A 56,736-nucleotide genomic window follows, 5' to 3' on the forward strand; every position below is an offset into this window, starting at 1 on the left:
TCAGGGCCTTGGGGTTGTGCTCGGCAAACAGCCGCATCAACAACCAGACATCCAGTTGGGGATCGTCCAGATTGAAGACACCGCAGACATAGTCACTGCGGGCAATGATCGCAATCGCGGCTTCGGTGTTGGTGACCTCGTCCACCTGCGCCACGCCGGCCAGGGCCAGGCGGGTTCGCAGATAGGTGCGTTCCTGCTCGTCGGCGCCAGCCACCAAGGCACGGCGCACCCCGATGACGTCTTCTCCAAAGGCCACGTCGAGCGGTGCAGGGGCGGTCACATCCAGATCGAGCAGACCGGAGTCGGCCTGCTTGGCCGCATAAACCGCATCCAGATCGTTCAGCACGGCGGCCCAGTCGATCGGCCGGTTCATGACGCGCCACGCATGGTCTGGCGCATCCTGGCCGACCCAGATCAGGCGCTGCCCCGTCGGCATTTCCTTGGCGTGCGACAACACCGCCTCGGCACTCTCCCCATCCACCAGCGCCACTTCAGACACCCCCTTGGGCGCAGCCACGCCTGGGGCGGTCAAGGGAACGTAAGGGGCATACGACAGATCCCGGGACTGGGAAAGGCGGAACACGGTGTTCAAGGCGTGTCGCTCCACGTCGGAGAAACCCACCACACTGACCAGAACACGCTGTTTTTGCATGGCGGCGATGTTACGTCAGCGCCTCTGCGCGCCGCGGCACGTGCGTCAGCCCGTGGGGACCGACGTGCGAAGCCACACGCTCGGACTTCTATATTCACCTGAGGCATACCCCCATAAAGAAAAAATCGTTTGGGATATAAGCCCGGCTCCGTAAAGTCGCGCCCATGCCTGACATCGCCATCATCCTGGCCGGATTCGCCGTGGGACTCATCGTGGGTCTCACGGGTGTGGGTGGCGGTTCGCTCATGACGCCCATCCTCATCTTCTTCTTCGGCGTCAAACCGTACCTCGCGGTCGGTACCGACCTCCTGTTTGCGGCTTTCACCAAGATGGGCGGCACCGTCAGCCTGGCACGCCAGAAGCTCGTGCCATGGCGCGTGGTGGGACTGCTTTGCGCGGGCAGCATCCCCGCCGCGCTGATCACCCTGGGCGCCCTGCACCGGTTGGGCCCCGCCAGCCCGCTGGTGCAATCGCTCATGACCAACACCCTGGGTATGGCGCTGCTGCTCACCGCCGCCGCCATGCTCTACAAGGCCGCGCGCGGCAAGCAATTGCCACGAACCCTGGCCGCAGGCCAGTTGGAAGCCGCGACGCACGCTCGCCACTGGAGCCTGCCGGTGCTGTTTGGCGCAGTCATCGGCACGCTGGTCACGCTCACCTCGGTCGGCGCCGGTGCCATCGGCGTGTCGGTGCTGTTGCTGCTGTTTCCGCTGCTGCCCCTGCCGCGCATCGTCGCCGCCGACATCGCCTACGCCGTGCCTCTCACGCTGGTGGCGGGCCTGGGTCACGCCAGCATGGGCTCGGTCGACTGGCCGCTGCTGGCCAAGCTGCTCGCGGGCTCGCTGCCCGGCATCTGGCTCGGCACCCGCCTGATGCGCCACACGCCCGAGCGCCTGGTGCGCTCTGCGCTCTCGGTGTTGCTGGCCTACGCCGGCATGAAATTGATCGCCCTCTGATTCTTACTGCCCCACGACGACGATGTACCAATATTCCGACTTTGACCGCCAGTTCGTGCAATTGCGCGCCGACCAGTACCGCGACCAGCTCACCCGCTGGCAAGCCGGCACGCTGGGCGACGACGAGTTCAAGCCGCTGCGCCTGCAGAACGGCTGGTACGTACAGCGCTTCGCGCCCATGCTGCGCGTGGCCGTGCCCTACGGCGAAATCAACAGTGCACAACTCAAGGTGCTCGCAAAGATCGCGCGCGACTTCGACCACAAGGAAGACCACGACGTTTCCAAAGCCAACGCCGGCCTCTCCGAAGTGCCCACGCTGCCCGACCGTTGCGGCCACTTCTCCACGCGCCAGAACGTGCAATACAACTGGATCCCGCTCGCACGATCGGCCGACGTGATGGACCTGCTGGCCAGCGTGAACCTGCACGGCATCCAGACCAGCGGCAACTGCATCCGCAACATCACCACCGACGCGCTGGCGGGTATCGCGGTCGACGAAGTCGCCGATCCGCGCCCGTTTGCCGAAATCATGCGCCAGTGGAGCACGCTGCACCCCGAGTTCGCCTTCCTGCCGCGCAAGTTCAAGGTGGCGATCACGGGTGCGCGCGAAGACCGCGCCGCCACCGCCTGGCACGACGTGGGCTTGCGCCTGCTGCGCAACGTCGACGGCGAACTGGGCTTCCAGGTGCGCGTGGGTGGCGGCATGGGCCGCACGCCCATCATCGGCAGCGTGATCCGCGAGTTCCTGCCCTGGAACCAGATCCTCAACTACCTCGAAGCCGTGGTGCGCGCCTACAACCGTTTCGGCCGTCGCGACAACATGTACAAGGCGCGCATCAAAATCCTGGTGAAGGCCGAGGGCCAGGCGTTCAACGACCAAGTGGAGGCCGAGTATCGCGACATCATCGAAAAAGACGGTGCGCCCCACACCATCAGCCAGGCCGAGTTCGACCGCGTGAGCGCCTTCTTCGTGCCGCCGCAACTCAACTGCGACCGCAAGAGTGCCGACGCCAAGATCGCCCACATCCTCAAGGCCGCCGCCGAGGACGACATGGAGTTCAGCCGTTGGCTCACGCAGAACGTCAAGCCACACCAGAACCCCGACCTGCGCGCGGTCACGCTGTCGTTCAAGCGCTTCGGCCAGGCGCCCGGCGACGCCACCGCCGAGCAACTGGAGCGCGCTGCCGACCTGGCCGAGCGCTTCTCGGCTGGCGAGGCCCGGGTGACGCACGAGCAAAACCTGCTGCTGCCCTGGGTGCGTTGCGACCAACTGCCCGAGCTCTGGCGCGAAGCCCGCCGCCTGGGCCTGGCCAAGCCCAACATTGGCCTGCTGACCGACATGATCGCCTGCCCCGGTGGCGATTTCTGCGACCTGGCCAACGCGCGCTCGCTGCCGCTGGCGCAAGCGATCCTGGGTCGCTACAAAGACCTCGACGAGCTGCACGACCTGGGGGAGATCGACCTGCACATCAGCGGCTGCATCAATTCCTGCGGCCACCACCACAGCGGGCACATCGGCATCCTCGGCGTCGACAAGGACGGCCAGGAGTGGTACCAGGTCACGCTCGGAGGCTCGGACGGCACGCGCCTGTCGGGCGAGGCCACGCCGGGCAAGGTGATCGGCCCCTCGTTCGCCGCGAGCGAAGTGCCTGACGTGATCGAAGCCTTGCTCGACACCTACCGCTCGCAGCGGGCTGGCACCGAGACCTTCGTGGCCACGCTGCGCCGAACCGGCGCCGACCCCTTCAAGAGCGCAGCCAACGCGGTGCGCACGAGCACGGCCCGCGCCACCGCCTGAGGACAGACACCATGAGCCAGCCCCTTCAACTCTTCAGCGCAGGCGCCTTTGCCCCCACCGAGGCCGAGGCACAGCGCCTGTCGCTCGCCAACGACACAGACCCACGCGACGCCGACCTCTCCGGCATCGCCGTGATCGAACTGCACTTTCCCAAGTTCAGCGATGGCCGCGCCTTCAGCCAGGCCTTCCTGCTGCACCGCCGCCTTGGCTATACAGGTCAGATCCGCGCCACCGGCGACGTGCTGATCGACCAGCTCGTGCAGATGCAGCGCAGCGGCTTCACGCAGGCCGTGCTGCGCGCTGACCAGAACCTGGCGCACGGCCAGGCGCTGCTGGCGCACTACCCCGCCTTCTACCAGGGCGATGCGGTGCATATCGCGCCCCACTTTGCCCCTGCTTGAGGACTGCCTTCATGAAAGCCCTCGACCTCTACAACAAGCCCTCCAGCGACTTTGCCGCCAAGGTGGAGCGCAGCATCGCACTGCTGAGAGAAACATCGGCCTCCCACCCCAGGCTGACCCAGGCCTCCAGCCTCGGCGCTGAAGACATGGTGGTCACTCACCTGATGCACCTGGCCGGTATCGATGCCAGCGTCTTCGTGCTGGAAACCGGCAAGCTGCACGCCGAGACGCTCGCCATGATCCCGAAGATCGAGCAGCGTTACGGCATCAGCGTGCAGGTGTTCCGCCCGAAACAGGAGTCGGTCATCCACTTCGTTCGCAAGAACGGTGAGGAGGCGATGTACCAGAGCATTGAACTGCGCAAGGCCTGCTGCGACATCCGCAAGATGGAGCCGCTCGCTCGCGCCCTCGCCGGCCACGACGGCTGGATCACCGGCCTGCGCCGCGAGCAGTCGAACGCGCGCGCCGAGGTCGGCGAGGTGGTGCAGGAACCCGGCCGCATCAAGGTCAGCCCCATCGTCGAATGGACCTGGGGCGACGTGTGGCACTTCATCGCCGAGCACCAGCTCGACACCAACGCGCTGCACGACCAGTTCTACCCCAGCATCGGCTGCGCGCCCTGCACCCGTGCCATCAGCGTCGGCGAGGACTTCCGCGCCGGACGCTGGTGGTGGGAACAGGAAAGCGCCAAGGAATGCGGCCTGCATGTGCAGCCCGCCACTTCTCCCCTCGTGTCCTCACTCGAACGGACCCCCTCATGAACGCCCGCACCGAATCCGCCGTGATCCAGACCGCCCTGCAGCACGCCAGCGACCACCACCTGAGCAACGCCCACCTGGATGCACTGGAAGAAGAAACCATCTTCATCCTGCGTGAGGTCGCGGCCGCCTTCGAGCGCCCGACGCTGCTGTTCTCTGGCGGCAAGGACTCGCTGGTCATGCTCAAGTGCGCCGAGAAGGCGTTCGGCGCGGGACGCATCCCGTACCCACTGTTGATGATCGATACCGGTCACAACTTTCCCGAGGTGACCGACTTCCGCGACCAGCGTGCGAAGGAACTGGGCGCAGAACTCATCGTGCGCAGCGTCGAAGACTCCATGGCGCGCGGCACCGTGCGCCTGGCGCACCCGGGAGAGAGCCGCAACGTGCACCAGTCGGTCACGCTGCTTGAAGCCATCGAAGAGTTTCGCTTTGACGCGCTGATTGGTGGCGCTCGTCGCGACGAGGAAAAGGCCCGCGCCAAAGAGCGCATTTTCTCCCACCGCGACAGCTTCGGCCAGTGGCAACCCAAGGCTCAGCGCCCCGAGCTCTGGACCCTGTTCAACACCCGGCTGCAGCCCGGCGAGCACTTTCGCGTGTTCCCGATCAGCAACTGGACCGAACTCGACGTGTGGCAGTACATCGCCCGCGAAAACATCGCCCTGCCCTCGATCTACTACACGCACCAGCGCGAGGTGGTCGACCGCCGAGGCCTGTTGGTGCCGGTGACCGAACTCACACCACCGCGCGACGGTGAGACCGTGCAGGTGCGCGACGTGCGATTCCGCACCGTGGGCGACATCACCTGCACCTGCCCGGTGGAGAGCCTGGCAGCCACCGCCGACGACATCGTGATCGAGACACTGGCCGCCGAGGTCAGCGAGCGCGGCGCTACGCGCATGGACGACAAGACTTCCGATGCTTCGATGGAAAAACGCAAAAAAGATGGCTATTTCTGAAGCCGCGCCGATACAGGACACCGACATGACCACACTCGCCCCTCAAGCCACCGCGCCACAAACCGCTACAGGCCCTATCGACACGCGTTCCGCCCTGCGCCTCATCACCTGCGGCAGCGTGGACGACGGCAAGAGCACGCTGATCGGCCGCCTGCTGGTCGACAGCAAGGCCGTGCTTCAAGATCACCTGGCCGGCGTGCAGCGCCACGGCCAGACCGACCTCGCCCTGCTGACCGACGGCCTGTCGGCCGAGCGCGAACAAGGCATCACCATCGACGTGGCCTACCGCTACTTCAGCACCGAGGCGCGCAAGTTCATCATCGGTGATGCGCCGGGCCACGAGCAGTACACCCGCAACATGGTCACGGCCGCATCCAGCGCCGACGCCGCCGTGGTGCTGGTCGACGCCACCAAGCTGGCCTGGGCTGACGCCGCGCTCAAGCTGCTGCCCCAGACCCGCCGCCACAGCCTGCTCCTCAAGTTGCTGCGCGTACCCTCGGTGGTGTTCGCCATCAACAAACTCGACGCTGTGGATGACAGCACCGTCGCGTTCGAACACATCGGCGCGGCCTTGCGTGAATTTGCCGCGCAAGCCGGTATTCCGGTCACCGCTGTGGTGCCCATCTCGGCACTCAAGGGCTGGAACGTCGTCGACGCCAGCGAACAGGCGGGCTGGTGCGGCTACAGCGGCCCCACGCTGCTCGAGATTCTTGAAGGCCTGCCTGTGACACCGGCAGACAGCACGCTGCCTTTCGCCTTTGCCGTGCAATGGGTGGAGAAGTTCAACAGCTCCGCCGACACCTCACAAGGCCGTCGCGTGTTCTGGGGCCGCGTGGCCACCGGAGGCGTGCAGGCAGGCCAGGGCGTGCGCATCATGCCCAACGGCCAGACCGCCGTGGTGGCCCAGGTGCTCAACCACGTGCGCCAACCGCAGGCCGTGCTCGCTGGCCACAGCGCAGGCATCGTTCTCGACCGTGAAGTTGATGTCTCGCGCGGCGACTGGCTGCTGGCCGATGGCGAAGGCGAGGCTTTGAGCGGCAGCCGCGAGATTCGCGCCACCGTGGCCTGGCTCGACGACGAAACCCTGGTGCCTGGCCGCGTGTACTGGGCGCTGCACGGGCACCGCTGGGTCAAGGCCAAGATCAAACGCATCGTGCACCGGCTCGACATCCACACCCTGGCAGAAGAGGACGCCAACCAGCTGGAACCCAACGCCATTGGCCACATCGAACTGACGCTGCAGGAACCACTGGCCACGCTGCCTTTTGCGCAATCGCGGGCCTTGGGTTCGCTGGTGCTGGTGGACACCGCGAGCCATCGCACGGCGGGGGCCTTGCTGGTCCAGTGACGACAGCGCGGGCCGCGCAGCGCGCCCGCACCCGCCTAACTTGTGTCACGGCAAGGGCCATGGCCCAGCCCATCCCTGCCGGAAACCCTAAAATCACGGCTTCCACCGATTCCCAAGACCACCATGACTCACGTTGTCACCGAAGCCTGCATCCGTTGCAAATACACCGACTGTGTGGACGTCTGCCCCGTGGACTGCTTCCGCGAAGGCCCCAACTTCCTCACCATCGACCCGGACGAGTGCATCGACTGCGCGGTGTGCATCCCCGAATGCCCGGTGAGCGCGATCTACGCCGAAGAAGACCTGCCCAAAGACCAGTTGCACATGACCAAGCTCAACGCCGATCTGGCGCTGTTGCCTGGCTGGAAGAGCATCACCAAGCGCAAGGCCCCCCTGGCCGACGCTGACGACTGGAAAGACCGCACCGGCAAACTTCCCGAGTTGCTGCGCTGATCGGCATGGAGCCGGACCTGAACACGGCGGCCAGCTTGAACGCTGCCGTGCACGAAGGGCTAGTCGAAACCGACGCGGTCGTGATCGGAGCCGGCCCCGTCGGTCTGTTCCAGGTGTTCGAGCTGGGCTTGCTGGAGATCAAGGCCCATGTGATCGATGCCCTGCCCTACCCTGGTGGGCAGCCGGCCGAGCTCTACCCCGACAAGCCGATCTACGACATCCCGGCCATTCCGGTGTGCACAGGCCAGGAACTGGTCAACAACCTGCTCAAGCAGATCGAGCCCTTCGGCGCCACCTTCCACCTGGGGCAGGAAGTCACCACGGTTGAACAGCAGGATGACGGCCGATTCTTCGTGGCCACCTCCCGTGGCACACGTTTTCTCACCAAGACGCTTTTCATCGCCGCAGGCGTCGGGGCGTTCCAACCTCGTGCTCTCAAGCTCGACGGGCTCGATGCATTTGAAGGACGACAACTCTTCTACCGAGTCAAGAACCCCAACGAGTTTGCTGGCCAGAACATCGTGATCGTGGGCGGCGGGGATGCGGCGCTTGAGTGGGCCACGACCTTCGCCGAACAGGGCCCCAACCACGCCAGGAGCGTGACCTTGATTCACCGTCGCGATGGCTTCCAGGCTGCGGCTGCGAGCATCGCACGCATGCGTGAATGCTGCGAGCGTCGCGAGATGCTTTTCATGGTCGGTCAGCCCACCGGCTTCGAATCCAACGGTGATCGCCTCACAGCCGTGCAGATCACCGACCCCCAAGCCGTGACTCACACCGTACCGCTCGACGTGTTGCTGGTCTTCTTCGGCCTATCGCCCAAGCTCGGACCCATCGCCGAATGGGGGCTGGACATCGAACGCAAGCAACTCGTGGTGGACACCGAGAAGTTCTCCACCAGCGTGCCGGGCATCTTCGCCGTGGGCGACATCAACACCTATCTCGGCAAGAAGAAGCTCATCCTCTCGGGCTTTCACGAAGCCACCCTCGCAGCCTTTGGCGCGACACCTTTCATCTTCCCCGACAGGAAGGTGATGCTTCAATACACAACCACGAGCACCAAACTGCACAAGGTGCTCGGCGTGGCATCACCCGTGTTCGATTGAACACGACAAATTTTCGACAAAACCTACGTTACGTCAGAAATCGAAAAAATCAACGCTATAATTTGAGGCTGTTCCCTGATAGCTCAGTTGGTAGAGCGACGGACTGTTAATCCGCAGGTCCCTGGTTCGAGTCCAGGTCGGGGAGCCACCCAACATCCACTCAAAGGCCTTCTTGCGAAGGCCTTTGTTGTTTCTGCAAGCCCATGCCTGCCATGAACCCACGACTGATCAGAGCCATTTTCTGGTGCAGCGCCATCGTGCTGGCCATTGCGTCTCTTTTGCCCTTGGATCTGTTGCCGCGCGAAGCCGCAACGATCTGGGACAAAGGCCAGCATGTCTTCGGGTTTGCCTGGTTGGCGTTGGTGGGCCTGCTGGCATACGGCCGCCAGCCCTGGCCGATGCTCGCAGGGCTGGTTGTGTACGGCGGTGTCATCGAACTGTTGCAGGCCGCCACCGGCTGGCGATACGGCGAGTGGCTGGATTTTCTGGCCGATGCCATCGGCATCTTCATCGGCGCGGCCCTGTGGCAGGGTCTGAGGCGTCTGGCAACACCGCAGAACTGAGGCCAGCCGCACAATAGCGGCATGTCGCACGCCCCACCCAACCGCGCCCTGCCCTGGCTGGAACCTGGTCAACCGTTTCCTCCGGTGGAGACAGCGTGGGGCTCGGGCGATCCAGCGCCTGGCCTGTTGGCCGCTGGTGGCGTGCTCGATGTGCCGTCCCTCATTGCGGCCTATTCGCGGGGCATCTTTCCTTGGTTCAGCGCCGGACAGCCCATTCTGTGGTGGAGCACCGATCCCCGCATGGTGCTGGAGACGCAGGCGTTTCGCCTGCACCGGTCGCTGCGCAAGACCATCCAGAAAATGCGCCTTGAAGGCAGTTTGGAGATTCGCTTCGACCACGGCTTCGAGCGTGTGATCCGAGCTTGCGCCAGCACGCCGCGGGATGGTCAGGATGGAACCTGGATTCTGCCGGCCATGGTGCAGGCCTACACCCGGTTGCACCATGCGGGCATCGCTCACAGTGTGGAGACCTGGATCGATGGCGAACTTGCCGGCGGCCTGTATTGCATCAATCTGGGCGGCATGGTCTATGGCGAATCCATGTTCAGCCGGCAAAGCGATGCCTCCAAGATCGCGCTCGCCGCACTGGTGGCCTTCTGCCGAGCCAAGGGCTTGCCTCTGATCGATTGCCAGCAGAACACGCCACACCTCGCCAGCCTCGGAGGGCGATTGATGCCTCGAGTGGCCTTCTGCCGACACGTCAGCGAGGCCATGTCGCGCCCCGCGCCAAGGTGGGAATTCCTCCCCATATACTGGCAAAACGTCATCCCTGAACAACGTCGGCACGCGTGACACACCTCAAAGAACTCCCGCTCCAGGCGCTGCAGTTTTACGCCACAGCGCCCTACCCGTGCAGCTACCTGCCGGGACATCAGGCCAGATCGCAGGTGGCCACGCCCAGCCACCTCATCCACAACGACGCCTATTCCGATCTGGTCACGCACGGCTTTCGCCGCAGCGGCATGTTCACCTACCGCCCGTACTGCGATGGTTGCCAGGCCTGCGTGCCACTGCGCGTGCCCGTGGCGGATTTCAAGCCCAGCCGCAGCCAGCGTCGTTCCCACGCGCAGCATGCCCATTTGCAAAGTCGTGTGCTCAAGCTGTGTTTCGTACCGGAGCACTATCAGCTTTACTTGCGCTACCAGAACAGTCGCCATGCCGGTGGCGGCATGGACCACGACAGCATCGACCAGTACACCCAGTTCCTGCTGCAAAGTCGAGTCAACTCGCGCTTGATCGAGTTCCACGAGCCGGGCACGGATGGGCAACCCTCGCGCTTGAAGATGGTGTCCATCGTCGATGTACTCAACGACGGCTTGTCGGCGGTCTACACCTTCTACGAGCCCGATGACAAGGCCAGCTACGGCACCTACAGCGTGCTCTGGCAGATCGAGCAGGCGAAGGCGCTGGACCTTCCCCACATCTATCTGGGCTACTGGATCGCCCAGAGCAGCAAGATGAGCTACAAGGCGGGCTTTCAACCACACGAGTTGTTGCTCGATGGTCGATGGGTCCCGGGCGCTTGAGACCGAATGGCGCGCGCACCACACGGCACCTGATTTCATCTCGTAAAATTTCGGTCACACTCGTGCCATGACCAAACGCTCCGACTCCATCCCCGCCACGCCCACGGTTCAGGTCATTGAACGCATGTTCAACCTGCTCGAAGTACTTGCCTCCAAAGAAGAGCCGGTATCGCTCAAGGAGATCAGTGAAAAGACGGGATTGCACCCGTCAACGGCGCACCGCATTCTCAACGACCTCACCATCGGCCGCTTTGTTGACCGCCCCGAAGCGGGCAGCTACCGGCTGGGCATGCGGCTGCTGGAACTGGGCAACCTCGTGAAGGCCCGACTGAGCGTGCGCGACGCAGCCTTGCTGCCCATGCGCGAATTGCACAAGCAGATCCAGCAACCGGTCAATCTAAGCGTGCGCCAAGGCGACGAGATCGTGTATGTCGAGCGCGCCTACAGCGAACGCTCGGGCATGCAGGTGGTGCGAGCGATTGGCGGCCGCGCGCCACTGCACCTCACGTCGGTGGGCAAGCTCTTCCTCGCCGATGACGAGCCACAACGTGTCAGGGCCTACGCCACGCGCACGGGGCTGGCAGGCAACACGCGCAACAGCCTGACCCAGTTGCCCAGCCTGGAACGCGAGCTGGCGCAATGCCGCCAGGCCGGCGTGGCGCGCGACAACGAAGAACTGGAGCTGGGCGTGCGCTGCATGGCCGCCGGCATCTACGACGACCAGAACAAATTGGTGGCCGGCCTGTCGATTTCCGCACCGGCGGATCGGATTGATGAAAGCTGGCTTCCCAAACTCAGGACCACGGCAGCGGAAATATCGTCGGCCCTGGGATGTTCACGGCCGGCGGGTACGACAGCACGCTGAGCTCGCTGGCGCACATGAAAAACGGTCCTGCAAGGACCGTTTTTTTATCGCTCGGGGAGCGGACCCGAATCAACCCTGCGGGCGCGCGGCCATCATCGGGCGAGGCGTTGTTTCAGCCTGTACTTCCACCCAACGCCGCACGCGCTCCGCGTCCTGCATGCGGCTCAGTTTGCCAGCCGAGTCCAGGAACACCATGATCAACTGGCGACCCGCCACCTTCGCCTGCATCACCAGGCAGCGGCCTGCTTCAGAGATGTAGCCCGTCTTTTGCAGGCCGATCTCCCAGTCCGGGTTCTTGATCAGGCGATTCGAATTGTTGTAGTGCAGCGTGCGGCGGCCCAACTCGACCTCATGGCCAGGCGATGTGGACAGGCTGCGCAGAATGGGCCGCTCATAGGCCACCGACACCAACGTGGCAAGATCGCGCGCGCTGGACTGGTTCAGGCTGGACAGCCCCGTGGGTTCGACGTAACGGGTGTCGCTCATGCCGAGTTGCCGTGCCTTGCTGTTCATCAGCCGGACAAACTCGCTCAAACCACCTGGGTAGGTACGACCAAGGGCATTCGCAGCGCGATTTTCGCTGGACATCAGCGCCAGATGCATCATTTCGCCACGCGACAATGTGCTCCCCACTGCCAGCCGCGAACTGCTGCCCTTGTAGGTGTCAACATCGTCCTGGGTGATGGTGATCAACTCGTTCATGTCCAGATTCGCGTCGGCGATCACCAGACCGGTCATGAGTTTGGTCAAGGACGCGATGGGCAGCACGGCGGCGTCGTTCTTGCTGAACAAGACCTCATTGGTTTCCTGATCGATCACCAACGCCACGCTGGAGTTGAGGTCCAGGCGATCATCGCTGCCACGCAGACCCAACTGCTCCCCCATGGACAGCCGTGCTGGTGCGACCACCCGCACCACGGCAGTCTTGTAGGATTTGCTGGCTGCGTTGCGGGAGGCCACCTGACGGGCCGTGGGCTTCTTGCCCGACGCAATCTGAACCTTGACTCGGGATGGCCCCCTTTTCACCACGACCACGGCCTTCTTTGGCTTGGCTGTCGCTTGCTTGCGGGTGGGTGCTTGGGCCGACACAGCTTTTCGCTTGGTCGCAACTTTGGCCGACGCTGCTTTTGAGGTCTTGCCGACCTTGGCCGTGCTGGAGGCCGCGTTCACCACCAAGGGCAATGCGCACACGCCCATCCAGGCGGCCACCGTGGCTGCAAAGATCAGTTTTCGAATGCGGAAAACGCCTAGGCTCATGACTTCACTCCAGCACAGGGATTGCGCTGGAGTGAAGTATAGGCATACAGAAAAAAACTAGCAATATCAAATGCTTGGGAAATTCTCTTAAATGATCGGTAGAACAGGTGCTACTTTTGGTGTCATTTCTGAAGATCAAAACACTGCGCGTCTTAAGTGATTGATTTTGCTCACCTTTATCCTTGCGCTGCCACGCGGTCGAACTTGCTGTGCAATTTGTTCAATGCGCTCAGATAGGCTTTGGCGGAAGCCACAACAATGTCGGGATCCGCACCCACGCCATTGACGACGCGGCCACCATGCTGCAAACGCACCGTCACTTCACCCTGACTCTCGGTCGAACCACTCGTGATGGCATTGACCGAATACAGAACCAGTTCCGCGCCGCTTTTGACATGGATTTCGATGGCCTTCAGTGACGCATCCACCGGTCCATTGCCGTCGCTCTCAACCTGAATTTCCTGGCCATCCACGGTGAACACCACGCTGGCGTGCGGACGTTCACCGGTCTCGCTGCGTTGCTTGAGCGAGACCAGTCCGTATTGCTCCTTTTCCGCGGTGACACTCTCATCGCTGCACAGCGCGAGGATGTCCTCGTCGAAGATCTCGCTCTTGCGGTCGGCCAGCTCCTTGAACGCCGCGAATGCGGTGTTGATCTCGCTCTCGGACTCCATCTCGATGCCCAAGTCCTGCAGGCGTTGCTTGAACGCGTTGCGGCCGCTGAGCTTGCCCAGCACGATCTTGTTGGCGCTCCAACCCACGTCCTCGGCCCGCATGATTTCGTAGGTGTCGCGCGCCTTGAGCACACCGTCCTGGTGAATGCCGCTGGCGTGCGCAAAGGCATTGGCACCCACCACCGCCTTGTTGGGCTGCACCACAAAACCGGTGGTCTGGCTCACCATGCGGCTCGCCGGCACGATCTGCGTGGCATCCACGCCCACATCGAGCCCGAAGTAGTCGCGCCGCGTGCGCACCGCCATCACGATCTCTTCAAGCGAGCAGTTGCCTGCGCGTTCGCCCAGGCCGTTGATGGTGCACTCCACCTGACGTGCGCCGCCGATCTTCACACCCGCGAGGGAGTTGGCCACCGCCATGCCCAAGTCGTTATGGCAGTGCACCGACCAGATCGCCTTGTCGGAATTGGGAACGCGCTCGCGCAAAGTGCGGATGAACTCACCATACAGCTCGGGGACCGCATAACCCACGGTGTCGGGGATGTTGAGCGTGGTGGCGCCTTCCTTGATCACGGCTTCCAGAACGCGGCAAAGATAGTCCATGTCACTGCGGTAGCCGTCTTCCGGACTGAACTCGATGTCGTCCACCAGGTTGCGCGCAAAACGCACCGACTGCTTGGCCTGCTCCAGCACCTGCTCGGGCGTCATGCGCAGCTTCTTCTCCATGTGCAACGCGCTGGTGGCAATGAAGGTGTGGATGCGGGCCCGGTGCGCACCCTGGAGTGCCTCGGCGGCGCGCGCAATATCTTTGTCGTTGGCGCGTGCCAGCGAGCACACCGTGGAGTCCTTGATCACGGCGGCGATCGCCTTGACGGATTCGAAATCGCCATTGGAACTGGCGGCAAAACCGGCCTCGATCACGTCCACCTTCAGGCGCTCCAGCTGGCGCGCAATGCGCAGCTTCTCGTCCTTGGTCATGGAAGCGCCGGGCGACTGCTCGCCATCGCGCAGGGTGGTGTCGAAAATGATCAGTTTGTCGCTCATGGGAAAACTCCGTGGGAAATGATGATCTTGGGCAGGCTGGCGTCAACTCGCCAGCGTGGTGTCGGGTTCACTGGCGTGGGGCCGCGCCACCCGCTGCAGGCCGGACACGATGGCCTTGAAGGACGCGGAAACGATGTTCGCATCAATGCCCACACCGAACAGCGTTCGCGTGTCGTCGACACGCAGTTCCACATAGGCCACGGCGCGGGCCTGCGCGCCGGAACCGATGGCGTGTTCATGGTAGTCCAGCACCCGCAACTGGCGACCCGTTGCGGCGGCAAGACCATTGACAAAGGCATCGATGGGGCCGTTGCCCCGCCCGTCCACAGCCACCGGCTGGCCACCGATCTGCAATCGGGCAGACACGCGCACGCTCTGGCCGTCGACGTCCTCCATGACGGGTTGCAGTGGTGCGTGCGCCTGCGACAAGCCGTACTCGCGCTCGAAGATGGCCCACAGGTCTGCTGCGCCCAACTCCTTGCCCTGCGCATCCATCACCGTCTGCACCACCTGGCTGAACTCAATCTGCAGGCGGCGCGGCAACTCGAGGCCGTACTCGTTCTCGAGCAGATAGGAAATGCCGCCCTTGCCGGACTGGCTGTTGACGCGGATCACGGCCTCGTAGCTGCGACCCAGGTCCTTGGGATCGATAGGCAGGTAGGGAATGTTCCAGGGCTCGTCTTCACGGCGCGCGGCAAAGGCCTTTCGGATCGCGTCCTGGTGCGAGCCCGAGAACGAGGTGTACACCAGCTCGCCCACATAGGGATGACGCGGGTGCACCGGCAACTGGTTGCAATGCTCGACGGTGCGGCGGATCTCGTCGATGTTGGTAAAGTCCAGACCCGGCGAAACGCCTTGGGTGTACAGGTTGAGCGCGACGTTGACCAGATCGAGGTTGCCCGTGCGCTCACCATTGCCAAACAAGCATCCTTCGATGCGGTCGGCGCCAGCCATCAAGGCAAACTCGCCCGCTGCCGTGCCCGTGCCCCGGTCGTTGTGGGGATGCACGGACAGCACGATCGCCTCGCGCCGGGCGAGGTGACGGTGCATCCACTCGATCATGTCGGCAAAGATGTTGGGGGTGCTGTGCTCCACCGTGGAAGGCAGGTTGACGATGCACTTGCGCTCAGCCGTGGGCTGCCAGACTTCGGTCACGGCATCGACCACGCGTTTGGAGAACGCCAGTTCGGTGCCGGAAAACATTTCAGGCGAGTACTGGAAAGTCCATTGCGTGTCGGGCTGCTGCGCGGCGATCTCGTTGAAGAGGCGCGCGTGTGTGCTGGCCAGTTCGACAATGGCATCTTCGTCCATGCCCAGCACCACCCGCCGCATCATCGGCGCGACCGCGTTGTAAAGGTGAACAATGGCGCGTTGCACGCCTTGCAACGCCTCGAAGGTGCGCCGGATCAGCGGCTCGCGTGCCTGGGTCAGAACCTGGATGGTGACGTCGTCGGGGATGCGCCGCTCATCGATCAGGCGGCGCAGGAAATCGAACTCGGTCTGCGAAGCCGAGGGAAATCCGACCTCGATTTCCTTGAAGCCGATCTCCACCAGCAACTCGAACATGCGCAGTTTGCGCTCGACATCCATGGGCTCGATCAAGGCCTGGTTGCCGTCTCGCAGGTCGGTGCTCAGCCAGATGGGCGCATGGGTGATGACGGCGTCAGGCCAGGTGCGGTCCTTGAGGCCGACAGGCTGGAAGGCAGGGTACTTGCTGGCAGGTTGTTTCAACATGGTGCTCTTTCGATGGTACTGAAACCCGCAGCCCCAAATACAAACGGCCCGCTGCAGGTGCAAACGGGCCGTTTTGAATGGAATGCGCGTGCGCTACCAAGCCTGCCCGTGTCGGACATCCAATAGTAGGGCGAAAGCGCGAAAACTCATGCCGCAAACTGTATCACAAACCTGCCGCCACGCCACCCTCAGTCGTGCAGCCCGCGCTCATCAGGCTCATCGGTGGAAGTGCTGATCACGCTGGTGGGGCGGCCCTTGGCCTTGCGCCAGAAGTACACCGCGTAACCCGACAGGCCATACACCACGAACAGACCAAACAATACCGTCGGTGGGTGAATGTTGATCACGGCAATGGCCAGCGCCACCAGCACGATGGCTGCAAACGGCACGCTCTTGCGCAGACTCAAGTCCTTGAAACTGTAAAAGGGCACGTTCGTCACCATGGTCAATCCGGTGTAGAGCGTGATGGCGAACATGCCCCAGGTGACGTCCTGAGGGGGTATCTCCAGCTCGGTCATCAGCCAGATGAAACCCGCCACAAGGGCTGCCGCCGCCGGCGAAGGCAGACCTTGAAAGTAGCGCTTGTCCACCACCCCGGTGTTGACATTGAAGCGGGCCAAGCGCAGCGCAGCGCAGGCGCAATACACAAACGCAGCGATCCAGCCCCAGCGGCCCAGATCCCTCAAGGTCCATTCATAGGCGATCAGGCCGGGGGCCGCGCCAAAGGACACCATGTCGGAGAGTGAATCCATCTGCTCGCCAAATGCACTCTGCGTGTTGGTCATGCGGGCCACACGCCCATCGAGGCTGTCGAGCACCATGGCCACGAAGATGCCCACGGTGGCCAGGTCGTAGCGACCGTTCATGGCCATGACCACCGAGTAGAAGCCACCGAAGAGGGCGGCCAGCGTGATCATGTTGGGCACCATGTAAATGCCCTTGGAACGCTTGGGCCGGTCTTCGTGCTGGATATGCTGGGGATCGGAACCGTCGTGCATGAGATTTGTGTTGAAGGGTGCCAGAGGCCACCTTGCAAGATTCAAAGGTGCAGTGTAAGGCAGTGCCCCTGCGCGCAGAAACAGCAAAGGCCACCAAGGTGGCCTTTGCTTCGGGCAGATTCACGCGATCAGGCCATCATGCCTGCGCAGAACCAATCAGTTGCGGGTCTGGTCGACCAGCTTGTTCTTGGCGATCCAGGGCATCATGGCGCGCAGCTGGGCGCCAACCACTTCGATCTGGTGATCGGCGGTCAGGCGACGGCGGGCCGTCATGCTTGGATAGTTGGTGCGGCCTTCCGAGATGAACATCTTGGCGTACTCACCCGACTGGATGCGCTTCAAGGCGTTGCGCATGGCTTCGCGGCTCTGGGCGTTGATCACTTCGGGGCCGGTCACGTATTCGCCGTATTCGGCGTTGTTCGAGATCGAGTAGTTCATGTTGGCAATGCCGCCTTCGTAGATCAGGTCCACGATGAGCTTGAGCTCGTGCAGGCATTCGAAGTAGGCCATCTCGGGCGCGTAGCCAGCTTCCACCAGCGTCTCGTAACCCATCTTGATCAACTCGACCGCACCTCCGCACAGGACGGCCTGTTCGCCGAACAGATCGGTCTCGGTCTCTTCCTTGAAGTTGGTCTCGATGATGCCGGCCTTGCCGCCACCGTTGGCCATGGCGTAGCTCAGCGCCAGGTCACGTGCCTTGCCGCTTTTGTCCTGGTGAATGGCGACCAAGTGGGGGACGCCGCCGCCCTGGGTGTAGGTGTTGCGCACGGTGTGACCAGGGGCCTTGGGCGCAACCATCCAGACATCCAGATCGGCACGCGGCACGACCTGGTTGTAGTGCACGTTGAAGCCGTGAGCAAAGGCGAGCGACGCGCCCTGCTTGATGTGGGGAGCCACGTTCTGGTGATAGACCTCGGCGATCTGCTCGTCGGGCAGCAGGATCATGACCACGTCGGCCGATTTCACCGCGTCGTTGACTTCCATCACGTTCAGGCCGGCCTTGCCGACCTTGTCCCACGAGGCGCCGCCCTTGCGCAGGCCGACCACGACCTTCACGCCGCTGTCATTGAGGTTCTGTGCATGTGCATGGCCCTGGCTGCCGTAGCCGATGATGGCCACGGTCTTGCCCTTGATCAGGGACAGGTCACAGTCTTTGTCGTAGAAAACTTTCATGAGTTGCTCCAGTTGAAATCTTGAAAAAAACAAGCGATGTTAGCGGGACAGGGGTTCAGTTCAGTTGGCGCCGTGGAACCGACGCCATCCCCCTTGAGGGGAAGCCGCAAAGCGGCGCAGGGGTGATTCCATTTACACGCGCAGGATGCGCTCGCCACGTCCGATGCCGCTGGCACCGGTGCGCACTGTTTCGAGAATCGCAGAGCGGTCGATGGCCTCCAGGAACGCATCGTTCTTGGTCTGGTCACCCGTGAGCTCGATCGTGTAGCTCTTCTCGGTCACGTCGATGATGCGGCCGCGAAAGATGTCGGCCATGCGCTTCATCTCTTCACGCTCCTTGCCCACCGCGCGCACCTTCACCATCATGAGCTCGCGCTCGGTGTAGGAACCCTCGGTGAGATCGACTACTTTGACCACCTCGATCAGGCGGTTGAGGTGCTTGGTGATCTGCTCGATGACGTCGTCCGACCCGGTGGTCTGGATCGTCATGCGAGACAGGCTGGGGTCTTCGGTGGGCGCCACGGTGAGCGACTCGATGTTGTACCCACGGGCAGAGAACAGGCCAACCACGCGGGACAGGGCCCCGGGTTCGTTTTCCAGCAAGACAGCGATGATGTGTTTCATGTGCGATTCCTCTTTTCGCCGCCCTCCCCTGCGCACGGTAATGCGCAGGCTCGGCGGGCAATAGATTCGTCTGAGGGGATAAAGCAGCGGACGACCGCTGCTTCGCGGGGGATCAGAGGTCTTCGGAACCCAGCAGCATCTCGGTGATGCCCTTGCCGGCCTTGACCATGGGAAAGACGTTCTCGGTCGGGTCGGTGCGGAAGTCCATGAACACGGTGCGGTCCTTGAGCTTGCGCGCCTCGCGAAGAGCGCCCTCCACGTCCTGCGGACGCTCGATCAACATGCCGACGTGACCATAGGCCTCGGCGAGCTTCACGAAGTTGGGCAGCGCATCCATGTAGCTGTGGCTGTACCGACCTTCATAGTCGATCTCCTGCCACTGCCGAACCATGCCGAGGTAGCGGTTGTTCAGCGCCACGATCTTGATCGGGGTGTTGTATTGCAGGCAGGTCGAGAGTTCCTGGATGCACATCTGCACCGAGCCTTCGCCGGTCACGCAGAACACTTCGCTGTCGGGCTTGGCGAGCTTGATGCCCATGGCGTAAGGAATGCCCACGCCCATGGTGCCCAGTCCCCCGGAGTTGATCCAGCGGCGCGGCTCGTCGAAGCGGTAATACTGCGCGGCCCACATCTGGTGCTGACCCACATCCGACGTGATGTAGGTGTCGGCGTCCTTGGTCATGTTCCAGAGCGTTTCCACCACGTACTGCGGCTTGATCACATCGGTGTTGCCACGGTCGTACTTCAGGCAGTCCTTGGAGCGCCAGGCCTCAATCGTGTCCCACCAGGCAGACAGCGCCTTGCCATCGGGCTTGGTGGTGCTCTCGCGCACCATGTTGATGAGCTCGGTGAGCACATCCTTCACATCGCCCACGATCGGCACATCGACCTTGACGCGCTTGGAGATGCTCGACGGGTCGATGTCGATGTGGATGATCTTGCGTTCGTTCTGCGCGAAGTGCTTGGGATTGCCGATCACGCGGTCGTCGAAACGCGCGCCCACAGCCAGCAGCACGTCGCAGTTCTGCATCGCATTGTTGGCTTCGATCGTGCCGTGCATGCCCAGCATGCCAAGGAACTTGCGGTCGGACGCCGGGTACGCACCCAGGCCCATCAGCGTGTTGGTGACCGGATAACCCAGCATGTCCACCAGGGTACGCAACTCGCTCGTGGCATTGCTGAGCAACACGCCGCCACCAGTGTAGATGTAGGGTCGCTTGGCCGCCAGCAAGAGTTGCAAGGCCTTGCGGATCTGTCCGCCGTGGCCCTTGCGCACCGGGTTGTACGAGCGCATCTCGACCGACTCGGGATAGCCGGTGTAGGGCACCTTGTTGAAGGACACGTCCTTGGGGATGTCCACCACCACAGGGCCGGGACGGCCGCTGCGCGCGATATGAAAGGCCTTCTTCATCACCATGGCCATGTCGCGCGCATCCTTCACCAGGAAGTTGTGCTTGACGATGGGGCGCGTGATGCCGACGGTGTCGCATTCCTGGAAAGCGTCCAGGCCGATGGCGGCCGTGGGCACCTGGCCGGTGATGATCACCATGGGGATGCTGTCCATGTAGGCGGTGGCGATGCCGGTGATGGCATTGGTGACGCCAGGGCCCGAGGTGACGAGCGCCACGCCCACGTCACCGGTGGCGCGCGCATAGCCGTCGGCCGCGTGAACGGCCGCCTGCTCGTGGCGCACCAGCACGTGCTGGATGGTGTCCTGCTTGTAGAAAGCGTCGTAGATGTGCAGCACCGCACCACCTGGGTAACCCCAGATGTACTTGACCCCTTCGGCCTGGAGGGCCTTGATGAGGATTTCTGCGCCGCGGAGTTCTTGGGTGGCTGCGCCGGTGGCGGCAGCGGCCGAGGCCAGTTCGGCCTTGTTGATTTCCATGATGAACCTTTCGAGAATTTCTCTGACGAAATACCTTGGGTGCCTCTTGACCAACTCTTGTGGAGCGGTGTCGAGACTTGAGACCAGTGGCCATGAGCGGGCACATACCCCGCCGGACCCTGATCCGTTTGCCGTGTTTTGAAGTGCAGCGCGAATTATCGCACTGCAACACGCGCCCAGCCAAGCTGACACCGGCACAACGCCCTCAAAAGCTGGCGTCTTGGCTCCAATGCGACAATTCACGGTTGCGATCAATGGGCCGAATTTCCCCGTCCACACATGTCCATCTCCCTCCCATCCCCCTCCACCACACCCACCGAAGCAGGCGCTGCCTCGGACCTCATGGCGCCGTCCCTTCGCCGTCGCATGGCCTGCTGGCTCTATGAAGGCACCTTGATGTTCGGCGTGGTGTTTCTGGTGGGCGTGTTGTTCACCACGAGCTACGTGCTGTCGTCGTTCACCCAGTCGGGCAACGCCCTGGACAACCGCCATCTGCAGCAGGCGCTGGTGTTCGTGGCTTTAGGCATCTACTTCGGCTGGTTCTGGGCCAAAGGGCAGACCCTGGCCATGAAAACCTGGCACATCCGCGTGGTCGATCGGCATGGCAATGCCTTGACACAAGGCCGTGCGCTGTGGCGCTACGTCCTGTCGTGGCTGTGGCTGCTGCCACCACTGGCGGTGGCAGGGCTCATGCACCTGTCGGGTCAGCAGCTGTCGGTTCTGCTGGTGGGCTGGATCGTCATCTGGGCGTTGCTGTCGCGCTTTCACGCCCAGCGCCAGTTCCTGCACGACGCCCTGGCAGGAACCCGCCTGATTCATTTCAAGCCGGTGGAAGACACCGGCAAACCTCGGCGTTGGTGGAGCTGACAACATGAGTCTCAACCCCGACCGGGAACCGGTGAACGCGCAAAAGCTGCGCAGCGGCGTCTCCCGCATGTGGCACGCCTTCGGTTACTCGCTCGCGGGGCTGCGCGCAGGCTGGGGCGAGACCGCCTTCCGCCAGGAGGCCCTGGCGGCGGTGGTCATGGTTCCGCTGGCCTTCTGGATCGGTCAAACCTGGGTGGAAACCGCCTTGCTCGCGGGCTCGGTGATGCTGGTGATGATGGTCGAACTGCTCAACACCGGAATTGAAACCGCGATCGACCGCATCGGTCCGGAATGGCACGACCTGTCCAAACGGGCCAAGGACATGGGCAGTGCGGCTGTGTTGCTCAGCCTGGTTCTTTGTGTGGGCATCTGGCTGGCGGCGGTCTGGACTCGGTGGGTTTGACGACAAGGATCCAGCCAATGAGGCAACCCAGCTTCTCAATCTGCGTGTACTGCGGCTCCCGCCCGGGTGCCTCGCCCGCATTCGCCGACGCGGCGCGTGCCGTGGGCCAATGGATCGGTCAGCATGGCGGTCAACTGGTGTACGGCGGCGGGCGCAATGGCCTCATGGGCATCGTCGCTGACGCCACCATGGCCGCCGGTGGTCAAGTGGTTGGCATCATCCCGAAAGCGCTGGTCGAAAGGGAGTGGGCCCACCAGGGTTGCACCGAGCTGCACGTGGTGGACAACATGCACGAGCGCAAACGCCTGATGGCCGACAAGGCCGACGCATTTTTGGCCTTGCCCGGCGGCATCGGAACGTTTGAAGAGTTCTTTGAGGCCTGGACCTGGCGCCAGCTCGGCTACCACGACAAGCCCGTGGGTCTGCTCAACGTGGCAGGCTACTACGACGGCCTCATGGCCTTCATGCGCTCCAGCGTGGAGCAGCAGTTCATGGGTGACGCACAGCTGGACTTGATCCGTGTCGACGCGGACATGGCCACCTTGCTGCCCGAACTGGTGCAGGCCGCCGGCATGGCGCCGCAAGCCCGCATCGAAGCCATCTGAACGTTCAGACGGCGGTTTCGTCCTCTTCCCCGGTGCGGATGCGCACCACACGCTCAACCGACGTCACAAAGATCTTGCCGTCACCAATCTTGCCGGTGCGGGCTGCCCGAATGATCGCGTCAACGCAGCGTTCCACGTCCACGGTCTTGACGACCACCTCCACCTTCACCTTGGGCAGGAAGTCGACAACGTATTCGGCGCCGCGGTAGAGCTCGGTGTGGCCTTTCTGCCGGCCAAAGCCCTTGACCTCGGTCACGGTCAGGCCGGTCACGCCCTGCTCGGCCAGCGCCTCGCGCACCTCTTCCAGCTTGAAAGGCTTGATGACGGCGGTGATCTGTTTCATGCAATGTCTCCAGGGCGTGGCTTTGGGGTAGGGCGTTGTCGTTTCATTATGCCCAAGGCCCTCTGCGCTGTTCGTACACTGCACAGTCAACCCAACAGCCCACACATGAATTCACACGCCCTGCCCCGCCACGTGCCCATCACGGTCGCCTACCGCGGCGGCCACCCGGAAAACATCCACCACGGCTCATTGGCGGTGGTGAACGCGCAGGGCCAGTTGCTGGCCAGCGTGGGCGATGTGGACTCGCCGCTCTTCACCCGCTCATCGCTCAAGCCCTTCCAGGCCATGCCGCTGATCGCGCAGGCGGCCGGGCGCTACGACCTCAGCGACGCCGATGTGGCCCTGCTGTGCGCCAGCCACAGTGGCGAACCCATGCACGTGGAGCGCGCTGCGGCGCTGCTGGCCAAGATCGGCGCGGGTGAATCCAGCCTGGCCTGCGGCAGCCATGTGCCCTTCTTCTTCAGCACCAACGGTGTCACGCCCGAGCCGGGTGCCCGCTTCAACCGCCTGCACCACAACTGCTCGGGCAAACACACCGGCATGCTGCTGCTGGCCCATGCGCTGGGCGCGCCACAGAGCGGCTATCTCGACATCGGGCATGCCGTGCAACTGGCAATCGCCAGCAGCGTGAGCCATTTCTCGGGTGTGCCGGTGACCCGGCTCGTGCGTGGCACCGACGGTTGCAGCGCGCCCAACTACGCCCTGCCCCTGCGTTCGCTGGCGCATGCCTTTGCCCGCCTGACGCTGACCGAGCCCGATCCGGTCTACGGCAACGCACCCCGACGCATCGCCCGCGCCATGAGCGAGCATCCCGAGCTCGTGAGCGGCCAGGGGCGCAACGACCTGACGTTGATGCGCGCGGGGCGCGGCGACTGGGTGAGCAAGGTCGGGGCCGACGGTGTGCAGGCGCTGGCCAGCTTCAGCCGTGGCATCGGCATCGCGGCCAAGTGCAGCGACGGTCAGCTGGCACCGCTGATGGTGGCCTTCGTCTCGGTGCTCGAACAACTCGGATGGCTCGACGATGAGAGCCGGCAGGCACTTGCGAGCCTGATGCCGCCACCGCTCAAGAACGCCGCCGGCATCGAGGTTGGTGACATGCGCGCCGTGCTGGAACTCAACGCAACGGTCGCCTGAGCAGTTCCATCCAAGAGATGCCGCGGAACTGGCTTTGCCGGGCCGCAGGCATCGCCCCCTGGGGGGCGCGCGCAGGGCGGCGGGGGGTGCCAGGTTACGCCCTGTATTTGCTCGTGATGGGGTAACGCCAGTCCTTGCCGAAGCTGCGGTGGGTCACGCGGATGCCCACTGGCGCCTGGCGGCGCTTGTATTCGTTGATGCGGATCAGGCGCACCACCTTGTCCACGTCGGCGCGCTCGAAGCCCGCCGCCACGATGCTCTCGGGGCTCTGGTCGTTTTCCATGTAGCGCTCGATGATCGCGTCAAGCACCGGATACTCTGGCAGGCTGTCCTGGTCTTTCTGGTCGGGCCGCAACTCGGCGCTGGGCGGGCGCACGATGATGCGCTCGGGGATCGGGTTGGCACCGGTGCCGTAGGGGTCGTGCGCGTTGCGCCAGCGGGCCAGCTTGAAGACCATGGTCTTGGCCACGTCCTTGATGACCGCGAAGCCACCGGCCATGTCGCCGTAAAGCGTGCAGTAGCCGGTGGCCATTTCACTCTTGTTGCCGGTGGTCAGCACGATGCTGCCGAACTTGTTGGACAAGGCCATGAGCAACGTGCCACGGATGCGCGCCTGCAGGTTCTCTTCGGTGGTGTCCTCGGGCAGCCCCGCGAACTCGCTGGCCAGGCTGGCCTTGAAGGCCTCGAACTGCGGCGCGATGCCGATCTCGTCGTAGCGCACGCCCAGGCGTGCGGCCATGTCGCGCGCGTCGATCCACGAGATGTCGGCCGTGTAGGGCGAGGGCATCATGATTGTGCGCACGCGGTCCTTGCCCAGCGCATCGACCGCGATGGCCAGCACCAGGGCCGAGTCAATGCCGCCGGACAGGCCGAGGATGGCGCCGGGGAAACCGTTCTTGCCCAGGTAGTCGCGCACACCCAGCACCAGCGCGTGCCACAGGTCGGCCTCGGGGCTGTGCGCGCGGTCGGTTTCGGCGGTGATCTGCCAGCCGGCACCCTGCCGTGTGAAGGCAGCGTCAAAAAGAGTTTCTTCAAAACTCACCGCGCGCCCGGCCAGCGCGCCGTCGGCCGACAGCACGAAGCTGCGGCCCTCGAACACGATCTCGTCCTGCCCACCCACGAGGTGGGCGTAGATGAGCGGCAAACCCGTGGCTTGGCAGCGAGCACGCATGGCGGCTTCGCGGTCGCCGCCCTTGCCGGCGTGAAACGGGGATGCGTTGATCACGGCCAGCACCTCGGCGCCAGCCACCTTGGCATCCGCGGCCGGGCCATCAAACCACGCGTCTTCGCAGATCAGCAGGCCGACGCGCACCGGCTTGCCATCGCTGTCCAGCACGTCGAACACGCAGGTCTCGTGCCCCGGCACGAAGTAGCGGCGTTCGTCGAACACCTGGTAGTTGGGCAGCTCGCGCTTGGCGTAGGTGTGGGTCACGGCACCGGCGTGCAACACGCTGGCTGCGTTGTGCAGGTGGGCCACCGACACGCTGCGTTCGCGTCGTTGTCCGGCTGCCTGCGCAGGCCGTGCCGGGTGTCCCACCACGATGTGCAGGCCTTTGAGGTGGGCGGTACCGGTCGCCACGGTTTTGAGGGCATCATCACAGGCATCGATGAACGCGGGCCGAAGGTACAGGTCTTCGGCGGCGTAACCGCTCAGGGCCAGTTCGGGCGTGAGCAGCAGGTTCATGCCGCGAGCGTGGGCCGCTTCGGCGGCATCGATCATCTTTCGGGCGTTGCCCGCCATGTCGCCCACCACGAAGTTGAGCTGGGCCACGCAAATGGAAAGAGTCATGGGGTCTGAAAACGTTGCGGAATGGGCTTTGAGCTCGCTGTGTGCAGGAGCTGCAAGTGACTGAAATCGATTATGTCACCCGGGTCTTTTCATCGCCGTCGCAGATCGAAGCGTCCGAATGGAACGCCCTGCTGGCGCTGGAGCCCGACCCGAGCCCGTTCATGCACCACGAATACCTGGTGGCCATGCACGAGAGCGGCAGCGCCCGTCCACGCGCGGGCTGGCAGTCGCAGTTCGTGACGCTCTGGCGGGGCAACGAGCTGCACGCTGCCTGCCCGATGTACCTCAAGAACAATTCGTACGGCGAGTACGTGTTCGACTGGGCCTGGGCCAATGCCTATGCGCAACACGGCCTGGACTACTACCCCAAGGCGCTGGTGGCCGTGCCGTTCACGCCAGTGCCCGGTGCGCGACTGCTCGCGCGCGACGGCGGGGCACGCGCCGCCCTGGTCAACGCCCTGATCCAGCAGGTGCGCGACGAAGATCTGTCGTCGGTCCATCTGCTCTTTGCGCAGCCCAAAGACATCGCTGCCTGCGAGCAGGCCGGCATGATGTTGCGCCACACGGTGCAGTTCCACTGGAAAAACGAAGCGCCTTCAGCGGATGGTCAACCCTTGACGTTCAGCAGCTTCGAGCACTTCCTCGCCAGCCTGCAGCAAGAGAAACGCAAGAAGATCCGCCAGGAACGGCGCAAGGTCACCGAAGCCGGAGTCACGTTTCGCTGGTCACGCGGGGCCGACATTGCTGACGCCGACTGGGCGTTCTTCTACCGCTGCTACGAGCGCACCTACCTCGAACACGGCAACGCGCCCTACCTCAACCGCGATTTCTTCCACCGCATGGCGCAGACCATGCCGCAGCACTGGCTGCTCTTCGTCGCCGAGCGCGAAGGCCAGGCCATTGCCTGCAGCCTGATCGGCATCGACGACGTGGCCCGCGTGGCGTACGGTCGCTACTGGGGCGCCCTGGAGCGGGTCGATTGCCTGCACTTCGAGGCCTGCTACTACGCACCGCTGGCCTGGTGCATCGAGCACGGGTTCCTGCGCTTCGAGGGTGGCGCCCAGGGCGAACACAAGATGGCGCGCGCCTTGCTCCCGGTCAAGACCACCAGCGCGCACTGGCTCGCACACCCCTCGTTTGCCGAGGCGGTCGAGCGCTTCCTCGAACGTGAGAGCCAGGGCATCGGTCAGTACATGGACCACCTTGCCCAACGCAACCCGCTCAAGCCGGGCCTGGCGGTGCGTGATGTGGCACCGCCCGTCACGGAGTTGTGATGCGCCGACGTTGCGCGGTGCTTCGCTAAACTCGGTCGCCATGGACGAAACCGACGCCTTCTTCACCCACACCATCGTGGGCGCGCCCTTCTCGGTGCTGCTGGGGCGCCGCCAAGGCCCGGCAAGTGTGTCCACGCAGGGGCTGGAAGTCTCTCTAACCGATGGCAACGCTGATCTGAGCGAAGGCTGGCGCAGCTGGGCTCTCCTCGACCATCTGGACACGCCCGCCGGACAACCTCGACGCCGGCCTAAGCGCCTGCGCCGCTGGCTGGAGCGCCACGCCTTGCTCATTGCGCTCTTCGGCGTCCTGATGCTGCTGTGCAGCGCAGTCTTCTGGGCAATCACGTTGCTGCCCTCCACGGGCTGGATGCCTGCGAGCTGGGCGGAGCGCTGGCCATGGAACTGAAAACACCCCAGGACACGTTGACGATCGACCCGGTGGCGATGAACGTCGTCAACCGCGTTGCGGCAGGCGGTCGCCTGCAAGGGGAGCTGGAGTTCAACGGCGGGCTGCTGGTGCAGGGCGAGATTTCGGGGCACATCCGCGTCAATGGTCCGTTGATCATCTGGACCGGTGGAGTCGTTCGCGGACGCATCCGGGTGCTGGGCGATCTCTACCTGTTCGGCCACCTGGGGGCCGCCGGCGCCGGCGCCGTCGAGACCAGCCTGGAGTGCCAGGGCATGGCCTATGTGTCCAAAACCGGCGTGTCCACCGGAACGCTCATGGCGCGGCGCCTGCAGCTTTACGACGGTGCCAACTTGCAAGGCCCCTTCAAGACCCTCAAACTCGGGGACAACCTGCCCGTGCTCAACGACGTGCTGGCCGACCCCACCTGAACGCCGCCCCAGGCAGCGGCACGCGAACCGGGAAACCCGACATGAACCAAGACGCCGACCAAGGCCCCTACCCCTGGGTGAGTTCGACCAACGACGCAGCGCAGGGTGACGAGCAAAACCCACCACCGCACCCGACCACGCTTGAAGTGCCGGTGGGCAATGCCCTGCCTCCCTTGCAGTCGGCCACCATTCCGGTGCTTCAAGCCCTGAACGTGTCCGTGGACGTGAATCAGAACGCCGAAGGCGTGCCCGGGCGCAGCATGCTGGCCGACGGCATGCATTTCGTGGGCAACGCCGTGTTGCGCGGCCCCTGCAGCATCGCCGGACTGCTGGAGGGCAACCTGATGCAGGACCAGGGCGCCGAGGTGTCGGTGGTTGTCACGGAAACCGGGCGCGTCAAGGGCGACATCACCGCGCAGAAAATTTCCGTGATGGGCCAGACCGACGGCATCCTCGACGCGGGCCTGGGCGAGGTATCGCTGCACGACACGGCTCGCGTGCAGGGTTTGGTGCGGTACGGCCGCATCCAGGTCAATGGTGCCGACCTCAATGCCACGCTGGAGCGTGCCAACCCGCCCCAAGACTTGCGCTGACGCAGCAGCCGTGTACCGATTCTGTGCCACCCGAGCGACCCACCCCACTTCCCGCCGTGCCCGACTCGGAGTCGCTGCGACAGGCCGCACTGCGTGCAAGCTGGGAGCGCGATCACCAGGTAGGCCGGCGGCGCCGGTGGTGGCGGTGGACGGTCTGGGCGTTCTGGCGTTACGGACTGCCCTTGCTGCTGTTGGCCGGCACGGTCACAGCGGCTGTTTTCATTGCGCTTGCGCACACCCTGGAGCCCTGATCCCATGACCCAGCAGCCTACCCCCACCCGCCTCGTGCCCGCCGAACGGCTGGGCGCCATCACCAGCCTGATCGCCGAAGGCTCGGTCTTTGAAGGCCACTTCCACGCCAGCCGGGACCAGGGCATCAAGATCGATGGCGTGCTCAAGGGCAACATCACGTTCGAGAACGGCGGCACCCTGCACGTGGGCGCCACCGGCGTGATCGAGAACACCCGGCTGGAAGCCGACTACGTGTTCATTGAAGGCAAGGTGACCGGCTCCGTGATTGCGCGCAAGGCGCTGGAGATTGCCGGTTCGGCCACCCTGCTGGGCGATGCGAGCTACGACGAGCTGATCGACATGCACCCGCGAGCCCGGGTGCGCGGCAAGATCGAATACCGCGGCGACATCGAAGCCACCGCAGGCTGATCAGCCCTTCTGCGCTTCGTAGGCGGCCATGCCGTCCACGATCTCCTTGTGGGCGGCGTCCTTGCCTTCCCAGCCGATCACCTTGACCCACTTGCCCGGCTCCAGATCTTTGTAATGCTCGAAGAAGTGCTGGATGGTGTTCAGACGCATCGGGTTCAGGTCTTCGGGCTTCTGCCACTGGGTGTAGATGGACAAGACCTTGTCGATCGGCACCGCCAGCACCTTGCCGTCTTCACCGGCTTCGTCCTGCATTTTCAGGATGCCGATGGCGCGGCAGGGCACCACAACACCGGGAATCAGGGGCACGGGCGTGATCACCAGCACGTCGACCGGGTCACCGTCGCCCGAGATGGTCTTGGGCACGTAGCCATAGTTGGTCGGGTAGTGCATGGCCGTGCTCATGAAACGGTCCACGAAGATCGCGCCGGTTTCCTTGTCCACTTCGTACTTGATCGGATCGGCGTTCATCGGGATTTCGATGATCACGTTGAAGGATTCGGGCACGTTTTTGCCAGCGGTGACGTTGTCGAGGGACATGTTGTTTGAGGGAGGTTGGTTGAAAACTGAAGCAGCCGGTGCAGGCCCACTGCCTTCTGGAGAGGCATCTGGCGTGTCTCATGCGACCGGCACGCCTAGGATTTACCCTGATTTTACTGATTCGAAGCTGACTTCTCTGCCGCCTTTCACGTGCGCATCATGAATTGCCGCTAAATTCGCCATGTTGGCCAATCGCCCTGTTTCAACGCTGTGCAACGCAGCGCAACCGGCAGCGAGGAAGCAACGCAGCGGGGGCACCCCGGAGGCGTTGCCCCTTCCAAGTCGAAACAACGAGGAGCGATTCAATGGTTGGTCAATCAGCGCTGATATTCGTGTTGGTCTGTGGGCTCGTGGCCGTGGCGTACGGTTTCTGGTCGCGCAGCTGGATTCTTTCTCAGGACGCGGGCAATGCCCGCATGCAGGAAATTGCCGAAGCCATTCAAACCGGCGCTGCGGCCTACCTGGCCCGGCAATACAAGACCATCGCGGTCGTGGGCGTGGTGATCACCATCCTCATCGGATTCTTCCTCGGCACCACCACGGCCATCGGCTTCGTGCTGGGTGCGGTGCTCTCGGGCGCATGCGGCTTCATCGGCATGAACATCTCGGTGCGCGCCAACGTTCGCACCGCACAGGCGGCCACCAGGGGCATTGGCCCGGCACTCGACGTTGCCTTCCGAGGCGGGGCCATCACCGGCATGCTGGTGGTGGGTCTGGGCCTGCTGGGTGTGGCCGGGTTCTTTTGGTTTCTGGTCGGCAACGGCAACCTGACGCCCGTCCAGGACCTCGCCAAGATGCTCAATCCCCTGATCGGTTTTGCCTTCGGCTCTTCGCTGATCTCGATCTTTGCGCGACTGGGCGGTGGCATCTTCACCAAGGGCGCTGACGTCGGCGCCGACCTCGTGGGCAAGGTCGAGGCCGGCATTCCGGAAGACGACCCGCGCAACCCTGCCGTGATCGCCGACAACGTGGGCGACAACGTGGGCGACTGCGCCGGCATGGCCGCGGACCTGTTCGAGACCTACGCGGTCACGCTGATTGCCACCATGGTGCTTGGCGCGCTCATGGTCACCGCCGCGCCCATGCAGGCCGTGCTCTACCCGCTGGTGCTCGGTGGCGTGTCCATCCTCGCATCCATCGTGGGCTGCTTCTTCGTGAAGGCCAGCCCCGGCATGAAAAACGTGATGCCGGCGCTCTACAAGGGCCTGGCCATCGCCGGCGTGCTCTCGCTGATTGCCTTCTGGTTCGTCACCGCCTGGATCATCCCGGACAACGCCATCACCGCCACCGGCAGCCAGTTGCGTCTGTTCGGCGCCTGCGCCGTTGGCCTGTTGCTGACCGCAGCACTGGTCTGGATCACCGAGTTCTACACCGGCACGCAGTACTCACCGGTCAAGCACATCGCGCAGGCGTCCACCACCGGTCACGGCACCAACATCATTGCCGGCCTGGGTGTGTCCATGCGCTCCACCGCCTGGCCCGTGCTGTTCGTCTGTGTGGGCATCCTGGCCTCGTACCAGCTGGCCGGCCTGTACGGCATCGCTACCGCCGCCACCGCCATGCTGAGCATGGCCGGCATCGTGGTGGCCCTCGACGCCTACGGTCCCATCACCGACAACGCCGGCGGCATTGCTGAAATGGCCGAGCTGCCCAGCAGCGTGCGCGACGTGACCGACCCGCTGGACGCCGTGGGCAACACCACCAAGGCCGTGACCAAGGGCTACGCCATCGGCTCCGCCGGCCTGGCCGCGCTGGTGCTGTTCGCCGACTACACCCACAAACTGGAAACCTACGGCCACCAGATCACCTTCGATCTGAGCGACCCGATGGTCATCGTCGGCCTGTTCATCGGCGGCATGATTCCCTACCTGTTCGGCGCCATGGCCATGGAAGCCGTGGGCCGCGCCGCCGGTGCGGTGGTGGTGGAGGTGCGCCGCCAGTTCAAGGAGATCCCCGGCATCATGGAAGGCACGGCCAAGCCCGAGTACGGCCGTGCGGTCGACATGCTGACCACCGCCGCCATCAAGGAGATGGTGATCCCGTCGCTGCTGCCGGTGGTGGTGCCGATTCTGGTGGGCGTGCTGCTGGGCCCCAAGGCCCTGGGTGGCCTGCTCATGGGCACCATCGTCACCGGCCTCTTCGTGGCCATCTCCATGTGCACCGGTGGTGGTGCCTGGGACAACGCCAAGAAATACATCGAAGACGGCCACCATGGCGGCAAGGGCAGCGAGGCGCACAAGGCCGCCGTGACCGGTGACACCGTGGGCGACCCCTACAAGGACACGGCCGGCCCGGCCGTGAACCCGCTGATCAAGATCATCAACATCGTGGCGCTGCTGATCGTGCCGCTGCTGCCGATGGCGACCTGATCCGCTCCCTGATGGCTCAAACGGCCCGCTTAGGCGGGCCGTTTTTCTTCGTGGCGGGCGCAGGTGGCCCACCCGCCAGCAGGCGCACCACGGCGCTGGTGCTGGGCGTGAGCCGCTCCAGTTGCGCCGCCTCGCCGCGTTCGATGGCTTGCAACACGAGCTCGTGGATGCCACCCACGGCTGCCATCGCCATGGTGGGGGTGAGCACCGGTTCCTGCGCGTTGATCGTCTCCAGCATGTAGTCCGCCAGGTGTTGCATCACCTCGCGGCGCACGGTCGCACCGGCCTGCCCGAGGTGGTGGATCTCCACGAACAGCATGCGGATGAGCTGCGGCCCGGCCGCCAGGTGCGCGAGGTAGGCGCCCAGTGCGTGCTCCACCTGGTCTTGCCAGGGACGCTCGGGCTGCACCGACTCGCGCAACGTGCGCAAGGCCGATGCGCTGGCAGCGCGGTAGAGCTCGAGAAAACACGCGTCCTTGTCGGCGAAATGCTCGTAGAACGTGCGTTTGGAAACCCCGGCCTCGGCCACCACCGCGGCAATGGAGGTGGCCGCCAACCCCTGCGCGGCAGCCACGTGGGCCATGGCTTGCAGCAGGCGTGCACGGTGTTCGTTGGGCACTTCCTCGGCGCCCAGGGTGTTCTTCGGCTTCATGTGCACGGATCTTAGGCGCTCGACCTTGACAGACCCGCGTTCGACGCGCACCATCGCGCCTTGGTACCGTCGCGTACCACCTTGAAAACACCCACCCGATCCCACCATGACCGAACTCGTCGTCCGCCGCCTCCTGATCGATCTGGAACCACCCGTGGCGCGCCACTGGTGCGCGAACGACGCCTTTCTCACGGCGTGGTTCAACGCCCTGTCGATGAGTTTTCCCGTGGGTGAACAGTTCTTTCTGGACTCGGTGCGCAACGGCGCCAAGGCCCTGTCGCCCCAAGAGCAGGCCCGATGGCAAGCCGAGGTGCAAGGCTTCGTGGGCCAGGAGGCCACCCACCGGCGCATCCATGCGCTGTTCAATGCGCAGATCGAACGGCACGGGCTGGTGAACACCTGGGGCCCCCGTATTGAAGAGCGCATGAAAGTGCTGGCAGGTGCCGATCCGCGCCACCACCTGGCCATCACCGCCGCCAATGAACACTTCACGGCATTGTTCGCCGAATGGATGCTCTCGCACCCCGAGGTGTTCAACCACACCGAGCCACGACTGAAGAACCTCTGGCTCTGGCACAGCGCCGAGGAGTCCGAGCACAAAAGCACCGCGTTCGACGTTTACCAGGCCCTGGGCGGCAGCCACGCCTGGCGCGTGAAGTGGATGCGCCGCGTCACGGTGTTCTTCCTCACCGATGCCCTGCGCCAGACCGCGCTCAACCTGCACCGCGACGGCACGCTGTGGCGCTGGTCCACCTGGCGCAGCGCAGCCCGGCACCTGCTCGGGCGCGAGGGTTTGCTGAGCAACAGCTTCAAACCCTGGCGGGCCTATTTCCGGCCTGATTTCCATCCCAACCAGCAGTCAAGCGATCTCTCAAGCCATTGGTTGGAGCGCAACGCCGACCAGTACACGCGTGTCGGGGCGGGTTGAGGCCGCTTGCCCTGCGCTACCCCGCAGGGTGTCATCGATAATGACCGAATGTCCGAACGTGTCATTCCCCTGATCGATCAGCGTCTCGTCAACACCGTGGCGCGCATCCCCACCGTGCCGGTGGCTCCCACCGGCCTGCTCGGTGATGCCTTGGGCCGCCCGCTGCGCGACCTGCGCATCAGCGTCACCGACCGGTGCAATTTCCGCTGCAGTTACTGCATGCCCAAGGAAATCTTCGACAAGGACTACGCCTACCTGCCGCACAGTTCGCTGCTGACCTTCGAAGAAATCACCCGCGTGGCCACGCAATTCGTGGCGCACGGCGTGCAGAAGATCCGCCTCACCGGTGGGGAGCCGCTGCTGCGCAAGAACCTGGAAATCCTCATTGAGCAACTGGCCGCCCTGCGCACCACCGAAGGCCAGCCGCTGGACATCACGCTGACCACCAACGGCTCGCTGCTCAAACGCAAAGCCGCTTCGCTCAAGGCCGCGGGCCTGCAGCGTGTGACCGTGAGTCTGGACGGCCTGGACGACGCCATCTTTCGCGCCATGAACGACGTGGACTTTCCCGTGGCCGACGTGCTTGAGGGCATCGAGGCCGCGCAGGCCGCGGGCCTGGGTCCGATCAAGGTCAACATGGTGGTCAAGCGCGGCACCAACGACCACGAAATTTTGCCGATGGCGCGCCACTTCAAAGGCACCGGCATCGTGCTGCGCTTCATCGAGTACATGGACGTGGGTGCCACCAACGGCTGGCGCATGGACGAAGTGCTGCCCAGCGCCGAGGTGGTGCAGCGCATCCATCAAGAGCTGCCTCTGGTGCAGCTGGGCGCCGCCGCACCGGGCGAAACCGCCGAGCGCTGGGGCTATGCCGATGGCTCGGGCGAGATCGGCGTGATCAGCAGCGTGACCCAGGCTTTCTGCAGCGACTGCAACCGCGCCCGACTGTCCACGGAAGGCCAGCTCTATCTCTGCCTCTTCGCCAGTCAAGGCCACGACCTGCGACCGCTCATTCGAGGCGGCGCCTCCGACGAACAACTGGCCGGTGCGATTGCGGCCATCTGGCAAGGCCGCAGCGACCGCTATTCCGAACTGCGCGCCAGCCTGCCACCCGATGCGGGCACTGGCGTGCGACGGGTGGAAATGAGCTACATCGGTGGCTGAACAAACATGATCCACACCAACGAAATCACGGGCCTCGTGCTCGCCGGGGGCCGTGGCTCCCGCATGGGCGGGCTCGACAAGGGCCTGCAGAACTTCAACGGCACGCCGCTGGCGCTGCACACGGTCTTGCGCCTGCAGATGCAGGAAGGCGACTTGATCGGTGAACTCATGCTCAACGCCAACCGCAACCTGGCCGCCTACGAGGCCTTTGGTGCGCCGGTGTGGCCCGACACCATGAGCGACTTCGCCGGGCCACTGGCGGGTTTCATGACCGGCCTGGAGCGGTGCGAAACACCCTACATGCTCACCGTGCCGTGCGACACGCCGTTGTTTCCCTTCGATCTGGCCCGGCGCCTGGCGCAGGCCTTTGAAGACGAGAGCACGGAGATCGCCATGGCCGCCGCGCCCGAGGAAGACGGGCAACTGCGCCCACAGCCGGTGTTCTGCCTGATGCGCGTTGAATTGCTGGAGAGCCTGGTGGTCTTCACGCAAGCGGGCGGTCGAAAGATCGACCAGTGGACGGCGAAGCACAAGACCGTCATCGTGCCGTTCAATCTGCCCGGTGACGACCCACGGGCCTTCCACAACACCAACACCCTGGCCGAGCTGCACGCGCTGGAAAAGAGCTGATCCCATGAAGACGATCGACCAGATCGCAGCCGAGCTGCAGGGCTACGACCCCAAGGCCCTGAGCGCCGAGCGGGTCAACGATTTCCTGGCCCGACTGGTGGAGCCCGTGACCGCGACCGAAGAGGTGGGCGTGTTCGAGGCGCTGGACCGGACGCTGGCCGCTGATGTGGTCTCGCCCATCAGCGTGCCGCCGCACGACAACTCGGCCATGGACGGTTTCGCCTTCGACAGCCAGTTGCTCAAGCCGGGTCAGCCGCTCAAACTGCGCGTGGCCGGTACTGCCTTCGCCGGCAAGGCCTGGGCGGGCGCATTGGGCGCCGACCAGTGCCTGAAGATCATGACCGGCGCCATCATGCCGGCCGCTCTGGACACCGTGGTGCCGCTGGAATTCGTGAAGATCGAGGGCGATGCGGTCGAAATTCCACCCGGTGTGGTGAAGGCGGGTGACAACCGCCGGCTGCTCGGCGAAGACCTGATGGCCGGTCAGCCGGCGTTGCGCAAGGGCCAGACGCTGGGTCCCGCCGCACTCGGTCTGATCGCCAGCCTGGGTCTGCCAACAGTGATGGTGTTCCGCCGCATCAAGGTGGCATATTTCTCCACCGGTGACGAGATCCTGACGCTGGGTGAACCGATCCGCGAAGGTGCAGTGTTCGACAGCAACCGCTACACGGTGTTCGGACTGCTCAAGCGCATGGGGGTGGACGTGATCGACATGGGCGTGGTGCCCGACGAGCCGGCGCTGCTCGAAGCCGCCTTCCGCACCGCCGCCACACAGGCCGACGCAATCATCACCAGCGGTGGTGTGAGCATGGGCGAGGCCGACCACACCAAGGCCATGATGAAACAGCTGGGCGACGTGGCCTTCTGGCGCATCGCCATGCGACCGGGGCGCCCGATGGCGGTGGGGCGCATCACGGAGGCTGGCAAGTCATCTGTGCTGTTCGGGTTGCCCGGAAATCCGGTGGCCGTGATGGTCACCTTTCTGGCCTTCGTGCGCCCTGCACTGCAGCGGCTCATGGGCGGCGCGGCCACTGCCCCGGTGCTGTTGCAGGCGCACTCTCTGGAGCCGCTGCGCAAGAAGCCTGGGCGCACCGAATACCAGCGCGGCATCGTCAGCAAGGCGGCCGACGGTTCGCTCACGGTTCGCATCACGGGCAACCAGGGCTCGGGGGTTCTCAGCTCCATGGTTGAGGCCAATGGCCTGATCGTGCTGCACCACTCGCAGGGTGACGTGTGCGTTGGCGACAGCGTTGACGTGATGATGTTTTCCGGGGTGGTCTGAGTCTCTCTCCGGCTGGTCCGGTCATCGGTGGCCATGGGGCACGGCTCCGCGAATGTCCCCCGGGGCCTTTGGCCCCTCCTCCTTGATTTCGCTCCTCGGGGGACAGCCGCGGAGCAGCGCACACCGCATTCGCGAGCCCGCGAGGTGCAGGCACAAAACCCACGCCAGCCGATCACTTCGCCGGAATGACTTCTGCGTGGCCGTCCTCACCAGCCAGCGGGTGCTTCGGTTTGTGGGACTTCGCACGAGACAACAGCGAATACATGGTCGGCACGACAAAAATGGTGAGCAAGGTGCCCACGCTCATGCCGCCCACGATCACCCAGCCGATCTGTTGGCGACTCTCGGCGCCGGCGCCACTGGCCAGCGCCAGCGGAATGGCGCCCAGCACCATGGCGCCGGTGGTCATGAGAATAGGGCGCAAACGCAGCGCCGCCGAGCGTTTGACCGCCTCGAGCTTGTCCACACCCTGCTCGCGCAACTGGTTGGCGAACTCCACGATCAGGATGCCGTGTTTGGAGATCAGACCCACCAGCGTGATGAGACCGATCTGGCTGAACACGTTGAGCGTGCCTCCGGACAGCTTGAGCGCGAGCAGTGCACCGAGCATGGACAGCGGCACACTGAGCAAGATGATCAGCGGATCGACGAAGCTCTCGAATTGGGCAGCGAGCACCAGGTAGATGAACAGCAGCGAGAGCACGAACACGATGGCCAGCGAACCCGACGAATTTCGGAACTCGCGGCTCTGACCGTTGAGGTCGGTGGCATAGCCTGCGGGCAGAATTTCAGACGCGGTCTGCTCCATGAACCCCAGTGCCTCACCCAGTGAATAGGTGGGGCTGATGTTGGCCGTGATCGACGCACTGCGTCGCTGCCCGAAGTGGTTGAGCTCACGCGGCACCACCACCTCGCGGGTGGTCACCAGAGAGCCCAACGGGATCATCGCGTCACCGCGCCCGCGCACGAACAGGCGGTCGATGTCCTCGGGTGTGCTGCGGTTGGCAGAGACGGTCTGCACCACCACGTCGTACTGCTCGCCGTCGCGCTTGTAGCGCGTGACCACACGCCCGCCCAGCATGGTCTCGACCGTGCGCGCAATGGTGTCAACGCCAACGCCCATGTCGGCCGCGCGTTCGCGATCCACGTCCATGCGAATCTCGGGTTTGTTCAGGCGCAGGTCGGTGTCGACCTGCACGAAACCGGGGTTCTGCGCCAGCCGGTCCTGGAACTTGCGCACGTTGGCCGACAGGTTTTCATAGGTGTCGCTGGTGACGATCACGAAGTTGATCGGTCGCTCGCGAAAACCCTGGCCAAGCGAGGGCGGCGTGATGGGAAAGGCGCTGACGCCCGGCAGCGCCGCCATGCCCGGGGCCATGGCGCGCGCGATTTCCATCGTGGTTCGGTCGCGCTCCTCCCAGGCCTTGCCGCGCATCACCACGCTCGCCTGCGCCACCGAAGGGTTCCCCACGATGGTGAAAATGCGGTCGAACTCCGACTGCTCCGTCGCCATTTTTTCGATCGCCTCGGCGTAGCGACGCGTGTAGGCCAGCGTTGCACCGTCGGGTCCGTTGATGTTGGCCAGCACGACGCCGCGGTCTTCCATGGGTGCGAGCTCCGAGCGCGTGGTCTGCAGCAGCCACCAGCTGCCAGCGGCGCTGGACAACATCACCGCAACGACCAGCCAGCGCACGTTCAATGAACGGCCCAGCGCGCGATCGTAGGCCGTGTTCACGCCCGTGAGAACGCGTTCCATGAACCGATCGAATCGACTGGGCTTGTCCGCATGCCGCAGCAGCTTGGAGCACATCATGGGCGAGAGCGTGAGCGCCACAAAGCCAGAGACCACCACGGCACCCGCCAGCGCCAGCGCGAATTCGGCAAACAGACGCCCGGTGCGTCCCGGTGTGAAGGCCAGCGGGGCATACACCGCCGCCAGTGTCAGTGTCATCGCAACGATGGCGAAGCCGATCTCCCGGGCGCCCTGGATGGCGGCCTCGAAGGGCTTCATGCCCTCTTCGATGTGCCGGAAGATGTTCTCCAGCATCACGATCGCATCGTCCACCACCAGGCCGATGGCCAGCACCAGGGCCAGCAGCGTGAGGGTGTTGATGGAGAAGCCGAACAGTGCCATCAGCGCGAACGAGCCGATCAGGCTCACGGGAATGGTGATCAACGGGATGACCGACGCGCGCAGTGTGCGAAGGAAGACGAAGATCACCAGCGCCACCAGCACCGCCGCCTCGGCAATGGTGGTGTACACGGCCTTGATCGAGCGGTCGATGAAGATCGAGTTGTCGTTGGCCACCTCGATGCTGACGCCTTCGGGCAGTTCCTCGATGATGCGTGGCAGCATCTCCTGCACCGCAGCCGAGAGCTCCAACGGATTGGCCGTCGCCTGGCGGATCACCCCCAGTGAAATGGCGTCGCGTCCGTTGTAGCGCACCGAGGTGCGCTCGTCTTGAGGTGCCTGCTCCACGCGCGCCACATCGTCGATGCGGATGGTCTGACCGCTGACGGTGCGGATGCCGATGGCGCGGAACTGCTCCGGCGTCTGCACGTCGGTGGCGGCAGTCACGTTGAACTCGCGCAGCGAACTCTCGATGCGACCGGCGGGCACCTCCAGGTTGGAGCGGCGCAGCGCGTCCTCCACGTCCTGCACGGTCAGGCCGTAGGCGGCGAGACGGTCGGGGTCGATCCAGATGCGCATGGAAAAGCGCCGCTCGCCCCAGACACGCACATCAGCCGCTCCAGGAGCGGTCTGCAGCCGGGGTTTGATGAGCCGATTGGCCAGATCGCTGAGCTCCAGCGACGTGATGGTGTCGGAATTGAGCGCCAGCCAGATGACCGGCGAGGCGTCGGCCTCGACCTTGGCGATGGTGGGCTCGTCAACGTCATCGGGCAGGCGCTGGCGCACGCGGCTGACCTTGTCGCGCACGTCGGCAGCGGCGGAGTCGGGGTCGCGCTCCAGCTTGAAGCGCACAGTGATCTGGCTTTGCTCCTGGCGGCTGATGGAAGTGATGATGTCCACGCCCTCGATGCCGGCAAGCGAATCCTCCAGCACCTTGGTGACCTGGGATTCGATGACCTCGCTGGAAGCGCCGCCGAAGCGCGTCGTGACGGTGACGGTCGGTTCGTCGATGCGCGGGTACTCGCGCACCGTGAGCCCCGCGAACGACACGAAGCCGATCAGCAGAATGAGCAGCGACAGCACGGTCGCGAACACCGGGCGCCGGATGGCAATTTCAGGCAGTTGCATGGGGATTCCCGTGGGTCGGCGGCGTCAGGGCGTGACGGGCTGGCGCGCCTGCGCAGCACCTTCGGTGGTTGACACCATGTTCACCACCCGCACGGCAGTGCCGTCGCGCTGAAGGCGCTGTTGTCCGGCCACCACCACCGTGTCGCCTGAAGCCACACCGTTGACGATCTGAACGACGGACCCGCGCCGCACGCCCGGTTCGACCTCGACCCGGCGCGACAGCAACTTCTTTGCGTCGCCCTGCCCCTGCTCATCGAGCAGGAAGACAAACTGCTTGCCGCCCTGGGGCACCAAGGCTTCCTCGGGCACCACCAGGGCAGCGTCGTTCACCGAAAACACGATGAGCACGCGTGCGAACATGCCCGGACGCAGATCGGCACCCGCCGTTCTGGGCATCACCGCGCGCACCGAGATGGATCGTCCATTGGCGTCCAGGAGGGGATCGACCGCCAGCACCTGGGCTTCGAAAGTCTTGCCTGGCAGGGCGTCGAGTTGCACCTGCACGGACTGGCCGGCGGCGATGCGGCTCTGGTAGCGCTCGGGCAGGCGGAAATCCACGGTCAGCAGCGAGGTGTCTTCCAGATTCACCAGGTCGTCGCCATCGCCCACGTACTGACCCAGGTTGATGCTGCGCAGACCCACGGTGCCGTTGAAGGGCGCCGTGATGCGCATGCGCTGCACGCGCGCGGTGGCCAGGGCCACCTGAGCGTCAGCCACCTGCAGATTGGCCTGGCTTTCCTCCACCACGCGGGTGGCCACGAAATTCTGCGCCACCAGTTCCTGGTTGCGCTTGAGGTTGGCACGGGCGATCGACTGCTGGGCTTGCGCCTGACTCAGCTCGGCGCGCTGCAAGGTGTCGTCCAGTTGCACCAGCAGCTGACCCGCCTTGACCTGCGCGCCGTCGGCAAACGCGATGCGGACCACGCGGCCACTGACCTCGGGCTTGAGCGTGACGCTTTGGCGCGAACGCAGCGTGCCCACCGCCTGGGCGTCGTCCTTCAAGCGCATGGCCATGACTTTGGCCACCTCCACCCCCGGCGCCGCGCCTGTGCCACCACCCCTTGCCGGTGTGGCGGCCGCTGCCCCGTTCGTACCCGGGGCAGCCACCACCACGGAGGGCTTGTTCTGCAGCCACCAGGCCGCACCGGAGGCCGCGGCGATGCCCGCAACTGCAACCAGCACATAGATCATTTTCTGGGCCATGGTTTCTCAGTGGAATTTCAAAAGAGGGGGGGCGAGCCGCTGCGCTCAGGTCAGCCGTGCATCGATGGCATGCTCACGATCTTTGCAATGTAGCAGTGCTGAGCGCCACGCAGGCGTGAAGTTCCCAACACCCCAGACACATTGAAAGGCTCATCAACCCGGGACACCTCGGTTGGCCAACGAGTCGGCTCGCTCGTTACCCGGATCGCCCGCATGGCCTTTCACCCAATGCCATTCGATCTGGTGGATACCGCCATGCACCAAGGCGTCCAGCCGCTGCCAGAGTTCGGCGTTTTTCACCGGCTGCTTGGCCGCGGTGATCCACCCCTTGCGCTTCCAGCCGTGGATCCATTCGGTGATGCCCTTGCGCACGTATTCGCTGTCGAGATAGAGCGACACGCGGCAGGGGCGCTTGAGCGCGGCCAGCGCCTCGATCACCGCGGTCAGCTCCATGCGGTTGTTGGTGGTGTCGCGCTCGCCGCCCCACAACTCCTTCTCGAACCCTTCCGAGCGCAGATACACGCCCCAGCCGCCAGGCCCCGGGTTGCCTTTGCAGGCACCGTCGGTGTAGATCACCACATGGTTCAAACGTCAAACTCCTGAAAAAATGGAAATGGATGGCCTCACACGACGGCTCAGCGCCGGTTGGCCACCGGCACGGGCGCGGGCGTCGCAACGCGGCGGGGCTTCCAGGCCGGCCCCAGCAGACGCATGCCGCGCACACGCTTGACCGCCACCACGAAATACACCGCGCCGAAGATGGGCCACCAGCGGGCGCCGGCACGGTCCATCCAGGCGGTGCGCTGCAACCATTTGTCGGTTTTCATCGCTGGGCGGTAGCAGCCAAAGCGGTCCGACTCTACTTCAAAACTCAGCAGACGCAGCCAGTCCCGCAGGCGCCAGGGCCCGATGAATTCACCCGCATCCGGCAGGAAGAGATCGGGCGTTCCCAGCACGCCGACGCGCCCGCTCAACCGGGCCCGCCCCTGGCGCAAACCCCACAGGCTGCCCGGGTTGAAGCCGGAGATCACCACCCGACCCTCGGGCACCAGCACGCGCTCCACCTCGCGCAGCACTTGGTGCGGATCGGCACTGAGCTCCAGCGTGTGCGGCAACACGACAAGATCGAGGCTGGCCGCGGGAAACGGCAGGGCCGCCGCGTCGGTGACCAGCGCCACCCGCATGCGCTGCGGCAGCCCGTTCGAGTCCCCCGTTTGGGCATCCTGTGCCACCTGGGACTGGAGCTCCTCCGGCAAGGCCAGCCAGCGGTGCGGCATGCGGTTGGCCTGCAAGGTCTGCAGTTCAGGCAGCCCCAGCTGCATGGCGTTGTAGCCAAAAAGGTCGGCCACCGCCAGGTCGAATTGCGTCTGCTCCCAGCCCAGCAAATACTGGCCGGGCGGGGTCTGAAACCATTCGGTCAACCCTGTCAAATTTTCGGTCATGGGTGGCGTCAGAGGGGCGATGAAACAGCCGAAGTCTGCGACACTGCAAACCACCGCGAAAGCCCCCTCGGACTCTACACGTCCCCGCCCCATCGACACACGCCCCGACCCCATGGAACTGTTCCCCCTGCCAGCCTTCAGCGACAACTACATCTGGATCCTCCACGATGGTCAGCGCGCGCTGGTGGTCGATCCCGGCGAGTCTCATGGCGTGCTGGCCTGGCTGGAGCAACACAGCCTGACGCTTGACACCATCCTGATCACCCACCACCACGCCGATCACACCGGTGGCGTGGCCGCGCTGCGCGAGGCCACCGGCGCACACGTGATCGGCCCGGCCTTTGAGCCCATGCCCGAACCCCTGCAGCGCGTGAGCGCCGGTGAACACGTGGATGTGCTCGGCCTGCGCTTCGAGGTGATCGAAGTGCCGGGCCACACCGCCGGCCACATTGCCTTTTACGCCGCCGAGGCCAAAGGCTCGCCACTGCTCTTCTGCGGCGACACGCTGTTCTCGGGCGGCTGCGGCCGTCTGTTTGAAGGCACGCCCGCGCAGATGCTCGACTCCCTCACCCGGCTGGCGGCCCTGCCCGCCAACACACGCGTGTGCTGCACCCACGAGTACACGCTGTCCAACCTGAAGTTCGCCCAGGCCATAGAGCCCGACAATGGAGCCCTCGCCGCTTACGTTGCGAAATGCCAGCAACAACGCGCCCAGAACTTTCCCACACTGCCCAGCTCCATCGGAGTGGAAAACAGCATCAACCCGTTCCTGCGCACCGCAGAGGCGGCCGTGGTGCGATCGGCCCAAGCCCACGAGCCGGCCACCACCGCCGACGCCGTGTCGGTCTTCGCCACGCTACGGACCTGGAAAAACAACTTCAAATGACGCACGCTTTCGCCTTGCCATCTCCCCCTGCTTTCCCCTCTCGCAACCGCCGCTGGTGGAGCACCGCCGCCCTGGTAGCGGGTCTCTTTCTTTCAGGCTGTGCCACGGTCGACAACGGCAACAGCACGCCAGCGCCTTCGGCCATCGATCCGTCCAGCAACCGCGCGAGCACCAGGCCGCGCCTTCCCTCGTACCGCTTGCCGGGCGACATTCCTCTGAGCGACATCGGCGTGGCCAGCACCAGCGTGCCACCCGTGGCCCTGCTGGCCGCTCCTGCGGACCTGTGGGAACGCATCCGCCGCGGTTTTGCCATGACCGATCTGGACAACGATCTGGTGCGCGATCAGGAACGCTGGTACGCCACGAGGCCCGACTACATCCAGCGCATGACCGAGCGTTCCAGCCGCTACCTGTTTCACATCGTCGAAGAGATCGAACGCCGCAACATGCCGATGGAACTGGCGTTGCTGCCCTTCATCGAGAGTGCGTTCAACCCGCAGGCGGTGTCCAGCGCGCGCGCCGCCGGCATGTGGCAGTTCATGCCAGCCACCGGGCAGTCGTTCGACCTCAAGCAAAACGTCTTTCGCGATGACCGCCGCGACGTGCTGGCCTCCACCCGCGCCGCGCTCGACTACCTCCAGCAGCTCCACGGCCGTTTCGGTGACTGGCACCTGGCGCTGGCCGCCTACAACTGGGGCCAGGGCAACGTGAACCGCGCCATCACCAAGAACCAGCGCCAGGGCCTGCCCACCGGCTACACCGACATCAACATGCCGCTGGAGACGCGCACCTACGTGCCCAAGCTGCAAGCGGTGAAAAACATCATGGCCCAGCCGCAGGCGTTCAACACCACCCTGCCCCTGATCGGCAACCACCCGTTCTTCGACACCGTCACGCTTGACCGGGACATCGATGTGGCCGTGATCGCGCGCCTGGCTGAGGTGAGCGAGGCCGACTTCCGCGCGCTCAACCCCTCGCTCAAGCAACCCGTGGTGATGGCCGCCGGCACGCCCAACATCTTGCTGCCCTGGGACAACGCGGTGATCTTTCAGACCAAGCTGCAAAGCCACGACGGCCCGTTGGCCAGCTGGACCGCCTGGGTTGTGCCCACCACCATGACGGTGGCGCAGGCCGCCTCGCGCGTGGGCATGAGCGAATCCGAGCTGCGCGAGGTCAACAACATTCCGCCGCGCATGAGCTTGCGCGCCGGCTCCAGTCTGCTGGTGCCGCGCACCGGGCAGCGCAACAGCGACGTGCCCCTGCACGTGGCCGACAACGGCCAGCTCAACCTGCAGCCGGACGTCGTCTTGCGGCGTTCGGTGGTCAAGGCGCGCAAGGGTGACACCCTGGCACGCCTGGCGCAGCGCTACGGCGTGAGCGCGGTCAGCGTGGCCGGCTGGAACAACCTGGCGGTCAATGCCGCCCTCAAGCCCGGTCAGCGAGTCAAGCTGATGTTGCCCAAGCGGATCTCGCTGGCGGCCTCTGGCGGCACACCCGCCAAGAAGGCTGCCGCCAGCAGTACCCGCAAGGTGGCCAAGAGCGCGGGCCAGCCCACCAAGGCAAAAGCCAAAGTGGTGGTCAAGAAGAAGACCACCAAATCGCTTGCATCGAGCAGCGCCAAGACACGCCTGGCTTCCACCGCCAAGATCGACAAGAAACCCTGATCCCGTGCGCCTCAGGCCCTGAAACGGGCCTTGGCCTTGCGGGCGAACACGTTGGTGAAGGTGTTCGGCAGATCGAAGCGGTCCATCGACCCGGGCTCGTCGAACTGGGCCACCAGGCGCGCCGCAATCTCCGGCCCCTCGTTGGGCATCAGGCCGTCGGGCGACCAGGACTCGCGCGCCCGGTTGAACGCCGCGAGGTAGAGCGAACGGTCACCCTGAAAGTAGCGCTCCGGCACCACCTTGATGATGTCGGATGGCCCCGCGGTCTGCAGCCACTTGAGCGCATGCACCATCGCGTCCGCCATGGACTGGCTGGCGCGCGGAAACTGGGTGAGGAATGCGCTCGTGGCACACAGACAGGCCGACGGCATCGGCCCGCCAAACACATCGGCATTGCCGCGCACGCTGCGCGTGTCGGCCACCACCTTCAGCTCTCCAGCCTGCTCCAGTTGCGTCACCGTCGGGTCGGTGTAGCTGATGGCATCCAGCGCGCCGTTGCGAAAGGCCGAGATGGCCGCCCAGGCATTCGGAATGGCCACGAACTGCACGTCACCCGAGCGCAAACCGCCGCGGCTGAACACGGCACGGGCAACGCGGTGCGCGGAAGACCCGATGGCCTGCACCCCCACCCGCTTGCCCCTGAGATCGGACAGCTGGCGGTAGTGCGCGAACGTCTTGGTCGACACACCCACCACGATCTGGGGCGTGCGCCCCTGCAGCACGAATGACTGCAAGGATTGGCCGCGCACTTGCCAGGCGATGGTGCTGCTGTAAGGCGCCGACAGCGCGTGGACCGCACCCGAGAGCAAGGCCTGCATGGCTTGAGACGCGTCCGCGAAGTCCCGCACCTCCACATCCACACCTTCGCTGGCAAAGTAGCCCAGCCGGTCGGCAATGGTCAGGGGCAGGCAGGAGAAGTCGGTGCGGTTATCCACCGCGATCACCAGCTTGGGTGCCTTGCGTGGCAAGGGTGCGGCCGGCGCCACGACCAATTGCGCGCGCAACTCCGGCATGCCCGCAGCCAATGCCGCTGCGGCCACTGCTCGACCCCAATCTCTGCGCTTGAGCATGCCCCCATGTCCTCTCTGTATTGCTTTATGAATACACAGAGATTAGGGGGCCCACTGCCCGCCCGCATCGGGACCATTCCCGAGCGGGTTTGTACCGAGCGTTTTCAGGGTCTTTTTTGCAAGCTGATGTAACCGCGACGCCACCAGCGTGGCAGCGTGCTCAGGCGAACAGGATCGCGACGTTCACCAGGAAGGCCAGCCCCCACACCAAACTGCGCACGGTGGCCAGGTCGGCCACGTACATCATGATGTAGAGCAGGCGCAGCACGATGTAGAGGAAGGCCAGCACGTCCAGCCGCAGCTGCGAGGCGCCAAGCTGGTGGGCGATGATCACCGCGCCCATGAAAAACGGCAGCGCTTCAAAGCTGTTGGCCTGCGCGGCGTTGGCGCGGGCGCGCCAATCGGTCTGCTTCGCGAGCCATTGACGCGGGTGGTGGTTGTCGAAACCGCCTTGGCGTCTGGGAGTGGCCAACATGCCCCACTTGGCCAGTCCCGCGCACAGGATCGGCAACACCGACGCCACGAGCACACACCAATAGGCCACGGTCAATCCCGCCAATTTCATGGGATGGTTCTTTCAGGAAAATAAAAGCGATGCGCTCAGCGCCGGTCCACCAGCGCATGGGCAATGGTCCCCAGGTCCACGTATTCCAGTTCGCTGCCCACCGGCACGCCTCGCGCCAACCGAGTGACTTGCACGCCACGCCCCTTGAGCGCCTGGGCGATCACGTGCGCGGTGGTTTCGCCCTCGGCGGTGAAGTTGGTCGCCAGGATCACCTCACGCACCTCGGACACGCCTGTCGGCGTCTGGGCTGGCGCGTCGATGCGGTCGAACAGCTTCTGCAAGCCGATGTCGTGTGGCCCCACCCCGTCCAGCGGGCTGAGCTTGCCCATCAGCACGAAGAACAGGCCCTTGTAGGCGCCCGTGCGCTCCATCGCGGCCTGGTCGGCTGGTGTCTCCACCACACACAGCTGGCTGCGGTCGCGCCGCGGGTCCAGGCAGGTGTGGCAGATGGCTTCTTCGGTGAAGGTATGGCACAGCGCGCAATGCTGCACGGAAGCGGCCGCGTGCTCCAGCGCACGGGCCAGATGCAAGGCGCCCTCGCGGTCGTGCTGCAACAAATGAAACGCCATGCGCTGGGCCGATTTGACGCCCACGCCTGGCAGGCGGCGCAGGGCCTGAACCAGATGTTCAAGGGAATGGGTTTCGGCCATGCGCGGGGGCAGCGGCCGTCAGAAAGGAAACTTCATGCCGCCAGGCAGGCCAGGCATGCCGGCGGTGATCTTGCCCATCTTCTCGGCGGAGGTTTCCTCGGCCTTGCGCACCGCCGCGTTGAACGCCGCAGCCACCAGGTCTTCGAGCATGTCCTTGTCGTCGGTCAGCAGGCTGGGGTCGATGGTGATGCGTTTGACATCGTGCTTGCAGGTCATGAGCACCTTGACCAGTCCGGCACCGGATTCGCCCGTGACTTCGACGAAGGCCAGTTCGTCCTGCGCCTTCTTCAGGTTGTCCTGCATGGCCTGAGCCTGCTTCATGAGGCCGGCAAGTTGTCCTTTGTTGAACATGCTGTGTCTTTCTTTGTAGGAATGAATGAGAGGCTCAGGCCCGTGTGGCCTTGAGCGTGCCAGGCACGATTCTGCCGCCAAAGTCGCGCATCATGGTCTGCACAAACGGGTCACCCATGATCTGCGCTTCGGCCTGGCGCTGCAGCCGCTCGGCCTCCAGCGCCAGACGTCGGGACGGTGAGTCGATCACGGTGCCGATCTCCACCACCAGGCGCACCTGGTGGCCAATGGTTTGCAAGGCCGTGGACAGGCGTTCGCGGCTGTTGCCCTGGTTGAGCGACTCGCGCTCCACCCGCAACACCCAGCGGTCGGTGTCGCGCGCCACCAGCTGCGACTGCAGGCCCAACTCACGCACCAGCGCCGAAATCGTTTCATTGCGCACCAGTTGCATGATGGCGTCGAACCAGAAATCGCCCTCTTCGCTGGACGCGATGGGCGCGAGGCCGGAAGGCGTTGCGGGGGCACGGACCTGGGGCTGGTCCAGCCGGCCGGGCTCACCCGCATCGCGCACGGGAATGGCCACCGTGCGGCTCGGGGTGGGCGCGGTCTCGGGGTTCTCTTCCCACGGAGGGCCGTCGTCTTCGGGCCAGGGTGCATCGTCCATATCGGGCAAGGCAGCGGCTTGACTGGCGGGTGCAGGAACCGGTGGCGGCTGGACCACCACGGGCTGGGGGACCGGCGCTGCGACGGGGGCGGCAACCGGCACCACGACAGGGGATGCAGCGGGCACCACACGCACCGCCAGAGCACTCACCGGCGCGGCGGCCACCACCGGCGGTGGGGCGGCCTCAGCGGGTTTCAGAGTTTTTTTTTCCGCCGCGGCCACCACCGCATTCGCAGGCTTGAAAGCCAGCAGCCTCAGCAGCACCATGGTCAAACCGGCGTATTCGTCGGGCGCCAGGCCGAGCTCGGCCCGCCCATGCAGGCATAGGCTGTAAAGCAACTGGGTCTCATCAGCGGGCAGGCTGCCGGCCAGGCGCTCGATCTCGATGTCGTCCGGGTCTTCCAGGCCATCGGCCGGCGCGCGGCCCGGCACAGCCTGGAGCACCGCCATGCGCTGCAGCACGCCGGTCATGTCTTCCAGCGTGGTCGCGGCATTCAGACCGTTGAGGCGCAACGCATCGATGGTGTCGACCACCGTGGCGCCGTCGGCCCGCGCCAGCGCGTCGATCAGGCGCAGCACATACGAACGGTCCACCGCGCCCAGCATCTGGCGCACCGTGACCTCCTGCAACTGGCCACCGCCAAAGGCGATCGCCTGGTCGGTGAGAGAAAGCGCGTCGCGCATGGAGCCGCGCGCGGCCCGCGAGATGAGGCGCAAGGCCTGGGCTTCGGCGGGCACCTGCTCGGCCTGCAGCACCTGCATCAGGTGCTCCTGCACCGTCTCGGGCGCCATGGGTCGCAGGTTGAACTGCAGACAGCGCGACAGCACCGTGACCGGCACCTTCTGCGGGTCGGTCGTGGCCAGCACGAACTTGAGGTACTCGGGCGGCTCTTCCAGCGTCTTCAACATGGCGTTGAACGCCGTGTTGGTCAGCATGTGAACCTCGTCGATCATGAAAACCTTGAAGCGGCCCTGCACCGGCTTGTAGACCGCCTGCTCCAGCAGGGCCTGCACCTCGTCCACGCCCCGGTTGGAAGCGGCATCGAGCTCGGTGTAATCCACGAAACGGCCGCTGTCGATGTCGGTGCAGGCCTGACACACACCACACGGCTCGGCGGTGATGCCACCCAGTCCGTCGGTGCCCAGGCAGTTGAGCGACTTGGCGAGGATGCGCGAGACAGTGGTCTTGCCCACGCCCCGCGTGCCGGTGAACAGGTAGGCGTGGTGCAGCCGCTGGGTGGTCAGCGCGTTGGAAAGCGCCTGAACCACATGGCCCTGGCCTACCATTTCGGTGAAATTGCGCGGGCGGTATTTGCGGGCCAGAACGACATAGGACATGCGGTCGATTCTAAGCGGCGGGTTATGGGCCAAAGCCCTGCGCCACCACAGCGCATCGCCTACAATCACCCTCGACGGGCCTTCCCGCATGGTGAAGCGGCCAACCGGGTCAGGTGGGGAACCAAGCAGCCCTAACTGTGAATCCAGTGCCGGGGTCAAGGCTCGTCACCTTCTTTTTTCCAGACTCCCCCCAGTCGAATGTCGCGATGGCCAAGCCCAGCGCGTGCGCGCCTGTACAGCCCCCCATCGATCGTGATACAAGCCCTTGCAAAACCAGTGAGGTAGAGCCATGGGGAAGGTGTGTGCGAAGTGCGGGACGGAGAACCGCGAAAAGGCGAATTTTTGCAAAGGCTGCGGTGGCAAGTTGGCCGCCGGGTCGAGTCCAGCGCCGGTTGAAGGGGCGTCGTCGAGCTGCCCGGCACCATCAGCACCACCACCCCCAGTTCCGCTCTTGGCGGATGCAGCCCGTGTCGATGTTCATCCAGCGTTCGAACCCGTGATCGAACCGAAGGGCATGGGCAGCAGAAAACTCATGTTGATCAGCATGCTGCTGGTCACCGCGGCATTGACGGCATGGTTCTACCTGCAACAGCAGAGGACCCCATCGCTTTCATCATCGCCCGTTCCCGCAACGCTGGCGGCCGAGTCGGCGCCACCCTCTGCCAATCCGCCGGTGGCGGCGGTGCTGGAGGTGAAGGAGCCGACCGTCAGCGCGCCGGCCACCGAGACCACCAGCTCCGCTGCCCCGCCTGTGGTGGACCCTGCAGCAGAGGCTGCAGAGGCCGAACGGGTGAATGCGCTGAACGCGCACAACGCCCGACTGAAACAGCAGCGACTCGAACGCGAGAGACGCGAGAAACGCGAGCGAATGTTGGCGGCTCAGGAGCAGGCCCGCGCCGCGCAGGAACTCGAACAACAGCGCGCCGAGCAGGCACGTCGTCAGGCCCAGAGCACGCCCGTGCAGCCTGCCGTCGCTGTGCCCGCGCCGGCAAAGCCCGTTGCCCCTGCGCCCACCGTGGCCCGGATCTGCGCCGAAGCCGGCAACTTCTTCACGCGCGAATTGTGTCGCGCGCGCGAGTGCCTCAAGACCTCGCACGCGAACGATCCGATCTGCGTGAATTTCCGCAAGCTGGAGGAGGCCAACCGTGCAAGAGAACCCTACAACTAGCATGACAACACGCGATCCCACCTCCATCGACAGTTGGCACGCCCATGTGTACTTTGGCGCAGACAGCCGCGACGCGGCCTGGGCATTGCGCGAAGTCATCGCCACCGAGCTCGGTGCGCGGGTGCAGATCGGGCGGTTCCATGAAAAGCCGGTCGGGCCGCACCCGGCGTGGACGTACCAGGTGGCTTTTGATGCGCCAGAGTTCGCCCATGTCGTGGGCTGGCTGTCGCTCAACCACGGCGCGCTCGACGTGCTCATTCACCCCAACACCGGAGACGCGCTGAGCGACCACCGCGACGGCGCGCTGTGGTTGGGCAAGTCGTACGCGCTGGACCTGAGCGCGCTCGCCTGACTCAGGCCGGCAAGCCCGCGATCCAGCGTCGCACGCCCTCCCCCGCTGCCACACCACTGGCCAGGCAGGCGGTGAGCAGATAGCCACCGGTGGGCGCTTCCCAGTCGAGCATCTCGCCAGCACAGAACAGCCCCGCACGCGCCTTGACCATGAGGTCGTCGTTCAAGGCGTCCCAACGCACACCACCCGCGCTGCTGATCGCTTCATCGATCGGTCGGGCCGCGCACACAGTGACGGGCAAGGCCTTGATGGCCGTGGCAAGCCGCGCGGGATCGTTCATCGCTTCCTTGTCCAGCCGCTCGTGCAGGATGCCCATCTTGATGCCGTCCAGGCCGAGCCGGCTCTTGAGGTGGCTGGACAGACTGCGGGATCCGCGCGGATGGCTCACGTGGGCCAGCACCTGCTCGGCGCTGCGGTCGGGCAGCAGATCGAGTTCGAAAGTGGCCTGGCCATTGCGAGCGATCTCGTCGCGCAGCAGGCTGGACGCGGCGTAGATCAAACTGCCTTCGACACCGGTGGCCGTGGCCACGAACTCGCCCTTGCGCTGAAAGTGCTGACCGAGGCTGTCGGTTGTGTGGAGGGCGACCGACTTGAAGGGCTGACCAGCGAAGCGTTCGCTGAAATGCGCACTCCACCCCTGGACCACGCCGTGTGCCGCCGAGCCGGCCACATCGAAGCCGCAGTTGCTCGGCCGTAGCGGGTTCACCGCCACGCCCGCGGCCTGCAGCCACGGTACCCAGGCGCCGTCGGACCCCAGGCGCGCCCAGCTGGCGCCGCCCAGCGCGAGCACGGTCGCGCGAGCGTGCACTTCAACACTGCCGCCGGGTGCTTCAAACACCAGCGGACCGTCGGGCGAGGCGTTCCAGCCCTGCCAGCGGTGGCGCATGTGAAACACCACCGGCACGCCACCCTCGCCCGGGTGGCGCAGCCGATGCAACCAGGCGCGCAGCAAGGGCGCGGCTTTCATGTCGGTGGGGAAGACGCGGTTGGAAGTGCCCACGAAGGTCTGAATGCCCAGACCTGAGGCCCAGTCGCGCACGGCTTGCGGGCCCCAGTGCCGCAGCAGGGCATGCACGCGGTCTTGCGCCGCACCGTAGCGCGTGACGAAGGTATCCAGCGGCTCGGCATGCGTGAGGTTCATGCCGCCCTTGCCGGCCAGCAGAAACTTGCGCCCCACCGAGGGCATGGCGTCGAACAGGTGCACCGCCAGACCGGCGCGGCTCATGACCTCGGCGGCCATCAGACCGGCGGGGCCTCCGCCGATGATGGACACGTCCACGTTGAAGGATGAAATGGCGCCGGGGTGGGTCATGAGGTGATCGGTGTGTCTTGCAGTTCGATCAAACGACCATGCAGGTTGATGAAGGCCAGGCGCACCAAGGCGCCGGGCCGCGCGGCTTGCACCGCCTGGCGGTAGCTCTGCATTTTCGCAAGCAGCTCCAGTTGTTGTTCCGGGTTCTCCGCACTCTTGAAATCGAGCACCCACCACTCGCCCGTGTCGGCGCGCCGGACCAGACGGTCCAGCCGCAGGAGTTCACCGCGGTGGAACAGCTCGACCTCGTTGCCGGTGGCGTCGACCACGGCGTCATCCCAGGCCCAGGCGGCTTCGCCTTGCACGATGCGCCGCGCCATGGCCTGCGCCTGCACGGCCTGGGCCGGGCTGAGCGCGAACTCGCGGGCCACGGCGTGGGCATGCACGGAGGACCAGTCGAAGCCGCGCGCGGGCGTGGGATGCCACTGCAGCAGGCGGTGCAGCGCAAGGCCGACGCGGGTGCGTTCGTCGTCCACCACCGGCACTGCCGCAGCGGGCAGCCCGGTGCTCGCGGGCTGTGTCAAAGGTGGCAACGCGAGCAGGCTGAAGGTGTCGGTGGCCGACGCATCCGAAGCGATTGGCTGTGCCGGTGAGGTGGGCACATCCAGCGGCTGCGTGAGCGGCAACAGGCGTTCGTACCAGGTTGCCGCGTTGCCGCGCGCATGGGGCTCGAAGCTGGAGATCACCAGGCGTGATTCGGCCCGCGTGAGCGCCACATACAGGGCATTGAGTTCTTCGAGCGAACGGGCCTGCTGCTCCAGCGCCAGGGCGCTGGCCGCACAGGCCGGCGGGTTCTTTTCACTGGCCAGAAACACGAAGCGGCGTGGCACCGGCGCTTCGCCCGGCCAGTCGATCAAAACGCCCATGCTCTCCGGACGCGAAGGGCCGGTGTCGGTGTCGAGCATGAGCACGGTGTCGGCTTCCAGGCCTTTGGCGCCGTGGATCGTGAGCAGGCGGACCGCGCCGCTGTTGTGCATGGGCGTGGCCTTGATGCCGCCAGCCTTGAGGGCGCGCACGAAGCGGTAGGGCGTGAGAAAACGCCCGCCATCCTGCGCCAGCGCAGTGGCCAGCAGGTCGCGCAGCTGTGCGAGCACACCGGCGCGCTGGCTGACGGGCACGGTTCGGGCAAATCGCGCGAGCACGTCACCATCGCCATAGATGGCCGAGAGTGCATCGTGCGGCGGCAGGCTCTGCACCCATTGGCGGTATTGCAGGAGGCGCCATGCGGTGGCGGCGAACTCCTGCGCCAGCGGCTCCGGCACTGCTGGCAACGCGGCTTTCTCGTGCTCGGGAAGAGCCGCGAAGCGCTGCAACACGGTCCACCACGAGGGCTTGACGGGCTTGGGGTCCGTGCCGGGGCGCACCGTCCAGTGCTGCTGCAAGCGGGCCAGCCAGGCCAGCGCGTCGTCGCTCCAGCCAAACAGCGGCGACTTCACCGCGCGCGCCAGACTCAGGTCGTGGCGGGTCGATACCAGCGCGTCCAGCAAGGCCACCACGTCCTGCACGGCGGGTGATTCGCACAGGTCCAGCTTCTCGGGCTGCTCGCTGGCGATGCCGCGTTCGCGCAACGCCTCGAACATCCAGGCCAGGCGCTCGCGCCGGCGTGCCAGCACCATCAAACCATCGGCGCTCAAGCGACCCGAGCCGATCTCGGCGGCGATCCAGTCGGCCGCCTGGCGTGCCTCCAGCGCCGACATGGTGTCTTCGAGCAAAACGCGTGGCGTGACAAGGCTGTCGCGCCAGGTGGCATCACCACCGGCGACGGTGCCGCGTTCGCGTGCGCTGCGGGGCACCTGCGGCAAAGCCACCACGTGCCCGGGTTCGCGGCTCTCGGTGGTGTGCTGGCGAAAATCGCTGCTGTACTCCCCGGCCTGCACGGCGGCGAGCATGGCGCTGTTGAGCGCGTCCACCACGGCGGGTGCGCAGCGGCGGGTGTGGTCGCAACTGAGCAAGGCGCCCGAGAGGCCCTCCACCACAAAGGCCTGCGCGGCCTTGAACACCTGCGGCTCGGCGCGGCGAAAGCGGTAGATGGACTGCTTGGGGTCCCCCACGAGAAACACGCACGGCGCCTCGCCCGGGCCGGCACCGGCATAGGCCGAGAGCCAGCCGTAGAGCGCCTGCCACTGCAGCGGGTTGGTGTCCTGGAATTCGTCGATCAGCAGGTGGCGCACCCGTGCGTCCAGCCGCTGCTGCAACCAGCCCGACAGCTCGGCGTCACCCAGCAGGCGGCGCGCGGCGGACTCCACATCGTTCATGTCGACCCAGCCACGCTCGCGCTTGAGCGCCGCAAAACTGGCGAGCAGCACCCGCGTGAGGCGCGCCATGCGCTGGTGGTGCAGCCAGGCCTGGTGCTGCGAGCGCGCCGCCAGCGTGCGCAGCGCAATCTCCTGCGCTGCACGCACCTGCTCGATGCCGGCGATCTTGTCGCTGAACTTGCGTGGCTCGTTTTTCTGCGTGAGCAGGGCGTCGATCGCGGCTGCACCGTCCAGCCCGGTGATGGCCTTCTCCAGCTCGACGCCCTTGGCCGCAAAGGTGACGGCGCCGGCCCGGCCGAGTGCAATGGCGGCACCGGACAACAGGCTGCGTGTGGGCGCGTGTTCCACCAGCCAGCGAAGTGGATCGTCGAACCCGGCGAACTCGGGGAACTGCTCAGCCATCGCATCCACCGAGCACTGCACCACGCCCGAAGCATCGGCCAGGGCAAACTCCACGCGCTTTTGCAGCGCCTTGCGCAAGGCCTGTTGCGTCTGAAAACGACCGTGTGTGCCCACCGCATCGACAAAATCCTGGCGGTCGGGGACGCTGGCGGCCAGCGCGCCGTAGAAGCGCGGCCACACCTGCTCCACGGCCTGCGTGTCGTCTTCGAGCAGCTCGTACTGCACCGGCAGCTGCAGCTCTTGCAGCACCGACAGGGGGGCGCCGCGCAGCAAGGCCGCGAACCAGCTGTGGAAGGTGCGCACCTGCACCGGCCGCCCCAAGGCAGTCACGCGCGCATGCAGGTTGCGGGCTTCGGGCACACGGCGCTCGGCATCGGCTGCACTCAAGCCGCGCTGCTGCAATACATCCAGCAGCTCGCCATCGGACAGATCGGCCCAGCGGCGCAGTTCTTCACCCAGCCGCTTGCGCATTTCGCCCGCGGCCTTCTTGGTGAAGGTGATCGCCAGGATGTCTTGCGGAGCACAGCCGTCAAGCAGCGCGCGCAGGATGCGCGAGACCAGCATCCAGGTCTTGCCCGCGCCGGCGCACGCCTCCACCGCGATGCTGCGCGCGGGGTCGCAGGCGAGCGCGTAAAAGGCTTCGCGGGACACGGGCGAGCCGTTGATCCGGTAGGCCTTCTGGGGGCTCATGCCAGGCTCCAGAAATCTTTGCGACACAGGCCGCGGGCCTTGCAGAATTCACACACCCGACCCTCGCCCAAGGCGGGCATGGGGTGGCCCGCGGCCACACGGGCCATGTCGTGCGAAACACCAGCGCGCAGCTGCTCGCGCGCCTCCAGCACCTCGGTGTGTTCCACCAGTTTCGTGGCGCTTTCAGTGGCCGCCGAGCCCGGCCGGTCGTTGATGCTGAGGTAGGCGGCGCGCAGGTTGTCGTCGGGCAAGAGAGCGGCGTAGAAGGCCAGTTGCACGTCTTCCAGCGGCTCCTTCAACCGATCCATGGTGGTCTTGCGGCTTTCGGTCTTGTAGTCGATCACGAACGGGATCGGGCCTTCGGGACTGTCCTGCGCATCCACGCGGTCGAGCTTGCCGTAGAGCTTCCACGGGCCCACATTGGCCGTCATCACCGCTTCGGCCTGCACAAAACGGGGGCCTGGCCGATCGGCGCGGGCTTCAAACGTGGCCAACCATTCCAGATAGCCGTCGCGCGTGGCGGGCCACACCACCTCATAGGGCAGGAATCCCGCCCCACCTTCGCCGGCATTCAGTCCCATGGCGGCGGCGGTCTCCGTGGCGATGCGATCGAGCGCCGCGCGATCCGCCTCGGCCCCGGGGCGCGAATCGCCGCGTTGCTCGTGAAAGGCGCGCAGCACC

The 56,736-nt window shown here is 64.9% G+C and carries 54 protein-coding genes, 1 tRNA gene and 1 other RNA gene (2 of these 56 only partly in view); 32 read left to right on the forward strand and 24 right to left on the reverse strand.

Translation table 11 applies throughout. From position 1 onward, the window contains the following. On the reverse strand, positions 1-652 hold the 5' portion of the coding sequence (locus tag ASE11_RS17450) for a hypothetical protein (RefSeq protein ID WP_056274629.1). Its footprint begins 149 nt before the window's first position; 652 of the gene's 801 nt are visible here — the first part of the coding sequence; the start codon lies at positions 650-652; its stop codon lies beyond the left edge, outside the window. A 164-nt stretch (positions 653-816) separates the two neighbouring features. Between ASE11_RS17450 and ASE11_RS17455 the strand changes: the two genes are divergently transcribed. The 13 genes from ASE11_RS17455 (at position 817) to ASE11_RS17515 (ending at position 11,385) form a co-directional block, all read left to right on the forward strand. After that, positions 817-1,608 carry a sulfite exporter TauE/SafE family protein gene (locus tag ASE11_RS17455; RefSeq protein ID WP_056274632.1) on the forward strand — a complete coding sequence of 264 codons (792 nt, stop codon included), beginning with the start codon at positions 817-819 and terminating at the stop codon, positions 1,606-1,608. A 22-nt stretch (positions 1,609-1,630) separates the two neighbouring features. Beyond that, the gene (locus tag ASE11_RS17460) at positions 1,631-3,406 is read left to right on the forward strand and encodes a nitrite/sulfite reductase (RefSeq protein WP_056274634.1); all 1,776 of its coding nucleotides are present in this window, start codon (positions 1,631-1,633) and stop codon (positions 3,404-3,406) included. Between the two features lie 11 nt (positions 3,407-3,417). Further along, positions 3,418-3,807, forward strand: coding sequence for a DUF934 domain-containing protein (locus tag ASE11_RS17465; RefSeq protein WP_056274636.1), 390 nt, complete (start codon positions 3,418-3,420; stop codon positions 3,805-3,807). A gap of 11 nt (positions 3,808-3,818) precedes the next feature. Further along, positions 3,819-4,568 carry a phosphoadenylyl-sulfate reductase gene (locus ASE11_RS17470; RefSeq protein ID WP_056274638.1) on the forward strand — a complete coding sequence of 250 codons (750 nt, stop codon included), beginning with the start codon at positions 3,819-3,821 and terminating at the stop codon, positions 4,566-4,568. Continuing rightward, on the forward strand, positions 4,565-5,524 hold the full coding sequence (cysD, locus tag ASE11_RS17475; protein WP_056274640.1) for a sulfate adenylyltransferase subunit CysD: 960 nt from the start codon (positions 4,565-4,567) through the stop codon (positions 5,522-5,524). The genes ASE11_RS17470 and cysD overlap by 4 nt, the downstream gene beginning before the upstream one ends. Before the next feature lie 25 nt (positions 5,525-5,549). Further along, complete coding sequence (locus tag ASE11_RS17480) at positions 5,550-6,872, forward strand: sulfate adenylyltransferase subunit 1 (protein ID WP_056274643.1); 1,323 nt, start codon at positions 5,550-5,552, stop codon at positions 6,870-6,872. 123 nt (positions 6,873-6,995) lie between these two features. Continuing rightward, positions 6,996-7,325 (forward strand): ferredoxin FdxA, encoded by a 330-nt coding sequence (gene fdxA / locus ASE11_RS17485; RefSeq protein WP_056274645.1) that lies wholly within the window; start codon positions 6,996-6,998, stop codon positions 7,323-7,325. A gap of 5 nt (positions 7,326-7,330) precedes the next feature. Then, complete coding sequence (locus ASE11_RS17490; protein ID WP_056274649.1) at positions 7,331-8,431, forward strand: NAD(P)/FAD-dependent oxidoreductase; 1,101 nt, start codon at positions 7,331-7,333, stop codon at positions 8,429-8,431. Positions 8,432-8,503: 72 nt separating this feature from the next. Then, positions 8,504-8,579 (forward strand) — tRNA-Asn (locus tag ASE11_RS17495). Positions 8,580-8,643: 64 nt separating this feature from the next. After that, complete coding sequence (locus ASE11_RS17500; protein ID WP_056275047.1) at positions 8,644-8,994, forward strand: hypothetical protein; 351 nt, start codon at positions 8,644-8,646, stop codon at positions 8,992-8,994. A 21-nt stretch (positions 8,995-9,015) separates the two neighbouring features. Further along, on the forward strand, positions 9,016-9,786 hold the full coding sequence (gene aat, locus ASE11_RS17505; protein WP_056274651.1) for a leucyl/phenylalanyl-tRNA--protein transferase: 771 nt from the start codon (positions 9,016-9,018) through the stop codon (positions 9,784-9,786). Further along, a complete protein-coding gene (locus ASE11_RS17510; protein WP_056274653.1) occupies positions 9,783-10,520 on the forward strand; it encodes an arginyltransferase in 738 nt (245 codons plus the stop codon). Before aat ends, ASE11_RS17510 begins: the two co-directional genes overlap by 4 nt. 67 nt (positions 10,521-10,587) lie before the next feature. After that, the gene (locus tag ASE11_RS17515; protein ID WP_056274655.1) at positions 10,588-11,385 is read left to right on the forward strand and encodes an IclR family transcriptional regulator; all 798 of its coding nucleotides are present in this window, start codon (positions 10,588-10,590) and stop codon (positions 11,383-11,385) included. Between the two features lie 69 nt (positions 11,386-11,454). Here the strand turns inward: ASE11_RS17515 and ASE11_RS17520 are convergent, their stop codons facing one another. The 7 genes from ASE11_RS17520 to ASE11_RS17550 form a co-directional block, all read right to left on the reverse strand. Beyond that, positions 11,455-12,642 carry a serine hydrolase gene (locus ASE11_RS17520; protein WP_056274657.1) on the reverse strand — a complete coding sequence of 396 codons (1,188 nt, stop codon included), beginning with the start codon at positions 12,640-12,642 and terminating at the stop codon, positions 11,455-11,457. A gap of 176 nt (positions 12,643-12,818) precedes the next feature. Continuing rightward, positions 12,819-14,360, reverse strand: a complete 1,542-nt coding sequence (locus tag ASE11_RS17525) for a 2-isopropylmalate synthase (protein ID WP_056274659.1) — start codon at positions 14,358-14,360, stop codon at positions 12,819-12,821. A 42-nt stretch (positions 14,361-14,402) separates the two neighbouring features. After that, positions 14,403-16,094, reverse strand: a complete 1,692-nt coding sequence (gene leuA / locus ASE11_RS17530; protein ID WP_056274661.1) for a 2-isopropylmalate synthase — start codon at positions 16,092-16,094, stop codon at positions 14,403-14,405. Between the two features lie 188 nt (positions 16,095-16,282). Further along, positions 16,283-17,092, reverse strand: a complete 810-nt coding sequence (pssA, locus tag ASE11_RS17535; RefSeq protein WP_056274664.1) for a CDP-diacylglycerol--serine O-phosphatidyltransferase — start codon at positions 17,090-17,092, stop codon at positions 16,283-16,285. A 156-nt stretch (positions 17,093-17,248) separates the two neighbouring features. After that, on the reverse strand, positions 17,249-18,265 hold the full coding sequence (ilvC, locus tag ASE11_RS17540; protein ID WP_056274667.1) for a ketol-acid reductoisomerase: 1,017 nt from the start codon (positions 18,263-18,265) through the stop codon (positions 17,249-17,251). A 132-nt stretch (positions 18,266-18,397) separates the two neighbouring features. Further along, entirely contained in the window at positions 18,398-18,889 is a 492-nt protein-coding gene (gene ilvN / locus ASE11_RS17545; RefSeq protein ID WP_056274670.1) for an acetolactate synthase small subunit, read from the reverse strand. Between the two features lie 112 nt (positions 18,890-19,001). Further along, positions 19,002-20,777 (reverse strand): acetolactate synthase 3 catalytic subunit, encoded by a 1,776-nt coding sequence (locus ASE11_RS17550; protein WP_056274672.1) that lies wholly within the window; start codon positions 20,775-20,777, stop codon positions 19,002-19,004. A 279-nt stretch (positions 20,778-21,056) separates the two neighbouring features. Here ASE11_RS17550 and ASE11_RS17555 point away from each other — a divergent pair, with 279 nt between their 5' ends. Genes ASE11_RS17555 through ASE11_RS17565 form a run of 3 tightly spaced genes read left to right on the forward strand, consistent with a single transcriptional unit; the run spans position 21,057 to position 22,652 of the window. After that, positions 21,057-21,644 (forward strand): RDD family protein, encoded by a 588-nt coding sequence (locus tag ASE11_RS17555; protein ID WP_082585823.1) that lies wholly within the window; start codon positions 21,057-21,059, stop codon positions 21,642-21,644. 4 nt (positions 21,645-21,648) lie between these two features. Further along, positions 21,649-22,047, forward strand: a complete 399-nt coding sequence (locus ASE11_RS17560; protein ID WP_056274678.1) for a diacylglycerol kinase — start codon at positions 21,649-21,651, stop codon at positions 22,045-22,047. Between the two features lie 17 nt (positions 22,048-22,064). Continuing rightward, entirely contained in the window at positions 22,065-22,652 is a 588-nt protein-coding gene (locus tag ASE11_RS17565) for a TIGR00730 family Rossman fold protein (protein ID WP_056274679.1), read from the forward strand. A 4-nt stretch (positions 22,653-22,656) separates the two neighbouring features. Here ASE11_RS17565 and ASE11_RS17570 read toward each other — a convergent pair whose 3' ends face one another. Continuing rightward, a complete protein-coding gene (locus tag ASE11_RS17570) occupies positions 22,657-22,995 on the reverse strand; it encodes a P-II family nitrogen regulator (protein ID WP_056274681.1) in 339 nt (112 codons plus the stop codon). A gap of 105 nt (positions 22,996-23,100) precedes the next feature. On the opposite strand from ASE11_RS17570, the gene ASE11_RS17575 reads away from it, so the two are divergent. Then, complete coding sequence (locus ASE11_RS17575) at positions 23,101-24,129, forward strand: asparaginase (RefSeq protein ID WP_056274684.1); 1,029 nt, start codon at positions 23,101-23,103, stop codon at positions 24,127-24,129. A gap of 94 nt (positions 24,130-24,223) precedes the next feature. Here the strand turns inward: ASE11_RS17575 and ASE11_RS17580 are convergent, their stop codons facing one another. Further along, complete coding sequence (locus ASE11_RS17580; protein ID WP_056274686.1) at positions 24,224-25,918, reverse strand: NAD+ synthase; 1,695 nt, start codon at positions 25,916-25,918, stop codon at positions 24,224-24,226. Between the two features lie 56 nt (positions 25,919-25,974). Between ASE11_RS17580 and ASE11_RS17585 the strand changes: the two genes are divergently transcribed. From ASE11_RS17585 to ASE11_RS17605, 5 genes are all read left to right on the forward strand, one after another. Beyond that, entirely contained in the window at positions 25,975-27,192 is a 1,218-nt protein-coding gene (locus tag ASE11_RS17585) for a GNAT family N-acetyltransferase (RefSeq protein WP_056275049.1), read from the forward strand. 40 nt (positions 27,193-27,232) lie between these two features. Further along, entirely contained in the window at positions 27,233-27,598 is a 366-nt protein-coding gene (locus tag ASE11_RS17590) for a hypothetical protein (protein ID WP_056274689.1), read from the forward strand. Next, positions 27,589-28,029, forward strand: a complete 441-nt coding sequence (locus tag ASE11_RS17595; protein ID WP_056274691.1) for a bactofilin family protein — start codon at positions 27,589-27,591, stop codon at positions 28,027-28,029. The genes ASE11_RS17590 and ASE11_RS17595 overlap by 10 nt, the downstream gene beginning before the upstream one ends. 41 nt (positions 28,030-28,070) lie before the next feature. Then, positions 28,071-28,622 (forward strand): bactofilin family protein, encoded by a 552-nt coding sequence (locus tag ASE11_RS17600; protein ID WP_056274693.1) that lies wholly within the window; start codon positions 28,071-28,073, stop codon positions 28,620-28,622. Positions 28,623-28,877: 255 nt separating this feature from the next. Beyond that, complete coding sequence (locus ASE11_RS17605; RefSeq protein WP_056274696.1) at positions 28,878-29,282, forward strand: bactofilin family protein; 405 nt, start codon at positions 28,878-28,880, stop codon at positions 29,280-29,282. Here ASE11_RS17605 and ppa read toward each other — a convergent pair whose 3' ends face one another. Continuing rightward, complete coding sequence (ppa, locus tag ASE11_RS17610) at positions 29,283-29,819, reverse strand: inorganic diphosphatase (protein ID WP_056274698.1); 537 nt, start codon at positions 29,817-29,819, stop codon at positions 29,283-29,285. Between the two features lie 305 nt (positions 29,820-30,124). Between ppa and ASE11_RS17615 the strand changes: the two genes are divergently transcribed. Then, positions 30,125-32,188 carry a sodium-translocating pyrophosphatase gene (locus ASE11_RS17615; protein ID WP_056274701.1) on the forward strand — a complete coding sequence of 688 codons (2,064 nt, stop codon included), beginning with the start codon at positions 30,125-30,127 and terminating at the stop codon, positions 32,186-32,188. Between the two features lie 16 nt (positions 32,189-32,204). Here ASE11_RS17615 and ASE11_RS17620 read toward each other — a convergent pair whose 3' ends face one another. Next, a complete protein-coding gene (locus ASE11_RS17620; protein WP_082585825.1) occupies positions 32,205-32,840 on the reverse strand; it encodes a TetR/AcrR family transcriptional regulator in 636 nt (211 codons plus the stop codon). 106 nt (positions 32,841-32,946) lie between these two features. On the opposite strand from ASE11_RS17620, the gene ASE11_RS17625 reads away from it, so the two are divergent. The 4 genes from ASE11_RS17625 to glp are packed head-to-tail and all read left to right on the forward strand — an operon-like array spanning position 32,947 to position 36,844. Further along, positions 32,947-33,768, forward strand: a complete 822-nt coding sequence (locus ASE11_RS17625; protein WP_056274703.1) for a metal-dependent hydrolase — start codon at positions 32,947-32,949, stop codon at positions 33,766-33,768. Positions 33,769-33,816: 48 nt separating this feature from the next. Then, a complete protein-coding gene (gene moaA / locus ASE11_RS17630) occupies positions 33,817-34,932 on the forward strand; it encodes a GTP 3',8-cyclase MoaA (RefSeq protein ID WP_056274704.1) in 1,116 nt (371 codons plus the stop codon). 6 nt (positions 34,933-34,938) lie between these two features. Further along, positions 34,939-35,562 carry a molybdenum cofactor guanylyltransferase MobA gene (mobA, locus tag ASE11_RS17635; protein WP_056274705.1) on the forward strand — a complete coding sequence of 208 codons (624 nt, stop codon included), beginning with the start codon at positions 34,939-34,941 and terminating at the stop codon, positions 35,560-35,562. A gap of 4 nt (positions 35,563-35,566) precedes the next feature. Beyond that, positions 35,567-36,844, forward strand: coding sequence for a gephyrin-like molybdotransferase Glp (gene glp, locus ASE11_RS17640; RefSeq protein WP_056274706.1), 1,278 nt, complete (start codon positions 35,567-35,569; stop codon positions 36,842-36,844). Positions 36,845-37,016: 172 nt separating this feature from the next. Here glp and ASE11_RS17645 read toward each other — a convergent pair whose 3' ends face one another. The 4 genes from ASE11_RS17645 to ASE11_RS17660 all read right to left on the reverse strand — a co-directional run bounded on the left by ASE11_RS17645 (position 37,017) and on the right by ASE11_RS17660 (position 42,748). Then, the gene (locus ASE11_RS17645; protein WP_056274707.1) at positions 37,017-40,103 is read right to left on the reverse strand and encodes an efflux RND transporter permease subunit; all 3,087 of its coding nucleotides are present in this window, start codon (positions 40,101-40,103) and stop codon (positions 37,017-37,019) included. Positions 40,104-40,127: 24 nt separating this feature from the next. Beyond that, positions 40,128-41,306 carry an efflux RND transporter periplasmic adaptor subunit gene (locus ASE11_RS17650; RefSeq protein WP_056274709.1) on the reverse strand — a complete coding sequence of 393 codons (1,179 nt, stop codon included), beginning with the start codon at positions 41,304-41,306 and terminating at the stop codon, positions 40,128-40,130. A gap of 153 nt (positions 41,307-41,459) precedes the next feature. Further along, a complete protein-coding gene (gene rnhA / locus ASE11_RS17655) occupies positions 41,460-41,894 on the reverse strand; it encodes a ribonuclease HI (protein WP_056274710.1) in 435 nt (144 codons plus the stop codon). Positions 41,895-41,941: 47 nt separating this feature from the next. Then, positions 41,942-42,748 carry a class I SAM-dependent methyltransferase gene (locus ASE11_RS17660; RefSeq protein WP_200959378.1) on the reverse strand — a complete coding sequence of 269 codons (807 nt, stop codon included), beginning with the start codon at positions 42,746-42,748 and terminating at the stop codon, positions 41,942-41,944. Positions 42,749-42,860: 112 nt separating this feature from the next. Between ASE11_RS17660 and gloB the strand changes: the two genes are divergently transcribed. Together gloB and ASE11_RS17670 are read left to right on the forward strand one after the other, a co-directional pair. Further along, on the forward strand, positions 42,861-43,634 hold the full coding sequence (gene gloB, locus ASE11_RS17665) for a hydroxyacylglutathione hydrolase (protein ID WP_056274715.1): 774 nt from the start codon (positions 42,861-42,863) through the stop codon (positions 43,632-43,634). Then, the gene (locus ASE11_RS17670) at positions 43,631-45,298 is read left to right on the forward strand and encodes a transglycosylase SLT domain-containing protein (RefSeq protein WP_082585826.1); all 1,668 of its coding nucleotides are present in this window, start codon (positions 43,631-43,633) and stop codon (positions 45,296-45,298) included. Before gloB ends, ASE11_RS17670 begins: the two co-directional genes overlap by 4 nt. Positions 45,299-45,309: 11 nt before the next feature. Here the strand turns inward: ASE11_RS17670 and ASE11_RS17675 are convergent, their stop codons facing one another. The 5 genes from ASE11_RS17675 to dnaX form a co-directional block, all read right to left on the reverse strand. Next, positions 45,310-46,368 (reverse strand): ABC transporter substrate-binding protein, encoded by a 1,059-nt coding sequence (locus tag ASE11_RS17675; protein ID WP_056274718.1) that lies wholly within the window; start codon positions 46,366-46,368, stop codon positions 45,310-45,312. Between the two features lie 160 nt (positions 46,369-46,528). Further along, positions 46,529-46,933, reverse strand: coding sequence for an MAPEG family protein (locus tag ASE11_RS17680; RefSeq protein ID WP_056274719.1), 405 nt, complete (start codon positions 46,931-46,933; stop codon positions 46,529-46,531). A 35-nt stretch (positions 46,934-46,968) separates the two neighbouring features. After that, a complete protein-coding gene (gene recR / locus ASE11_RS17685; protein WP_056274722.1) occupies positions 46,969-47,583 on the reverse strand; it encodes a recombination mediator RecR in 615 nt (204 codons plus the stop codon). Between the two features lie 18 nt (positions 47,584-47,601). Beyond that, positions 47,602-47,934 (reverse strand): YbaB/EbfC family nucleoid-associated protein, encoded by a 333-nt coding sequence (locus ASE11_RS17690; RefSeq protein WP_056274724.1) that lies wholly within the window; start codon positions 47,932-47,934, stop codon positions 47,602-47,604. A 34-nt stretch (positions 47,935-47,968) separates the two neighbouring features. Beyond that, a complete protein-coding gene (gene dnaX / locus ASE11_RS17695) occupies positions 47,969-49,876 on the reverse strand; it encodes a DNA polymerase III subunit gamma/tau (protein WP_056274726.1) in 1,908 nt (635 codons plus the stop codon). A 73-nt stretch (positions 49,877-49,949) separates the two neighbouring features. Here dnaX and ffs point away from each other — a divergent pair. From ffs to ASE11_RS17705, 3 genes are all read left to right on the forward strand, one after another. Next, positions 49,950-50,046: signal recognition particle sRNA small type (gene ffs / locus ASE11_RS25475), an RNA gene on the forward strand. A 374-nt stretch (positions 50,047-50,420) separates the two neighbouring features. Beyond that, entirely contained in the window at positions 50,421-51,044 is a 624-nt protein-coding gene (locus ASE11_RS17700) for a hypothetical protein (RefSeq protein ID WP_156406402.1), read from the forward strand. A gap of 1 nt (position 51,045) precedes the next feature. Then, positions 51,046-51,396, forward strand: coding sequence for a DOPA 4,5-dioxygenase family protein (locus tag ASE11_RS17705; RefSeq protein ID WP_056274731.1), 351 nt, complete (start codon positions 51,046-51,048; stop codon positions 51,394-51,396). Position 51,397: 1 nt separating this feature from the next. On the opposite strand, the gene ASE11_RS17710 is transcribed toward ASE11_RS17705, so the two are convergent. The 3 genes in view from ASE11_RS17710 to ASE11_RS17720 are tightly spaced (each overlapping or abutting the next) and all read right to left on the reverse strand, a layout consistent with a single transcriptional unit that may run on beyond the window. Further along, entirely contained in the window at positions 51,398-52,708 is a 1,311-nt protein-coding gene (locus ASE11_RS17710; protein ID WP_056274733.1) for a TIGR03862 family flavoprotein, read from the reverse strand. Continuing rightward, positions 52,705-56,055: a UvrD-helicase domain-containing protein gene (locus ASE11_RS17715; RefSeq protein ID WP_056274736.1), complete on the reverse strand. Its 3,351-nt coding sequence runs from the start codon at positions 56,053-56,055 to the stop codon at positions 52,705-52,707. The genes ASE11_RS17710 and ASE11_RS17715 overlap by 4 nt, the downstream gene beginning before the upstream one ends. Next, a protein-coding gene (locus ASE11_RS17720) for a PD-(D/E)XK nuclease family protein (RefSeq protein WP_056274738.1) crosses the window boundary here: on the reverse strand, positions 56,052-56,736 show its 3' portion. It continues 1,970 nt past the right edge of the window; only the last 685 of its 2,655 coding nucleotides appear in the window; its start codon lies beyond the right edge, outside the window — the gene reads right to left on this strand; the stop codon is at positions 56,052-56,054. Before ASE11_RS17720 ends, ASE11_RS17715 begins: the two co-directional genes overlap by 4 nt.

The organism is Hydrogenophaga sp. Root209, assembly GCF_001428625.1.
Taxonomy (GTDB): domain Bacteria; phylum Pseudomonadota; class Gammaproteobacteria; order Burkholderiales; family Burkholderiaceae_C; genus Hydrogenophaga.

Coding starts and splice junctions, on each gene's coding strand:
- aat (WP_056274651.1), top strand. CDS start 9,016: ATGTCGCACGCCCCACCCAACCGCGCCCTGCCCTGGCTGGAACCTGGT.
- ASE11_RS17570 (WP_056274681.1), bottom strand. CDS start 22,995: ATGAAACAGATCACCGCCGTCATCAAGCCTTTCAAGCTGGAAGAGGTG.
- ASE11_RS17715 (WP_056274736.1), bottom strand. CDS start 56,055: ATGAGCCCCCAGAAGGCCTACCGGATCAACGGCTCGCCCGTGTCCCGC.
- moaA (WP_056274704.1), top strand. CDS start 33,817: ATGTCCGAACGTGTCATTCCCCTGATCGATCAGCGTCTCGTCAACACC.
- ASE11_RS17670 (WP_082585826.1), top strand. CDS start 43,631: ATGACGCACGCTTTCGCCTTGCCATCTCCCCCTGCTTTCCCCTCTCGC.
- ilvC (WP_056274667.1), bottom strand. CDS start 18,265: ATGAAAGTTTTCTACGACAAAGACTGTGACCTGTCCCTGATCAAGGGC.
- ASE11_RS17675 (WP_056274718.1), bottom strand. CDS start 46,368: ATGCTCAAGCGCAGAGATTGGGGTCGAGCAGTGGCCGCAGCGGCATTG.
- ASE11_RS17555 (WP_082585823.1), top strand. CDS start 21,057: ATGTCCATCTCCCTCCCATCCCCCTCCACCACACCCACCGAAGCAGGC.
- ASE11_RS17690 (WP_056274724.1), bottom strand. CDS start 47,934: ATGTTCAACAAAGGACAACTTGCCGGCCTCATGAAGCAGGCTCAGGCC.
- ASE11_RS17680 (WP_056274719.1), bottom strand. CDS start 46,933: ATGAAATTGGCGGGATTGACCGTGGCCTATTGGTGTGTGCTCGTGGCG.
- ASE11_RS17645 (WP_056274707.1), bottom strand. CDS start 40,103: ATGCAACTGCCTGAAATTGCCATCCGGCGCCCGGTGTTCGCGACCGTG.
- leuA (WP_056274661.1), bottom strand. CDS start 16,094: ATGTTGAAACAACCTGCCAGCAAGTACCCTGCCTTCCAGCCTGTCGGC.
- mobA (WP_056274705.1), top strand. CDS start 34,939: ATGATCCACACCAACGAAATCACGGGCCTCGTGCTCGCCGGGGGCCGT.
- pssA (WP_056274664.1), bottom strand. CDS start 17,092: ATGCACGACGGTTCCGATCCCCAGCATATCCAGCACGAAGACCGGCCC.
- ASE11_RS17515 (WP_056274655.1), top strand. CDS start 10,588: ATGACCAAACGCTCCGACTCCATCCCCGCCACGCCCACGGTTCAGGTC.
- ASE11_RS17580 (WP_056274686.1), bottom strand. CDS start 25,918: ATGACTCTTTCCATTTGCGTGGCCCAGCTCAACTTCGTGGTGGGCGAC.
- ppa (WP_056274698.1), bottom strand. CDS start 29,819: ATGTCCCTCGACAACGTCACCGCTGGCAAAAACGTGCCCGAATCCTTC.
- ASE11_RS17620 (WP_082585825.1), bottom strand. CDS start 32,840: ATGAAGCCGAAGAACACCCTGGGCGCCGAGGAAGTGCCCAACGAACAC.
- ASE11_RS17490 (WP_056274649.1), top strand. CDS start 7,331: ATGGAGCCGGACCTGAACACGGCGGCCAGCTTGAACGCTGCCGTGCAC.
- ASE11_RS17500 (WP_056275047.1), top strand. CDS start 8,644: ATGAACCCACGACTGATCAGAGCCATTTTCTGGTGCAGCGCCATCGTG.
- ASE11_RS17705 (WP_056274731.1), top strand. CDS start 51,046: ATGACAACACGCGATCCCACCTCCATCGACAGTTGGCACGCCCATGTG.
- ASE11_RS17460 (WP_056274634.1), top strand. CDS start 1,631: ATGTACCAATATTCCGACTTTGACCGCCAGTTCGTGCAATTGCGCGCC.
- ilvN (WP_056274670.1), bottom strand. CDS start 18,889: ATGAAACACATCATCGCTGTCTTGCTGGAAAACGAACCCGGGGCCCTG.
- ASE11_RS17465 (WP_056274636.1), top strand. CDS start 3,418: ATGAGCCAGCCCCTTCAACTCTTCAGCGCAGGCGCCTTTGCCCCCACC.
- ASE11_RS17595 (WP_056274691.1), top strand. CDS start 27,589: ATGGAACTGAAAACACCCCAGGACACGTTGACGATCGACCCGGTGGCG.
- ASE11_RS17710 (WP_056274733.1), bottom strand. CDS start 52,708: ATGACCCACCCCGGCGCCATTTCATCCTTCAACGTGGACGTGTCCATC.
- ASE11_RS17605 (WP_056274696.1), top strand. CDS start 28,878: ATGACCCAGCAGCCTACCCCCACCCGCCTCGTGCCCGCCGAACGGCTG.
- glp (WP_056274706.1), top strand. CDS start 35,567: ATGAAGACGATCGACCAGATCGCAGCCGAGCTGCAGGGCTACGACCCC.
- fdxA (WP_056274645.1), top strand. CDS start 6,996: ATGACTCACGTTGTCACCGAAGCCTGCATCCGTTGCAAATACACCGAC.
- ASE11_RS17600 (WP_056274693.1), top strand. CDS start 28,071: ATGAACCAAGACGCCGACCAAGGCCCCTACCCCTGGGTGAGTTCGACC.
- ASE11_RS17525 (WP_056274659.1), bottom strand. CDS start 14,360: ATGAGCGACAAACTGATCATTTTCGACACCACCCTGCGCGATGGCGAG.
- ASE11_RS17560 (WP_056274678.1), top strand. CDS start 21,649: ATGAGTCTCAACCCCGACCGGGAACCGGTGAACGCGCAAAAGCTGCGC.
- ASE11_RS17615 (WP_056274701.1), top strand. CDS start 30,125: ATGGTTGGTCAATCAGCGCTGATATTCGTGTTGGTCTGTGGGCTCGTG.
- ASE11_RS17520 (WP_056274657.1), bottom strand. CDS start 12,642: ATGAGCCTAGGCGTTTTCCGCATTCGAAAACTGATCTTTGCAGCCACG.
- ASE11_RS17590 (WP_056274689.1), top strand. CDS start 27,233: ATGGACGAAACCGACGCCTTCTTCACCCACACCATCGTGGGCGCGCCC.
- ASE11_RS17470 (WP_056274638.1), top strand. CDS start 3,819: ATGAAAGCCCTCGACCTCTACAACAAGCCCTCCAGCGACTTTGCCGCC.
- ASE11_RS17625 (WP_056274703.1), top strand. CDS start 32,947: ATGACCGAACTCGTCGTCCGCCGCCTCCTGATCGATCTGGAACCACCC.
- recR (WP_056274722.1), bottom strand. CDS start 47,583: ATGGCCGAAACCCATTCCCTTGAACATCTGGTTCAGGCCCTGCGCCGC.
- dnaX (WP_056274726.1), bottom strand. CDS start 49,876: ATGTCCTATGTCGTTCTGGCCCGCAAATACCGCCCGCGCAATTTCACC.
- ASE11_RS17565 (WP_056274679.1), top strand. CDS start 22,065: ATGAGGCAACCCAGCTTCTCAATCTGCGTGTACTGCGGCTCCCGCCCG.
- ASE11_RS17660 (WP_200959378.1), bottom strand. CDS start 42,748: ATGACCGAAAATTTGACAGGGTTGACCGAATGGTTTCAGACCCCGCCC.
- ASE11_RS17455 (WP_056274632.1), top strand. CDS start 817: ATGCCTGACATCGCCATCATCCTGGCCGGATTCGCCGTGGGACTCATC.
- ASE11_RS17650 (WP_056274709.1), bottom strand. CDS start 41,306: ATGGCCCAGAAAATGATCTATGTGCTGGTTGCAGTTGCGGGCATCGCC.
- ASE11_RS17575 (WP_056274684.1), top strand. CDS start 23,101: ATGAATTCACACGCCCTGCCCCGCCACGTGCCCATCACGGTCGCCTAC.
- ASE11_RS17550 (WP_056274672.1), bottom strand. CDS start 20,777: ATGGAAATCAACAAGGCCGAACTGGCCTCGGCCGCTGCCGCCACCGGC.
- cysD (WP_056274640.1), top strand. CDS start 4,565: ATGAACGCCCGCACCGAATCCGCCGTGATCCAGACCGCCCTGCAGCAC.
- gloB (WP_056274715.1), top strand. CDS start 42,861: ATGGAACTGTTCCCCCTGCCAGCCTTCAGCGACAACTACATCTGGATC.
- ASE11_RS17700 (WP_156406402.1), top strand. CDS start 50,421: ATGCTGCTGGTCACCGCGGCATTGACGGCATGGTTCTACCTGCAACAG.
- ASE11_RS17480 (WP_056274643.1), top strand. CDS start 5,550: ATGACCACACTCGCCCCTCAAGCCACCGCGCCACAAACCGCTACAGGC.